Genomic DNA, 57,671 nt, shown 5'->3' on the forward strand with positions numbered 1-57,671 from the left:
ATGCTGAGGCGGGCCGCCTGGGCGGCCGGAGGGCACGACCATGAGGGCGATCGACAGCCAAACTTCGACGGCAACGACAGGGACTCAGCCTGCCAATCCGAGCGCTACCGGCAATCAGCGTGCACCCGCCGCCGATTCCGCCAGCGCGGGGGGAGCCCCAGCCGGCACCGATGTCGCGGTGGACCTGTCGCCCGCCGCCCAGCTCATTGCCAGGCTGCTGCCGGGCCAGTCGAACGGTAACAGCGATCTCGACAGCTTCATGCAGATCCTCCAGCAACAGATCCGCAGCCAGGGTACCGACGCCGCCGTGCTCGGCGAGATGCCCGAGGGGGCCAGTCCCGACCGTATCCAGTTGGCGAAGCAGGCGGCCAATCACCTGCTGGTAAGCTATTACCATGACGACAGTCGCTATGCCGACGCCTCCACCCAGGATCCCTTCGCCAACCTGGACAGCGACAGCCTGACGCGTATCGCCAGCGACGATTCGGGCACCTTCACTTCGGCTGAACGTCAGCTCGCCTATTTCGAAGGCGCGCAGTGGGGTACCGATGCGGCCAACGTGGCCTTCTCCGGGCTCTCCCCGCAGGGTCAGGGTGCCGCGTCCTGGAACTGGGCTCCCGCCGCCACGGAAGATGCCGGCATCCTCGGTACGCTGAATCCCGGCATGCCGGATTGGCAACCCAATCAGTTGAGCAGCCAGCTCATCGACGGCCTCAGCCCTGGCGGCGTGGCGACCGCTGCCGCTCAGGAAACCGCCCAGCTGTCGGCGCCGACCTTCAACATCAGCACCGGTGCCGATGGTGCACCCCAGTGGACGGTGCTGCCGGCGGACAATCAGGACGCAGGGGCAAACACCGCGCTGGATGGCAGTATCCTCACCCAGATGACCGGCACGACAGCCGCGCCGGCGCTGTCGCTCTATCGCCAGATCGCCGCGTTCGGTTGAGTGGGGCTGTTTTGGGCTCAGGCCTGCCCGTTGGGCTTCGACGATGAAGCCGTCTCAACCCAACCTACGGGATCTTGGTAGGTTGGGCTGAGCGCCAGCGAAGCCCAACATCGTGGCGCTCAGGTCTGGCTGTTGGGTTTCGACGATGAAACCGTCTCAGCCCAACCTACGGGTCGGTAGGTTGGGTTGAGCGCCAGCGAAGCCCAACATCGTGTCGTCGCTCAGATCGCCCGCAGTTTCTTCGCCGGCAGGTAGTCGCGATGGACGCGCTCTTCCACCAGGTACAGCCAGCAGGGGCCTTCCACCTGGGGGAAGAGGCGTACTTCCTGGATGCTGCTGGGCTTGGGTTCGCCATTGCCGACCTGCACCGCCACCGTCTGGCCGAGGCGGAAGCGCGGTACCACGCCGGCGTCCACCACGCTCTGCTCGGCCTTGGTCGCCGGGCGGCCCAGGTATTCGCCCAGGTCCACCGGGCCAGAGGGGCCTTCGGCCACGGTATCCACATGGAAGCTGTAGGCGGTGGCCAGGCCTTCGTCGCCACCGTGGGTCTCACCCTGCTTGATGCGCGACACGGCCTGGTCGAGGGCGGCGTCGAGCGTCAATTCATTGTTCGATTGCAGGGTGATGACGATGCGGCGTTCGAAGGGGTACTGGCTCATGGTTTCGACTTTTTCGGCAGATAAGGAAAAGAAGGGACATCTTGTGCCCCCTTTGGCCGGCCGCTGTCCAGCCGGGGGCGCCCGATCGGTGATCGCGTTTGCAACCCCAGGTGTCCAGGAGGCTCGACGGTCATTCGCCGATGACCGTGCTCGCTGCGCTTAGGTTAGTCATTGCGCCGCTTGAGCTGGTCCTTGAGCTGGCTGGGCACCTCGCGAATGATCAGCAGGTCCTGGCCTTCGTCGTATTCGATACGCGAACCCAGGAGGTGCGCTTCGAAGCTGATCGACAGCCCTTCGGCGCGGCCGGTGAAGCGGCGGAATTGATTGAGGGTGCGCTTGTCCGCCGGGATCTCCGGAGCCAGGCCATAGTCCTTGTTGCGGATGTAGTCGTAGAAGGCACGCGGGGCCTGGTCGTCCATCAGCTCGGAAAGGGCGTCCAGGGCCATGGGCTCGCCGCGCTTGGCCTGGCTGCTGGCGTAGTCCACCAGGGTATCGGTCTTTTCCTTGGCGGCTTCCTCGGGCAGGTCCTCGCTTTCCACGTAGTCACTGAAGGCCTTGAGCAGGGTGCGGGTCTCGCCCTTGGCGTCGACGCCTTCCTGGCAGCCGATGAAGTCGCGGAAGTAGTCCGAGACCTTCTTGCCGCCCTTGCCGCGGATAAAGGAGATGTACTGACGCGACTGCTTGTTGTTGCGCCATTCCGAGAGGTTGATGCGCGCCGCCAGGTGCAGCTGGCCCAGGTCCAGGTGCTTGGCGGGGGCCACCTCCAGGCTCTCGGTGACGGTCACCCCCTCGCTGTGGTGCAGCAGGGCGATGGTCAGGTAGTCGGTCATGCCCTGCTGGTACTGGGCGAACAGCACATGGCCGCCGGTGGAGAGGTTGCTGCTCTCCATGAGGCTCTTGAGGTGCTCCACCGCCTGGCGACTGAAAGCGACGAAATCCTGCTCGCCTTCCAGGTAGGCGGTGAGCCAGCCGCTGAAGGGGTAGGCGCCGGATTCCTCGTGGAACAGGCCCCAGGCCTTGTTGGGCTTGGCGTTGTAGCTGTCGTTGAGATCGGCCAGCAGGTTCTCGATGGCCTGGGAATCGGTAAGGGTGGCGTCCCGCGCGTGCAGGGTCGCGGGCTGGCCGTCGGGCTTCTTGTCGATCAGATGGACGATGGCGTGACGGATCGGCATGGCGGACTCGGGTGACGGGAAAAGTCCACCAGTCTAACGCCCCAGCGTCCTGGCGGGCAGGCCCTTGGCGCCTCAGGCTCAGCTCGCGGGCGCCGTCAGCTTTTCCTGCAGCGCGTTGCCGAGATGCAGGGTCATGAAGGCTGCCGCGTCCTCGCGGCGGCCCTCCAGCAGCAGATCAATCAGCTGCAGATGTTCCTGGCAACGGCGCTGGGCCTGCTGGCGATCCACCGACTTCTGGTACTCGATCAGCCGGCGCAGGCGATTGAGACGGCGCAGCGCATCGAGGATGAAGGCATTGCCCGAGCAGCGGGCGATGGTCTCGTGCAGGCGGGTGTTGGCGTCGAAGATTTCCGCGGGCGAGGCCTCGAACACCCGGCCCGCGGCCAGCAGCGCCTGCTCATCGCGGCAGCGCCGCAATTCACCGGCATCTAGGGTGAAGCCGGCGTCGCGGATGCCGGCGGGTTCGATCAGCAGGCGGAAGGCATAGCTCTGGGCGTAGGCGTCGGGCGAGGTGAGGCCTTCGACGAAACTCCAGCCATAGCCCGGCAGGCGCTCGGCCCAGCCTTCCTGGACGATGCGCCTCAAGATGTCGGCCAGTTGCCCACGGGTGACCTGGTAGCGGCGGATCAGCTCGTTTTCCGTGACCTTCAGCGGCAGTTCGCCCTCGATCCGGTCGCGGGCGATGGTCAGGTACAGGCGCTCGCTGGCGGACACCTCTTCGCGCGCCTGGGGCGTGGCGTCCAGGGCCGCGGCGGCCACGGCGAAGCCGCCTTCGGGATGGCGCGCCAGCAGGGACTGGTCGGCCATCTGCTGCAGGGCGCTGCGCACCGGCGAGCGGGAGACGCGCAGCCGCTCGGCCAGGGTGCGCTCGGGTAGTCGCGTGCCCACCGCCAGCTGGTGCGAGGCGATGTAGGTAAGGATCTCGGGGATCAGTTGGGAGGCGAGGGTGTTGCCCATGGCAGCGCTGGCGAGTCGACCGGAAAGGTCAGGATGCTAGCACGGGACCCGCCGGGCGCAGCCGGCAGGTCCCGCTGGCGGTCGCTCAGTCCCCGCTCGGACTGACGTCCATGTCCTTGAGCTTAACCAGGCGGCTGCGGTGCTTGAAGCGGTAGCCCAGCCAGACGGCGAGAAACAGCGGCAGGCTGATGTAGGTGGCGGCCAGGCCTAGCCAGTCGACGCCGTTCGGCCCGAACAGGGCGGCATAGTTCTGCCCCAGGGTGATCACCAGGCAGAGGGCGAAGGCCAGCAGCGGCCCGAAGGGGAACAGCTTGGCGCGGTAGGGCAGATCTTCCAGGCGGCGACCCTGGGCCAGGTAGCCCTGGCGGAAGCGATAGTGGGAGACGGCGATGCCCAGCCAGGCGATGAAGCCGCACATGCCCGAGGTGTTGAGCAACCAGCCATAGAGGGCCTTGTCGCCGACCAGGGAGGTAAAGAAGCACAGGGCGCCCACCGCGGTGGTGGCCAGCAGGGCATTGCGCGGCACGCCATTGCGCGAGACGCGGGCGAACAGCCGCGGCGCCTTGCCCTGTTCGGCCAGGCTGTGCAGCATCCGGGTCGAGGCGTACATGCCCGAGGTGCCGGCGGAGAGCACCGCCGAGAGGATCACCGCGTTCATCAGGCTGGCGGCGAAGGCCAGGCCGGCGCGCTCGAACAGCAGGGTGAACGGCGAGACGGAAACATCGGTGGCATCGTTCTGCAAGAGGCGCGGATCGGTGTAGGGAATCAGCATGCCGATGACGAAGATCGCTAGCACATAGAACATCAGGATGCGCCAGAACACCTGGCGGATGGCGATGGGCACGTTCTTGCGCGGATTCTCCGATTCACCGGCGGCGATGCCGATCAGCTCGGTGCCCTGGAAGGAGAAGCCGGCGATCATGGCCACCCCGACCATGGCCTGCAGGCCGCCGACGAAGGGCGCCTCGCCCTGGGTGAACACGGAAAGCCCCGGCGGTTCGATGCCGCTGAAGATGCCGAGGATGGCAGCCAGGCCCAGGCCGATGAAGACCACCACGGTGGCCACCTTGATCAGCGCGAACCAGAATTCGCTCTCGCCGAAGCCGCGTACCGACACCGCATTGAGCAGGAACATCAGTGCGAGGAACAGCGCGCTCCAGATGAGCCCCGGCACCTCGGGAAACCAGAAGCCCATCACCAACTGCGCCGCCACCAGTTCGGCGGCGATGGTCACCGCCCAGTTGTACCAGTAGTTCCAGCCTAGGGCGAAGCCGAAGCCGTCCTCGACGAAGCGACTGCCGTAGATGGAGAAGGAACCCGACACCGGCTGGTAGGCGGCCATTTCGCCGAGGCTGGTCATGAGGAAGTAGACCATCAAACCGATCAGCGCATAGGCCGCCAGGGCGCCGCCGGGACCAGCGGTGGCCACGGTGGCGCCTGAGGCGACGAACAGCCCGGTGCCGATGGAGCCGCCGATGGCGATCATGTTGAGGTGACGGGGCTTGAGCCGGCGCTGCAGACTCGGAGAGGCGGTGGACATGGAATTTCCAGCTGGCAGTTGAAGGGGCCGGACGTTGGCTCTGGCGGCCATTCTCGGTCATGGGGTGCAGGGCGGTGCACCCACCGCCTGCGGCGACCTGCACGGGCAGGTGGCAAAAAAGCGGCGAAGCTTAGCAGGCTAAGGGCGTCAGGTGGGATGGCGGTCGTCGGTGCGAAGCTGTCGCAGTCCGATCATCGCCAGGCTGAGCTTCGGCTAGCATGAGCCCAAGGTCGGAGAAGGCAGCACAGCGTGATCGATTCAAGAACCTTTGGTAGCGGTATCCAGGGCAAGAACTACCTGCAGCTACAGTCGACGCGGCCGCGGCCGGAGTTTTCCCGGCTGGTGGGGTTCATCCTGCTCGACCATTTCTCCCTGCCGTCCTTTACCCAGGCGCTGGATACCCTGGTCACTGCAAACCTGCTCGCCGCCGGCACCTTCGCTACCCAGACCTACAGCCCGACCGGCGCCGAGGTGCTCAGCGACCTGGGCATCGTCATCCGCCCGGATGGCGACTACCGCGCCGCGGAGAATGCCCGCTTCGATCTGCTGGTGGTTTGTGGCGGGCTGCGAACGCCCCTGGAGCTGGATCCGCGACTCAAGGCGCTGCTGGTGCGCGCGGCCAAGCAGCAGGTGACCCTCTGTGGCCTGTGGAACGGCGCCTGGCAACTGGGCCAGGCCGGGATGCTGGACGGCTATCGCTGCGCCATCCATCCCGAGCACCGCAGCGCCTTCAGCGAGCGGGTGCGTGGCTGCAAGACCTCGGCGGAAAGCCATGTACTGGATCGCGACCGGCTGACCGCCGCCAGCCCCAGTGGCGCCTTCCACCTGTTCCTCGAATGGATCGGTGCCCAGTGCGGGAGCGCCCTGGCCGATGGCCTGGTCAATATCCTGGCCTTCGAGGAATCGCGCTTCCGCCAGGTCAATCCCACCCTCAAGGTGCAGATGACGCCGCCGCTGCGCGAGGTGGTGACCCTGATGGAAGCCAACATCGAGGAGCCCCTGACCATCGAGCAGCTGTGCGACTACGCCGGCCGCTCGCGGCGTCAGGTCGAGCGGCTGTTCCGCGAGCAGCTCGACACCGCGCCCATGCGCTACTACCTGGAACTGCGCATCACCGAGGGCCGTCGCCTGCTGCAGCATTCCAGGCTGTCGGTACTGGAGGTGGCGGTCGCCTGCGGCTTCACCTCGGTCACGCACTTCAGCAAGAGATATTCGGCCTACTTCGGCTATCCGCCCTCCAAGGAACGGCGACTCAAGTACTAGGCACGTCGTACGGGCGGCGACAATCCTTGCGGCAAAGGACCTGAATGGTCGGGCCTCTTCGTCGCGCACGGTGAACGGCCGCGCGCGGTCAGGATCGAATCATCACCCCGGTGCAACACTGCCCGCATGATGCGTCGATGGGTGTCCGAATGACTTTCAAGCCAAGGAAATCCCATGACCGATCCCCGTAACGTCGCCCACGACAAGAAAGTGCAACAAGAGAAGAAGCATCATGGCGAGGACATCGCGCCCGATGCCGAGCACGCGCCACAACCAGGCAAGAAGCCTGCGCTCAAGGATGACGACGACCAAGCCGACGACAAGGCCTGATCCGGCGCGCGCCTCGCGATGAACGAGGCGCGTGGTGATGCTGACGGCTGTCAGCATCACGCTTTCCAGTCACAGCTTCTGCCCCGTGCCTGCCCAGGGTGGAAGCAAGGTCTGGGCCGGCATGAAGGGTCATACTGGCTTGCAAAGGCCCTGCTGATGCACCCTGAGCTGTCTTTATAGGTGGAGAAGGGTGACGCCGCATACGGCGCGGCGATGCCGTCATCTGTCTATTGCAGGCTCCAGTCGGCCAGTGCGCTCCGCCGCATTCAAACAGAGCAACCCCGCCAGGGCGAACAGCAGGCCGAGCAGCATGCCCGGCGCCAGGGGCTCGTCGAAGCAGGCCCAGGCCCACAGCAAGGCTACCGGCGGACTGAGGTAGAGGGCGCCGCTCACTGCCTGGGGGCTGCCCTGGCGCAGGCATAGCCAGTAGAGGCCGAAGCCGAGCAGGGTAGGGATCAACAGCCAGAGTACCGCCAGCGCGAAGCCGAGGGTCAGCGGAGGTGTCAGGGGACCTTCCACCCCAGCCACTCCCAGCATTACCAGGCTGCTGGCCGCGAGCTGGATGAACAGCTGGGTCCGCAGGGCCAGGCGACTGGGGGGCAGGCGACTCTGTACCAGGGTCGCCAGGGCCAGCGCCAGGGCGCCGCCTAGTGGCAGGGCATAGGCCCAGCGCGGTGCCACGCCCAAACCCAGTCCTGCCCCGGTGGCGAGCAACACCCCCGCCAGCCCCAAGCCCAGTCCGAGCCACTGGCGTCCATTGGTGCGCTGGCCAGGCAGCAGGCAGCAACCCAGAGCCACCAGCAGCGGCGAAAGATCCGAAAGCAGCGCCGCCAGCCCAGGCGAGACGCCCAGTTCGATGGCCTTGGCCGCTGGCGCCGCCGCGCCGGCGAAAGCGAGCACTCCAATGACCGCCTGCTGGCCGATGACTTTCAGCGGCAGGCGCCGCACGTCGGCCCAGGCGAAGGGCAGCAGCAGCGCGGCGGCCAGCAGCAGACGCCAGAAAGTCACCAGCAGGGTAGGGGCCTGGTCCGCGGCATAGCGATAGCCGACGAAGCCAGCGCTCCAGCACAGTACCAGGGCGAATTGACGTAGCAGAGGGGAAGAAAGGGCGCGGGTCATGGCCAGGCTCCTGGGGACGGGATGCCTTGAGCCTGGGCCAGACTGGTAATACACTCAAACGACATTAACAGCAGATATGATTCGATAAAGGTGCATCATGCCGGCTCCCCTCGACATCGACGTCCTGCGTACCTTCCACACCATCGTCCGGTTGGGGCAGTTCCGCGCCGCCTCGCTGCAGCTCAACCGCAGCCCCTCGGCGGTGAGCAGCCAGATTCGTCGGTTGGAAGAGCAGACCGGCGGCCGGCTGTTCGAGCGCGACAACCAGGCCGTGACCCTGACCCCGCTCGGGCGCCGCGTGCTGCTGGAGACCGCCGACCTGCTGCAGGCCCACGACCGTATCCTCGCGGGTCTCACCGGTCAGCCAGTGGTGGGCGAGGTGCGCCTGGGCGTGGCCGAAGACTATGCGGCCCGCTTGCTCAAGGCGGTGCTGCCGCGGTTGCAGGGCGAGCACCCGGGAATCGTGCTGGAGGTGCTGACCGGCAACAGCAGCCAACTCCGCCGCTGGCTCGGCCAGGGACTGCTGGACCTGGCGCTGCTGGTCGGGCCGCCCCGCAGCGACCGGGCGGACGGCCAGATGTTCGCCCACACCCAGCCGGTGTGGGTCGCCGGCCCAGGGCTGCATCCGAGTCCGGATGTCAGCGTGCCGCTGGCCTTGCACGGCGAAGGTTGTAGCTATCGCGAACTGGGCATTGACCTGCTGACCGGCCAGGGTCGTCGCTGGCACGCGGTGGTGACCAGCGCCGCCTCTTCAGCGCTGGAGGCCGCGGTCGAACTGGGTCAGGCGGTGGCCATCACCGACCAGGCGCGCATGACCCCGCCGATGCGCGAATTGTCGCCGGAAGAAGGCTTCCCCAGGCTGCCGGTGCACGAATTGCGCTTGGCCTCGCCACCGGGCGAACGCAGCCCCGCCTGCGCTCACCTGGCCGGGCTGATCGCCGAGGATTTTCGGATCTGAACCCCTCTGTATCAGGCGTTTCCTTGCGATTCGGCTAGTGCCTCCGCTGTAGCCTTGCTGTCATCTTGCCCTGGCATGTTGCCTTGCGAACGAGGGGAGGCGTGATTTCGCGCTTCCTGCTTCTAAACCATCGGCAAGGGCGCACAGACATGCAGGCTTCGCTTCGCGGTATGACGTTGGGATTGGTTCTCGGGCTGATGAGCAGCGGTCAGGCACTGGCGGCGACGCCCATTCCCTTTTGGCATTCGATGGATGCGGAGCTCGGCAAGGAAGTCGATTCCCTGGCCCAGCGATTCAACCAGGCGCACCCGGAGTTCCAGGTGCAGCCGGTGTACAAGGGCAACTACGAGCAGAACCTGGCCGCCGGGATCGCCGCCTTCCGTACCGGCAAGCCACCGGCCCTCCTGCAGGTCTACGAGGTGGGCACGGCGACCATGATGGCGTCCAACGCCATCGAGCCGGTCTACCAGGTGTTCAAGGATGCCGGCCTGGCCTTCGACGAGTCGCGCTTCGTGCCTACCGTCGCCAGCTACTACAGCGATGGCAAGACCGGGCAGCTGCTGTCGCAGCCCTTCAACAGCTCGACGCCGGTGCTCTACTACAACAAGGACGCCTTCACGAAGGCCGGCCTCGACCCGCAGTCGCCGCCCAGGACCTGGCAGGAGCTGGCAGAGGACAGCGCCAAATTGCGCGCCGCCGGCATGAAATGCGGCTACACCAGTGGCTGGCAGAGCTGGGTCCAGTTGGAAAACTTCAGTGCCTGGAACGGCTTGCCGTTCGCCAGCCGCGACAACGGCTACCTGGGTACCGACGCCGTGCTGGAATTCAACAAGGCGTCCCAGGTCAAGCACATCGCCCTGTTGCAGGAGATGGGCAAGAAGGGTGATTTCACCTATGTCGGGCGCAAGGACGAACCCACCGAGAAGTTCTACAACGGTGACTGCGGCCTGCTCACCACCTCGTCCGGCTCCCTGGCCAACATTCGCCACTATGCCAAGTTCGATTTCGGCGTGGCCGTGATGCCCTACGACGGCGACCTCAAGGGCGCGCCGCAGAACGCCATCATCGGTGGGGCCAGCCTCTGGGTGTTCAAGGGCCAGGACGCGGCGGTGAAGCGCGGCGTGGCCGAATTTCTCGCCTTCCTGGCGCAGCCGGAGATCGCGGCCGAGTGGCACCAGCAGACCGGCTACCTGCCGATCACCAAGGCGGCCTACGACCTGACCCGCGAGCAGGGCTTCTACACCAAGAACCCGGGGGCCGACATCGCCACCCGGCAGATGCTGAACAAGCCGCCACTGGCCTTCACCAAGGGCCTGCGTCTGGGCAACATGCCGCAGATCCGCGCGGTGATCGATGAGGAGCTGGAAGGCGTCTGGACCGGCAAGCAGGCCCCGCAGCAGGCGCTGGACGCCGCCGTGCAACGGGGCAATGCCCTGTTGCGTCGCTTCGAGAAGTCCAGCCAGTAAGGCTGATGTCTGCCCCGGCGCCGGCATGCTTCCTGCCGGCGCCGGCCCTTCTTCTCACAACGACTTTCCTGCCCATGTCCACATCGCGTCAGGTCTTTCCCTCCGGCTGGCTGCCCTATGCGCTGCTCGCGCCGCAGCTGGCAATCACCGCCGTGTTCTTTCTCTGGCCGGCCGGCAAGACGCTCTGGTATTCGCTGCAGAGCCTCGACCCCTTCGGGCTATCCAGCCAGTTCGTCGGCCTGGACAACTTCAGCCAGCTGTTCCATGACCCGCTGTACCTGGCCTCCTTCTGGACCACCCTGAAGTTCAGCGCCCTGGTGACCGGCTGCGGCCTGCTGGTCTCCCTGGTCTTCGCCGCCCTGGTCGATCTGGTGGTACGGGGTAGCCGGCTGTACCAGACCCTGCTGTTGCTGCCCTATGCGGTGGCTCCGGCCATCGCCGCGGTGCTGTGGATCTTCCTATTCAACCCCGGCCTTGGCCTGCTCACCCTGCTGCTGGAGCACTACGGCTACGCCTGGAACCACGCCCAGAATGCCGGCCAGGCGATGTTCCTAGTAGTGCTCGCCTCGGTGTGGAAGCAGATCAGCTACAACTTCCTGTTCTTCTTCGCCGCGCTGCAATCCATTCCACGCTCGCTGGTGGAAGCCGCCGCCATCGATGGGGCCGGGCCGTTGCGCCGCTTCCTGCAGCTGTCCCTGCCGCTGATCGCGCCGGTGAGCTTCTTTCTGCTGGTGGTCAACCTGGTCTATGCCTTCTTCGACACCTTTCCGGTGATCGATGCGGCCACCAACGGCGGGCCGGTGCAGGCCACCACCACCCTGATCTACAAGATCTATCGCGAGGGCTTCACCGGTCTCGACCTCTCGGCCTCCGCCGCCCAGTCGGTGGTGCTGATGCTGCTGGTCATCGTGCTCACGGTGCTGCAGTTCCGCTATGTCGAACGCCGGGTACGCTATCAATGATCGAGAATCGCCGTGGGCTGACGCTGCTGTGCCACCTGATGCTGGTGCTGGGCATCGCCGTCATCCTCTTTCCGCTCTATGTGGCCTTCGTCGCCGCCACCCTCGACGACCAAGCGGTGTTCGCCACGCCCATGACGCTGGTGCCGGGTCGCCACCTCTGGGACAACCTCAGCCTGATCTGGACCCAGGGCGTAGGCAATAGCACGGCGCCTTTCTGGCTGCTGCTGTTCAACAGCTTCCTGATGGCGCTGGGCATCACCCTGGGCAAGCTGTCGGTGTCCATCCTCTCGGCCTTCGCCATCGTCTGGTTCCGCTTTCCACTGCGCAACCTGGCCTTCTGGCTGATCTTCATCACCCTGATGCTGCCGGTGGAGGTGCGCATCTTTCCCACCGTGGACACCCTCGGCCAATTGGGCCTGGTGGACAGCTACGCCGGCCTGACCCTGCCGCTGATGGCCTCGGCCACCGCCACCTTCCTGTTCCGCCAGTTCTTCCTGACCCTGCCGGATGAATTGCTGGAGGCCGCGCGCATCGATGGCGCCTCGGCCCTGCGCTTCTTTCGCGACATCGTGCTGCCGCTGTCACGGACCAACCTGGCGGCGCTGTTCGTCATCACCTTCATCTATGGCTGGAACCAGTACCTCTGGCCGCTGCTGATCGTCAGCAACCCCGACCTCGGCACGGCCGTGGCGGGCATCCGCAGCATGCTCTCGCTCGGCGAGCGGGCGCCGCAGTGGAATCAGGTGATGGCGGCCATGCTGCTCACCCTGATCCCGCCAGTGACGGTGGTGCTGGTCATGCAACGCGCCTTCGTGCGCGGTCTGGTGGATAGCGAAAAGTAACCATGGCAAAACTCGAGCTAAGAGCCGTTTCCAAGAGCTGGAACGGTGGCAAGACCCAGGTCATCCAGCCCCTCGACCTGGAGGTGGCGGACGGCGAGTTCATCGTGCTGGTGGGCCCCTCGGGCTGCGGCAAGTCCACCCTGCTGCGACTGGTGGCCGGCCTGGAACGGGTCAGTGCCGGCAGCATCCATATCGGCGGAACCGACGTGACCGCGCTTGAACCCAAGGCGCGCGGCATCGCCATGGTGTTCCAGAACTATGCCCTCTATCCGCACATGAGCGTGGCCGAGAACCTGGCCTGGGGCCTGAAGATCGCCGGTCTCGGCCGCGCCGAGATCGCCAGCCGGGTCAAGGAGGCGGCGCGCATCCTGGAACTCGACAAGCTGCTCGAACGCCGGCCGCGGGAGCTGTCCGGTGGGCAGCGACAGCGGGTAGCGATGGGCCGCGCCATGGTGCGCGATCCGGCGGTGTTCCTGTTCGACGAGCCGCTGTCCAACCTGGACGCCAAGCTACGCGTGCAGATGCGCCTGGAGCTGCAGCAGCTGCACCAGCGCCTCAATACCACCAGCCTCTATGTGACCCATGACCAGGTGGAGGCCATGACCCTGGCCCAGCGGGTGGTGGTCATGCAGGGTGGGGTGGTCGAGCAGCTCGGTACGCCAGTGGAGGTCTATGAGCGCCCGGCGACGCGCTTCGTCGCCAGCTTCATCGGCAGTCCGGCGATGAACCTGCTGGACGGCCAGGTGAACGCCGCCGGCAGCCACTGCGAATTGCCGGGTGGCCTGGGGCTACCCCTGGGTCCGGGCTATCGCCATCTGGCCGGGCGCTCGATCAGCCTGGGCATCCGGCCCGAACATCTGCAGCCCTGCGGCGATCCGGGGCAGGGGCTGCCACTGGTGGTCCGCACGCTGGAGATCCTTGGCGCCGACAACCTGGCCCATGGCCGCTGGGGCGACCAGCCGCTGGTCGTGCGCCTGCCCCATCAGCAACGCCCGGCGCCGGGTAGCCTGCTGCAGTTGCGCGTGCCGGAAGAGCACCTGCATCTGTTCGATGCCGACTCCGGGCAGCGCCTCGACCCCCAGGGTTGAACAGGCTCCGGCGAGGACGTGGCAGGGTTCCCCTCCGACGCCCTTGAGGAGCATAAGGCGCTCCTTGCCACCTTGACCTCGCCGACCCAAGGGCAACCTTCCGCTGTGGTATCTGCCTGTCTTGACCAACGGATCGGCCGCTGCAGTGGCGTCGTCGTGATGATGAAATCGGCCTGTTGCACGGCGACATTCCCTTCGTCAGACCGCGCGACCCGGTGCGGAGCCAGACGCCGCCTCGTTGACCGAGCGGCGTCGCAGCCACTAAGGTGCCCGCCTTGCCGCCCGCCCTGGCGCTGGTCGACCGCGACCCGCCGCAGGGGCAGGGCACCGCTCGAACGCGCCGGCGAGCCCCTGTGGCGGGCCCGCGCGCTCGTCCACCACGGCAGGTCCAGAGGGCCTCGTCGTCGCCTCCGGGGCTGGCCCCGTACCGCCTGTCTCGCCTCTCTGCCGGAATGCTTTCCTCGCCATGAATGCCCCACCCGCCATCCCTCGTCTCGTCTATCTGCTGGCCCTCACCATCTTCGCGCTGACCACCGCCGAATTCATGGTGGCTGGCATGATGCCGGCGCTAGCCACTGATCTCGGCGTTTCCATCGGCCAGATCGGCTATCTGATCTCCTGGTACGCCCTGGGCATGGCCCTGGGTGGTCCCCCGCTGACCCTGCTGCTGCTGGCGTTGCGGCTGGCGGAAAAGTCGGCGCTGCTGTGGCTGCTGTCGCTCTATCTGATCGGTGCCGTGGTGGCCGCGCTGGCCACCAGTTATCCGGTGATGGCGGCGGGTCGAGTGCTCATGGGGGTCGCCAGCTCCGCCAGCATCGGCCTGTGCCTGACCCTGGGTGCCTCCCTGGTCACACCGGACCGCCGCGGACGGGCGGCCTCGCTGGTGCTGTCCGGCCTCATGCTGGCGCCCGTCTTCGGTGTGCCGGGTACGGTAGTGATCGAGCAACAGGCCGGCTGGCGGGCCAGCTTCTGGGCGGTCGCGCTACTGGCAGCCTGCTGCACCCTACTGGTCGGCTGGTGCGTGCCTCGTGCACCGGCCCACGCCGTCGGGCAGCTGGGCCGGGAACTCCGTACCCTGCTCAGTGCCAGGCTTTGGGCCGCCTACGTGACCAGTGGCCTGATCATCGGCGCGACCTTCGCGGGGTTCAGTTATTTCTCACCCATCCTCATCAAGGTGACCGGGTTCGCGCCCACCACCATTCCCTGGTTGCTGATGGGCTATGGCATCGCCAATGTGCTGGGCAATCTACTGGTAGGTCGCTTGGCCGATCGTCACACCCTGAAGGTCCAGGGCGTTGGCCTGGCCGTGCTGGCTCTGGGTTTCGCCCTGTTCGCTCACGGCGCCGAACAGCCGGCTGTCAGCCTGGTGGCCCTGGCGCTCATCGGCGTGACCGGGGTGGCGCTCAATCCGGCGATGGTCGCCCGGGTAATGGCTGCGGCGACGCCAGGGCCCCTGGTCAACACCCTGCATACCTCGGTGATCACGGCGGGACTGGCGGTGGGAGCCTGGGCGGGCGGTGCTGCCATCGACGCCGGCCAGGGCCTGCAAGCCCCGCTGTGGGTCGGTCTGGTGATGGCGGTGCTGGGTCTGCTCAGTCTGGCCCCGCTGGCCGTGAGGCGGAGTCGTCTCACGGCCAGCCAGCCGTGCGAAGGATGACAGACCGGTCCGCTGCCGATCGCTCGCTAGCGGGTCGTGGCGCTCGGTATTTCCCTCCCTGCGGTGGGAGGAGGATACTGCGCCCTTTGCCGCGTTGACCTCGCCTGCCCATGGAAAACCTCCCGTTGTTCGATCTGCCCGCCGCCTCCGCGGAAAAAACCAATTCCAAGCGCTCGCGCAAGGCCACCGCCCGTGGCGGCCTGCGCCTGCTGCACACCTCCGACTGGCACCTGGGGCAGCACTTTCTCGGCCGCACCCGCGAGGCCGAGCATCGCGCCTTTCTTGCCTGGCTGGTGGCTCAGGTGGAGGAGCAGGCGGTGGACGTGGTGCTGGTGGCAGGGGACATCTTCGATACCGCCACCCCACCGAGCTATGCCCGCGAGTTGTACAACGGCTTCATCGTCGCCCTGCGTGGCACCGGCGCCAGCCTGGTGGTGCTCGGCGGCAACCATGATTCGGCCGCGGTGCTGGCCGAGTCCCGCGAATTGCTGGCCTGCCTGGACACCCGGGTGATCCCCTGTGTCAGCGAGACGCCGGCGGATCAACTGCTGGAATTGCGTCGCCGTGATGGCGAAATCGGCGCGCTGCTCTGTGGCATTCCCTTCGTCCGGCCGCGTGACGTGGTGCAGAGCCAGGCCGGGCAGAGCGCCGATGAAAAGCGCCAGGTGCTGCAACAGGCCATCCAGGGGCACTATGCCGAACTCCATGGCCTGGCCGAGGCACGTCGCGCCGAGCTGGGCGTCGCCCTGCCGATCATTGCCACCGGTCACCTGACCACCGTGGGTGCCAGCGCCAGCGAGTCGGTTCGGGAGATCTACGTTGGCAGCCTCGATGCCTTTCCCACCAGCGCCTTTCCGCCGGCGGACTACATCGCTCTCGGCCACATCCACCGGCCCCAGCGGGTCGGAGGGCTGGAGCAGGTGCGCTACAGTGGTTCGCCCCTCTGCCTGAGCTTCGACGAAGAGCGCGCCAAGGAGGTCCTGCTGGTGCAGTTCGGCGCGGGTCTGGAGCAGGTCACGCCGCTGGCCGTACCCTGTTTCCAGCCCCTGGCGGTGGTGCAGGGCAATCTGGATACCCTGGGCGCGGCCCTGGCTCAGGCGGCCGCCGACGGCAGTCCCGAGTGTCCGGTGTGGGTCGAGGTGGTGGTGGCCGGTGACGACTACCTGGCCGATCTGCAGCCACGCATCACGGCCCTGGTAGCCGAGTTGCCGCTGGAGGTGCTACGCGTCCGCCGGGCACGTAGCACGGTGGCGCCGACCCTGCAGGGCGTCCAGCGCGAGACGCTGGATGAACTCAGCCCGTTGGACGTCTTCAGCCAGCGCCTGGCCGAGGAGACCCTCGACGACGAGCTGCGCACCCGGCTGGAAGGCCTTTACCGCGAGGTTCTTGGCGAGTTGCCGACCTGATCGCAGCGAGACGCGTCCATCGGGCCGATTTTCCCCTTCGGAACAACGTCCCACGCGCTGGGGTCACCCTCTCTATGTAGCCCATACCGGAGGAGACCCCATGCACGAGCTATCCCAACCCCTCGCCGCCACGCGCCATGAGCGTTCCGACAACCAGGTCCCCAACGTCCAGGGCACCGAACGTGTGGTTTCCCTGCTTGGCGGCGGTCTGCTGATCCTTGGCGGCCTGCGCCGCGGTGGCCTGGCCGGCTGCGTGAAGATGGCCCTGGGCGCCATGGCACTCAGCCGGGGCGTGCGTCAGCGCTGCGAGCTCAAGGCCGCGCTGCAGCCGTCGCCCTTCGAGCAGGCCCTGGCCGAGCGCTGGGGCTGGCGTAATCCCACCGCCATCCAGCGCAGCGTCACCATTGCGCGGCCGCGTGAAGAGGTATTCGCCTACTGCGCCGACCTGCAGAAGCTGCGCGAGCTGCTGCCCTTCGTCGACCGCATCGAACTGGGCGCCGATGGCGACAGCCACTGGCATGCCTCCGGTCCCCTGGGTCGCACCCTGAACTGGACCCTGGAGCAGAGCGAGCGCCGCGAGAACGAGTTCCTTCTGTGGAGTACCGTGCCCGGCACCTTCATGGCGCACAAGGCCAGCCTTACCTTCAGCGATGCGCCCCAGGGCCGTGGCACCCTGGTGCAGGTCGTGCTGGCCTGCGAAGCCCCGGCCGGCCTGCTCGGCCATGCCGTCACCGAAGGCATCAGCCGTTTCACCGGCAAGGCGGTCAACCTCGGCCTGCGCCGCCTCAAGCAGCAACTGGAAACTGGCGAGATCGCTACTCCCGAGGTCTCGCGCAGCGGTCGCCCGCTGGCGCCACCCCATCCGCCGGTGACTCGCCCGGCCGACGAACCCTCGGCTGACATCGACGCCGGCCTCGGTACTCCGGGGAGGGCGAACTGATGCGTGCCCTGACCTGGCAAGCCCCCAACCGTCTGCAGGTGGAAACCGTCCCGGATCCGGAGATCCTCAATCCGCGCGATGCCATCGTGCGCATCATCATGTCTTCGGTGTGCGGCTCGGACCTGCATCTCTTGGGTGGTTATGTCCCGGCGATGAAGCCGGGCGACATCATCGGCCATGAGTTTCTCGGCGAGATCGTCGAGTTGGGCAGTAGCCTGCGCAACCAAGGCCTGGCCGTGGGCGATCGAGTGGTGACCGTCTCCATCATCGGGTGCGGGGACTGCGAGCACTGCCAGCGTGAGGATTACAACTGCTGCGACAACAGCAATCCCAAACCCGAGATGACCGAGCTGGCCTATGGGCAGCCCTGTTCCGGCATCTTTGGCTACAGCCATGCCTTCGGCGGCTATGCCGGCAGCCATGCCACCTACGTGCGGGTGCCCTATGCCGACGTCAACCTGTTCAAGGTGCCCGACGGCGTCAGCGATGCCCAGGCAGTGTTCGTGTCCGATGCCGTGCCCACCGGCTACTACGCCGCCGACATCGCCGACATCCAGCCCGGCGACACCGTGGCGGTCTGGGGCTGCGGTGGCGTCGGCCAGATGGCCATTCGCAGCGCCTACCTGTTGGGCGCGGAGCGGGTCATCGCCATCGACCGCTTCAGCGATCGTCTGCAACTGGCGGCCGAGAAGGCCGGCGCCATCGTCCTCGACTACGAAACCACCAACGTCCACGAAGCCCTGCTGGAGCTGACCGGGGGCCGTGGCCCGGATCGCTGCATCGATTGTGTCGGCATGGAGGCCCATGGCACCCAGCTGGATTACGCCTACGACAAGACCAAGCAGATGCTGCGCCTGCACACCGAACGCGGCTCGGCGCTGCGCCAGGCCATCCGCGCCTGTCGCAAGGGCGGTACGGTATCGGTGATCGGTGTCTATGGCGGCTTGATCGACAAGTTTCCCATGGGCGCCATCGTCAACAAGGCCCTGACCCTGAGGTCCGGCCAGCAGCCGGGGCAGCGCTATGTGGAGCGGTTGTTCGAACACATCCAGAAGGGCGAACTGGATCCCTCCTACCTGCTCACCCATCCGATGAGCCTGGAGGAATCACCCTACGGCTACGAGCTGTTCAAGTCCAAGGACAAGAACTGCATGAGAGCGGTGTTCATGCCGTAGTGGCCAACCCGGCGATCCTGGATCGCCGGGCTTTTTCCCGCTAGACCAGCCAGGTCACCAGCGGCTGCCAGAGCGCGGCGGTCTTGTGACCGCCACTGCAGCTGACCAGCGCCAGGATGCCCAGACCGACCAGCAGGGGCATGCCGAGGAAATCGAAGGGAGACAGGGGCGAGCGCACGGCGGATCCTCCCGGAAAAGGTAGTTGCAGAGCGATACCTTCCTGTTGAGAACCTCAGCGGGCACAAGTTCAGCAGTGGGTACGACCTCAGGTCGAGTGGTCGGTTGGCATGGGCGAGCGCGCCCAACAATGCCAGAATTGGCGGTTCGCCGAGTCGACCTGGAAAAGCCCGATGAAGATCCTCACCCTGCGTCTGAAGAATCTCAATTCCCTCAAGGGTGAGTGGAAGATCGACTTCACCGCCGAACCCTTCGCCAGTAGTGGCCTGTTTGCTATCACCGGGCCGACCGGGGCGGGCAAGACCACCCTGTTGGATGCCATCTGTCTCGCGCTCTATCACCGCACCCCGCGCATGAGCAAGGTGGGCGGCGAAAGCAACGAACTCATGACCCGCCATACCGGCGATTGCCTCGCCGAGGTGGAATTCGCCGTGCGTGGCGAGCGCTATCGGGCCTTCTGGAGTCAGCGACGGGCCCGGGATCGCGCCGATGGCGCGTTGCAGCCGCCCAAGGTCGAGCTGGCCCGACTCGACGGCACCATCCTCGCCGAAAAAACCGGCGATAAGCTCAGGCTCACCGAAGAACTCACCGGCCTGGACTTCGAGCGTTTCACCCGCTCCATGCTGCTGGCCCAGGGTGGCTTCGCCGCTTTCCTGGAGGCCAGTGCCAGTCAACGTGCCGAACTCCTCGAAGAGCTGACCGGGACCGCCGTGTACGGCCAGATATCCCAGCGGGTCTACGAGCGCGCGCGAGAGGCCAAGGGCGTGCTGGATGGCTTGCGCCAGCGTGTCGCCGGCGTGGAGGTATTGGACGACGAACGCCGCCAGGCGCTGGCCGCCGAGGGTGCCAGCCTGGCCGCTCGCGAGGGCCAATTGAGTGAAGACCTCAAGACCTGGCAGACCCAGCGGCAATGGCTGACCGCATTGGAGCAGGCGGCGGTGGGGGAGCAGGAGGCCCAGGCGCGCCTAGCCGGGGCGCAGCAGGCCTGGGACGCCGCCGAGCCGCGACGCCAGCGCCTGGCGGCGGCTGAACCGGCGGCCCGGCTGCTGCCCATCGAGCAGGCCTGGCGCGAGGCCGAGGCGCGCGAACAACGCAGCCAGGAAGAACAGGCGCAACTCGATCAGCGCATCCAGAGCCTGGCCACTCGCCGCGCTGCTGCGCTGGCCGACGGCCTGGGCGCCAGTCTCGAACAGCTGCGCCAGGCCGAGACGGACCAGGCGCGCATCCTCGACGAGCAACGGCGCCTGGACGCCAGCCTGGCCGAGCGTACCGGCCATGCCGAGCTGGGCGAGCGTCTGGGCGACTGGCGCAGTCAGTTGGCCCTGCGCGACGAAAGAGCCGAGGCGCTGGCGCGTCTGGCCCGGCGCCAACAGGAACAGACCCGTCAGCTGCAGCTCCTGGCCGAGGAGCGCGAGGCCCAGCAGGTCGCGGTGGCGCGCGCCCGCGAGCAGGCCACCCAGGCCCAGGCGGCGGAGCAGGCCCAGGACGAGCGCTGGCAGGCCGCGCTGGACGGGCGCGACGAAAAGGCCTGGCGCGCGCTCTGGCAGGCCGCGCTCGGACGAGTCAACGAAGTGGACCAGCTGGATCAGCTGGTCGAACGCCGGCGGCAACTGCAGACCCAGCTGGAGCGCCTGGCGCGCAGCCAGGGCGATCGCCAGCGTCAGCATGGCGAACACCAGGTGCGGCTGGATGCCCTGCGCGGTCGCTACCGCGAGGTGGCCCAGCAGGTGCGCGAGCGCGAGAAGCTGCTGGAACAGGAAAGGGTCATTCGCAGCCTGGAGGCCCAGCGCGCCGACTTGCGGCCCGACGAACCCTGCCCGCTGTGCGGTTCCCGCGACCATCCGGCGGTGGCCGACTATGCCGCCCTGGACGTCTCGGCGACCCAGACGGCCCTGCAGGAGGCCCGGACCGAACTGGAGCGGCTGACCCAGGAGGGCAAGGAACTGGGCGAGGCCCTGGTCGCCCTCAAGGCGCAGCTCGACCAGGCCAATGAGCAGCAGACCGAGGCCAGCCAACAGCTGGAGCAACTGGGCGAACTCTGGCGCCAGCGCTGCACGGCGTTGGGCGCCGATCCCGAGGCGCCCGGCGCGGTGGCCGAGTTGCGGCGGCGGCAGGATCAGGAGCTGGCGCGTATCCAGCAGGTGCTCGCCACCCTGGATGGTCTGCGCCAGCAGGGCGAGGAGAGTCGCCAGGAAGCCCTGCGCCTGGCGCGCCAGCAGGCCGATGCCGAACAGCGCCTGGCCCTGGCCGAGGCGGCCTGGGAGCGGGCACGTCAAGGCCTGGCCGAAGGCGCCGAGGAACAGCGCGCGGCCCAGACGCAGCAGACCACGGCGGAGCGTCAGCTGGCCGAGGACCTGGCCCTTTGGGGCTACGAGCTGCCCAGTCGCGCCGCCGAGTGGCTGGATCAGCGCGAACAGGAATGGCGTCGCTGGCAAGCCGATCGCCAGCGCGCGCAGGAGCTGCAGCAGCAATCGAAGGATATCGCTCAGCGCCTGGCCAGCCTGGCGCCCCTGGTAGCGACCTGGCGCGAGCGTGCCGCGGACATCGCACCGGCCACGGTGGCACCGGAGGCCGCAGCGACGCTTCTGGGCGAGGCCACCGAGACCTGGGAGGAATGCCGTGAACAGGGTGCGGCCCTGCAGGGTAGCCGGCAGGCCCTGAACGAGCGATTGGCCGGAGAAACGCGCCTGGCCCGTGAGGCGGGCGAACGTTGGGAAGCGGCCCTGGCCGCCAGCGCCTTCGCGGATGCCGAGGCCTGGCGCGCCGCGCAACTGGACGATAGCGAGCACAATGCCCTGGACGAGGAGCGTACCCGCCTCGAGACCGCCCTGACCGAGTCGCGTGCCCTGGCTGGAGCTGCCCGGGAACGGCATGCCAGCCTAGGCGCCGTGCCCCTTACCGAGCGCACCGCTGCCGAGCTGGATGCCGATCTGGCCGCCGCCACCGCCGAACTCCGCACCCTTGGTCAGCGCCAGGGCGAGGTCGGTGCGACCCTGCGCGAAGACGACCGCCGACGCGACGGCCTGCAGGCCCTGCTGGGCGAGATTGCCGCCCAGGAGCGCGATCATGACCTCTGGCAGCACCTCAACGGCCTGATCGGTTCGGCCGATGGCGCCAAGTTCCGCAAGTTCGCCCAGGGGCTGACCCTGGATCACCTGGTGCACTTGGCGAACGACCAGCTCAGGCGCCTGCACGGCCGCTACCAGTTGATCCGGCGGCAGGCGGCGGAGCTGGAGCTGCAGATCCTCGATACCTGGCAAGCCGATGCCCTGCGCGACATCCGTACCCTTTCCGGCGGTGAGAGCTTCCTGGTCAGCCTGGCCTTGGCGCTGGCCCTGTCGGATCTGGTCAGCCAGCGCACCGGCATCGATTCGCTGTTTCTCGACGAGGGCTTCGGCACCCTCGATGGCGAGACCCTGGAGGTCGCCCTCGATGCCCTGGACCAGCTCAATGCCGGCGGCAAGACCATTGGCATCATCAGCCACGTGGAGGCGCTCAAGGAGCGCATTCCCGTGCAGCTCAAGGTGCGCAAGGGTGTCGGTCTGGGCCATAGCGGTCTGGAGCGGCGCTATGCCGTGGAGAAAAACGCGACCGAGTGAGTACTTTTTCTGGCGCAGTGGTCGAAGGCCAGCGCGAAGCGAAACGCTGAAACTGTTAATTTAGACGGGTTTCCTCTGTTCGCCCTCGCGGTGACTCTTTTCTCCTAACCGGCCACCTACCTACCATGTCCCAATTCCTTGCCGTCGGCTTGTTCGAATACGATTCCTGCCGCGCCGAATGGCGAGCGGACGCCACCTGTGCGGCCATGCTGGAATGGGACGCCGAGCTGCTCGCCCGGGGCCTGGCGCCCGCCGAGCTGCTGGCCGGCCTGCAGAGCCGCACCGCGCCGCCCGAGGGCCTGCTGCCTGCTCCAGGAACGGTGTGGGAGGCCTGGCGCCAGAGCGCGGACGGTCAGCTGCGTTGCCTGCAATTCCAGCGCCGCGAGGCCGGTGGCGTGATGCTGGACGTTACCGCCCAGCGCCGTCACGAGGCCGAACTCTGGCAGGGTGAGGCCTTCAAGCGCAGCGTCATGGTCTGCAGTGTCGACTGCATCAAGCTGATCGATCTCGAAGGGCGCCTGGAATACATGAATCCGGGCGGCCTGATGGTCATGGAGATCGATGACTTCATTCCCTTCCAGGGCCGACCCTGGGCCGAGCTCTGGCCCGAGGGGCAGCGTTACGAGGTGGTGGGCGCCATCGAGGCGGCGCGGCAGGGCGGCATCGGTCGCTTCACCGGGCTCGCACCTACCGCCAAGGGCACCCGCCGCTGGTGGGACGTGGTGGTCACGCCGATTCTCGACGATGACCAGCGCCCCATGAAATTTCTGTCCATCTCCCGCGACGTCAGCGAGACCGTACGGGCCCGCGAAGCCCTGGACGAACTCAATCGCAACCTGGAAGAGCGTATCGAGGCGCGCAGCCGGGAGCTGGTGGCCCTGGAAGAAGAGCTGCGCCAGGCGCAGAAGATGGAAGCCATCGGCCAGCTCACCGGTGGCATCGCCCATGACTTCAACAATCTGCTGACCGGTATCGTCGGCTCGCTCGACCTGATGCGGCGGCGGGTGCAACAGGGGCGCATCCAGGAGCTGGAACGCTACCTGGACACCGCTACCCGCTCGGCGGAGAACGCCGCGGCCCTGACCCAGCGGTTGCTGGCCTTCGCTCGTCGTCAGGTGCTCGAACCCCGCGCGGTGGATGCCGGGCAGCTGGTGCAGGACATGCACGAGCTGCTGCGCCATAGCCTGGGCAAGAAGATCCGCAAGGAGGTCCAGCGCGCCGACGATCTCTGGCTGCTGCACTGCGACCCCCACCAGCTGGAAAACGCCATCCTCAACCTGGCCATCAACGCCCGTGATGCCATGCCGGACGGCGGCAGCCTGAGTATCCGCGTGGAAAACGTCAGTGGGCCACTCAGCGTCGGCTTGCCGATCGAGACGCTGGAGGGCGATTTCGTCCGCATCCAGGTCTGCGACACGGGGACCGGGATGGATGCCGACACCCTCAAACGTGCCTGTGAACCCTTCTTCACCACCAAGCCCAGCGGTCGCGGAACCGGCCTCGGGCTATCGATGATCTACGGTTTCGTCCGCCAGTCCGGTGGCCAGGTGGAAATCCACTCGGTGGTGGGCGAGGGCACCTGCATCAACCTCTATCTGCCGCGGCTGCTGGCTCAGCCTGAGGTACAGCCCGCTGCCAACGACGCCGAAGGCCCGGTGCTACCGGAGGTATCCGGCGATTGCGCACTGATCGTCGAGGAAGAGCGCGAGGTCCGCGTCATCATCGGCGAGGTATTGGCCGAACTGGGGTACACGCCGCTGGCGGTGGCCGACAGTGCCACGGCCGTGGCCCTGATCGCCTCCGGCAGCCTGCGCATCGATCTGCTGGTGACCAGCCTTGGCCTCGCCGGGCTGGATGGCCGGCAGCTGGCCGAACAGGCCCGTGCCACCACCCCTGGGCTGCCAGTGGTCTACCTGTCCGGCCAGGCTGATCCGGCGTCCCTGCCGGAGCTGGCCGAGGAGGGCGTCGAACTCATCGGAAAACCCTTCGGCCTGGAGGAGCTGGCGCGCTGCGTGAGGCGTCTGCGACCAGGCGCCTGAGGCCGTCGCGGCGAACTGTCGCGGCGCTCCAGGGTCGATCCTTTCGTGTCGCAACGTCCGTTGCGGCTGCTGTCGTGTCGACAAGAAAAGGAGCGCTTCATGAAACGCCTGCCACCTGCGCCACCCGCGCGGATGCTCGTCCTGTCCCTGTCCATCGCCTTTCTCGCCGGCTGCGCCCATGAGGCGAGCAAGCCGGAAACTTCGACCTGGAGTTGGCGCGACGCCAACAATGCCCGCGCAGTGCCGCCGGACCAGGCCTATCCCGAGCTGTTCGCCGCGGTGCAGCAGGGCAAGCTGTTCACCGACCAGAAGCACTTCGTCGATGCACTGCCCAAGCGCAATCCGGCCGACATTCGCCAGGACTACCTGAGCCAGCGCGACAAGCCCGGCTTCGACCTCAAGGCCTTCGTCAGCGCCAACTTCGAAGAATCCGCTCCGATCAAGGCGGCACCACCCAAGCCTGGCGCCGACCTGCCCACCCACATCAAGGATCTCTGGCCGGTACTGACCCGCCACTATGAAGAAGTACCGGCCTACAGCAGCCTGCTGCCGTTGCCCAAACCCTATGTGGTACCGGGCGGGCGCTTCCGTGAGGTCTACTACTGGGATTCCTACTTCACCATGCTGGGTCTGGCCAAGGACGGACGCACCGACCTGGTCCGCGACATGGTGGACAACTTCGCCCATGAGATCGACGTCTACGGCCATATCCCCAATGGCAACCGCAGCTACTACCTGAGTCGCTCGCAGCCACCGTTCTTCGCCTACATGGTCGATCTGCAGGCCAGCCTGGAAGGCGACTCGGCCTATCGCCGCTACCTGCCGCAGCTGCAGAAGGAATACGCCTACTGGATGGCGGGCGCCGAAGGCCTGCAAGCGGGCCAGGCCAATGCCCATGTGGTCAAGCTGGCCGATGGCACCCTGCTCAATCGCTACTGGGATGCCCGCGACACGCCGCGTCAGGAGTCCTATCTGGAAGACCTGGCCACCGCCGGGCAGGCCAAGGGCCGTCCGGCCGGCGAGGTCTATCGCGACCTGCGCGCCGGCGCCGAGAGCGGCTGGGATTTCTCCTCGCGCTGGCTTGGCGATGGCAAGACCCTGGCCACCATCCGCACCACCTCCATCGCTCCGGTGGATCTCAACAGCTTGCTCTATCACCTGGAACAGACCATCGCCAAGGCCTGTGAGAAGACCGGTGAGGCCAGTTGCGTCCAGGCCTACAGTCAGAAGGCCAAGACCCGCCAGCAGGCCATCGACCGCTACCTGTGGAATCCGGCCGGTTACTACACCGACTTCGATTGGCAGGCCAAGCGTCGTACCGACAAGGTCACCGCCGCGGCGCTGTTCCCGCTGTACACCGGGCTCGCCAGCCAGAGCAGTGCCGACCAGACCGCCGCGACGGTGGCCAACCAGCTGTTGCGTCCCGGCGGCATCGCCACCACGACCGTCAAGACCGGTCAGCAGTGGGACGAACCCAATGGCTGGGCACCGCTGCAATGGGTGGCCGTGGATGGCCTGCGCCGCTACAAGCAGGACAAGCTCGCCGAGGACATCGGCACCCGCTTCCTGACCCAGGTGCAGAATCTCTACGCCCGCGAGCAGAAGCTGGTGGAGAAATACGACCTTACCGGCGGCCAGGGCGGTGGTGGCGGCGAGTACGAGCTGCAGGACGGCTTTGGCTGGACCAATGGCGTCACGCTCAAGCTGCTCGAACTTTACAAAGCGCAACCCGGCACGAAATAAGGCCAAAGAAAAGGTCCGCCACGGCGGACCTTTTTCATGATGTGAAACCCGTAGGTTGGGCTGAGAGAGCCCCATCGCTGAAGCCCAACGTCTCAGTTAATGGTGGCAACGTTGGGCTTCGCTGCGCTCAACCCAACCTACGGGCTACCATTCACCCTCTCCCTCAGGGAGAGGGCTGGGGTGAGGGCAAATCCAACTCCAGATCCATCAGACGGCATACTACGGCGTCACAGCGGATCCACGGGCGGCGCATCGTCTTCGTCCGCCGGCAGCTCCGCAGGATGCAGCCCTTCCGGATCTTCATCCTCGGGCAGCGGCAGGATGGCGTTCATCAGCTGTACTCCGGATCGCGCGGATTCTTTTGCGGCAGGCGCTCTTCCACCGGCCGGTCTTCCGGGTCATCGCCCACGGGCTCTTCGGGATCGGGCGCGATGTCCGGATCGATGTCCAGGTCGTCGGGGTTTTCCTTGATCTGATCGTTCATGCGGCCTCCGCGAGTGGTTGTTAAGGTTGGGCAGAGCGCCCTGCGCGAAGTTCGCCACCGGCGATCAGCGATACCCTCGGGCCTGCAGATCGAACAGCTGGGCATAGCGGCCGCCGCTGGCCAGCAACTGCTCGTGGTCGCCACGCTCGCGGATCTCGCCGCCCTCCAGCACCAGGATCTGATCGGCATTGCGCACGCTGGAGAAGCGATGGGAGATCAGCAGGGTCATGCGCTGCTGCGCCTGGGCCCGAAAGCGCTCGAAGATCACTGCCTCGGCCGCGGCGTCCAGGGCGGCGGTGGGTTCGTCCAGCACCAAGATGTCGGCGTCTTCACGCATATAGGCCCGCGACAGGGCGATCTTTTGCCATTGCCCGCCAGACAGTTCCTGGCCACCGAGAAACCAGCGGCCCAGCTGTGTCCCGTATCCCTCGCGCAAACCGGCGATGACGTCGTCGGCCAGGCCCTGTTCGGCCGCCTTGCGCCAGCGCGCTTCGTCAGCGAAGGCGGCGGTGTCGCCGACCCCCAGGTTCTCGCCCGCGGTGAGCTGGTAGCGGATGAAGTCCTGGAAGATGACCCCGATGCGTCGGTGCAGGGCCGCTGGCTGCCACTCCTGCAGATCGCTGCCATCGAGCAGGATGCGCCCCTGGGTAGGCGCATGCAGGCGGGTAAGCAGCTTGATCAGAGTGGTCTTGCCGGAGCCGTTGGCGCCTACCAGGGCCAGGCTCTGGCCTGGTGCCAGATGAAAGCTGATGTCCTCTAGCGTCGGCGCGGTCGCGCCTGGATAGGTAAAGCCGACCCCTTCGAATCTCAGCCCGTCGCCAGGGTGGCTCCCCACCGTCAGGCTGCCGCCCTCGGCGCTGGTTGGCTGGCCGAGGTAGTCATAGAGGTTGCTCAGGTAGAGGCTGTCTTCATAGAGACCGCCAAGGGCGGTAAGGCTCGCGCTGACCGCCGCCTGGCCCTGGCGGAACAGCGTCAGATAGAGGGTCATCTGGCCCAGGCTCAGGCGACCCCGCACGGTATCGAGCACCACCCAGGCGTAGGCGGCATAGAAGGCGAGGGTGCCCAGGAGGCCAAAGACGAAACCCCAACCGTCGCGTCTCAGGGTGAGGCGGCGATCCTCGGCATAGAGTTTGGCGAAGGTGGTGCGGTAGCGCTCCAACAGCAGCGGCGCCAGGCCGAACAGCTTGACCTCCTTGATGTAGGCCTCATGGGAAAGCAGGGTTTCCAGGTAGGTCTGGCGACGGGTCTCGGGCGCGCGCCGGCTGAAGAGACGAAAGGCATCACCGGAAAAGCGCGCCTCGGCCAGAAACACCGGAAGGGCACCCACCACCAGCAGCAGTAGCGCCCAAGGCGAGAAATGCACCAGCAGCACGGCGAAGCTGACCAGGGAGATGAGGTTCTGCAACAGGGTCAGTGACTTGGTCACCAGCGCCAGCGGCCGTACCGACGCCTCGCGCCGGGCCCGCACCAGCTTGTCGTAGAAGTCGGCGTCCTCGAATTGCGCTAGCGACAGGGTCTGGGCCTTTTCCAGGATCAGCAGGTTCACCGTCTGCCCCAGGCGTACCCGCAGCAGCGATTGCTGCACCGACAGCAGACGCTGGGCACCGGCCAGGGCTGCCAGGACCCCGGCTTCCGCCAGCACGAACTTCAGCACTGGCCACAGAGGGGCCTGACCCTGCTCGGCATGCAGCCGCATCGCGGCCACCACGGCATCGACGATACGCTGCCCGAGCCAGGCGGCCAGGGCCGGCAGCAGGCCGGCGACCAGAGTCGCCAGGATCAGGCCGACCAGCAGCGCGGGGGAGGTGCTCCAGACCAGGCCGGCAGCACGGCGCATCTGCAATTGCACGATAGCGAAGGAGGTAGAGAGGGCCATGAGAGATCTTCGGCTGGAGTCAGCATTAGTCGAAACGACGGTCGCGGTGTTCCCGGGGGTATGGCAAAAGGCTTACACGGCGTGGTGTCACCTGGCCATGTTGCGGTCCCGGCAGGCTGCGTAATCTACACCCATCAGCCGCGCAGGATGCGCAGCCCTGAGGTCACGGATGAAGACCAGGCCAGGATGGCGCCTGACAGGATGTTGGGATGGTCGCAACAAACAACCCGCTTCGGCGGGTTTTTTGTTGCCTGGAATTCAGGGCCGAGCAGGGGTGCTGGCGGAGGTATGGCAAAAGGCTTACACGGTGTGGTGTCACCTGGCCATGTTGCGGTCCCGGCAGGCTGCGTAATCTACACCCCATCAGCCGCGCAGGATGCGCAGCCCTGAGGTCACGGATGAAGACCAGGCCAGGATGGCGCCTGACAGGACGTTGGGATGGTCGCAACAAACAACCCGCTTCGGCGGGTTTTTTGTTGCCTGGGATTCAGGGCCGAGCAGGATGCTGGCTAGGGTATGGCAAAAGGCTTACACGGCGTGGTGTCACCTGGCCATGTTGCGAGCCCGGCAGGCTGCGTAATCTACCTACATCAGCGGCGCAGGATGCGTAGCTCTGAGGTCACGGATGAAGACCAGGCCAGGATGGCGCCTGACAGGATGTTGGGATGGTCGCAACAAACAACCCGCTTCGGCGGGTTTTTTGTTGGCTGGAATTCAGGGCCGAACATGGTGCTGGCGAAGGTATGGCAAAAGGCTTACACAGTGTGGTGTCACCTGGCCATGTTGCGGTCCCGGCAGGCTGCGTAATCTACCTACATCAGCGGCGCAGGATGCGCAGCTCTGAGGTCACGGATGAAGACCAGGCCAGGATGGCGCCTGACAGGACGTTGGGATGGTCGCAACAAACAACCCGCTTCGGCGGGTTTTTTGTTTGGGCGTCATTCTGCCTTGGAGTCCGATTCCAGTACGGATGCCGCGGCGATTCGGTTGCGGCCGGCGCCCTTGGCGGCATAGAGCGCCTGATCGGCGCTTTCGGTCAGACGATAGGCATCCATGCCGGCAGCATAGGTGACCAAGCCGACACTGAGGGTGATGGGGCGGCGCGACCAGGCATGGTTGGCAACCGCCGCACGACAGCGCTCGGCCACCAGCTGGGCCGCGTTGCTGTCAGCGCCCGGCAGCAAGATGGCGAATTCTTCGCCGCCATAGCGGAAGCAGGCGTCATTGTCGCGGCAGCTCTGCGACAGCAGCCGGCTGACTGCCTGCAGGGCGACATCGCCGGCCTGATGGCCAAAGGCGTCGTTATAGGCCTTGAAGTGATCGACATCGATCAGCAGCATGGACAGCGGCGTGCCCTGTTCTTCGGCGCGTCGCAGATGCTCCGCCAGGCGCAGGTCGAAGGCGCGTCTGTTGTACAGGCCGGTCAGGGCGTCGGTGACACTGCGTTGTTCGGCGGCCTGCATCATGTCCAGCAGTTGGCGCTGCGAGGCCTCCAGCATGTGCTGCTGCTCGATATGCTCGGTGACATCCACCGACAGTCCCGCCAAGGCGATGCCCTGGCGGGTGACCAGGGGAAATTTGTAGGACTGCCAGAAGATACGTCGTCCATCGTGGGTGGTCATGCGCTCGACGAGGCGGCTCGGCTTGAGCTCGTTCATGACCTGCTCGTCGCTCTGACGAAAGCGCAGCGCCGCGTCCGGCCAGATGACGAAATCGTCCTTGCCGATGATCTCCTCACGGGTCAGCCCCAGCTGTTGCAGAAAGGGCTCGTTGACGTAGGAATAGCGCCAGTCGCGGTCCTTGATATAGGCGACGAAGGGACCGTTGTTCATGAAGGCGGAAAAGTTGATGTCCAGCTCTTCCAGTTGGCGCAGGGTGTCACGCTGCTGCAAGAGAATCGTGACCTGCCGTGCCAGGCGTTGCAGGTTGTCGATCTGGGCGGTTTCGAAGCGGCGGACCCGATCGTCCATCACGCAGAGCGTACCGAGCGCGACGCCGTGTCGATCGAGCAGGGGGATGCCCAGGTAGGCACACATCCCTTCCAGGCCTGGTGCGGCTCTGAGGTGAGCCACGCGCGGATCCCTTTCCAGGTCTTCCACCATGAAAGGCTGTCGCGGGGTGCGGATCGCCAGATGGCACAGTGACGAGTCGACCGGGACCTCGTCCACTCTCAGGCCCTGGCAGGCCTTGAACCAGAGTCGATGACGATCGGCCAGGGTGATGAAGGCCACCGGCGCGCGGGTCAGTTGGCAGGCCAGGACGACGATGTCCTCGTAGGCGGCCTCGACCCCACTATCGAGAATCTGCAGCTCGCTCAGGGCGTGGAGACGCTGGGCGTCATCGGAGGCAGTCATGCGGGCTCTTGAATGCAGTGTCTCAGGCTTGAGCATAGTATCCAGCACGGCGGAGGAAAACCGTGGCCGTTGCGCAAGTGACCGAGGTGCCGGCCGAAGCCGGCACCTCAAGTGACCACCTTAGCGCCTGGGTTGCAGCAGGAGCGCCACCAGGGCGCTCCAGCCGGTCTGGTGCGAGGCGCCGAGCCCGCGACCGTTTTCACCATGGAAATACTCGTGGAACAGGACCAGGTCGCGACTGCGCGGATCATCCTGCAGTTGCGGATAGTCGACCATGCTCGGGCGCTTGCCGTCGGCGTCCTTGAGGAACAGCCGGGTCAGTCGCTGGCTGAGACCATCGGCGACTTCTTCCAGATTGGCCAGGTAGCCGGAGCCGTTGGGATATTCCACCGAGAAGCTGTCGGCATAGTAGCGGTGGAATTCGTGCAGCGACTCGATGAGCATGTAGTTGATCGGCATCCACAGCGGGCCACGCCAGTTGGAATTGCCGCCATAGAGTCGTGAATCCGATTCTGCCGGTTGGTAACGGGCACTGAGCAGATTGCCGTCGGCCTGGCGCATCTCGAAGGGTTGCTGTTCGTGGGCCTTGGACAGCGAGCGGATGCCGTACTCGGAGAGGAATTCGCTGTCATCCAGCATGCGCTTGAGCAGCAGCTTGGTGCGATGACCACGCAGCAGCGAGAGCAGGAATCTATTGCCCTGGCCGGGCTCGGTCCAGCGCGACACCAGGCGGGCGAGATCCGGACGTTGCCGCAGGAAGCCGCGCAGGCGGCCACCCAGGCCCGGCAGGCCTTCATGTTCGCGCTGCTCCAGTACCTGCACCGCGAACAGCGGGATGAGGCCGACGATGGACCTCAGGCGCAGCGGTTCGGCACTGCCATCCGGCTTGTGCAGGACGTCGTAGAAGAATTCGTCCTGTTCGTCCCAGAGGCCGTCTTCGCGTTCGTCGCTGTGATTGATGGCGCCGGCGATATGCAGGAAATGCTCGAAGAACTTGACCCCCAGATCGACGTACACCGGATTTTCCTTGGCCAGCTCCAGGGCGATGCGCATCAGGTCCAGGGCATAGGCGGCCATCCAGGCGGTGCCGTCGGCCTGGTCCAGGTGATAGCCCGGAGGCAGCGGGGCCGAGCGGTCGAAGAGGGCGATGTTGTCCAGGCCGAGGAAGCCGCCCTGGAAGATGTTGCGGCCTTCGGTGTCCTTGCGGTTGATCCACCAGGAGAAATTCAGCAGCAGCTTGTGGAAGACGCGCTCCAGGAAGACGCGATCACCCACTCCGGTCAGGGATTTCTCCTGCAGGTAGACGTGCCAGGTCGCCCAGGCATGCACCGGCGGATTGGCATCCTCGAAATTCCATTCGTAGGCCGGTAGCTGGCCATTGGGATGCATGAACCTGTCCTTCACCAGGAGCAGCAGCTGCTGCTTGGCGAAGCCGGGATCGATCAGTGCATAGGCCACCGCCTGGAAGGCCAGGTCCCAGGAGGCGTACCAGGGATACTCCCACTTGTCCGGCATGGAGACGATGTCGAAATTGAGCAGGTGCCGCCAGTGGCCGTTACGGATGCGTTCGCGCTGCGCCGGTGGCATGGGCTGGGCCGGATCGCCATTGAGCCAGCGATTGACCTCGAAATAGTAGAGCTGCTTGGACCACAGCAGGCCGGCCAGGGCCTGGCGCTGCACCAGGCGCGCATCGGGGTCGCTGATCTTTTCCTGCAGGGCGGCGTAGAAGGCATCGGCTTCGGCGATGCGTTCGGCGAAGATCGCGTCGGCATCCACCGCAAGGGCATTCGTGGGGGCCAGCCGCAGGTAGATCACCGTCGTGGCGCCACCGTCCAGCTCCACGGCGAAATGGGCGGCCGCCTTGCTGCCGAAGTCGCGACGGATCGCCTCACGGGCGCCCTTCACCACGTAGTCGTTGATGCCGTCCTTGAAGGGCCCCTCGGCGGCTTCGCCGGTAAGACGCGGCAGGTTGGTTTCGTTGTTGCAGAACAGCCACTCGACGTCGCGCGGTCCCCAGGCGGTGACCACCAGGTCGGGGCGATCGAAATAGCTGGCGCGGACCTGCTCGCCTTCCAGGCTGAGCATGGAGCGCGGTGGGGTGCCGGTCCAGGCCCAGGTATTGCGCGACCAGATCTGTGGCAGTACCCGCAGGCTGGCGCGCTCGGCGCCGCGGTTCTCCACCGTGACCCGCATGAGGATGTCGTCGGGGGTGTGCTTGGCGTATTCGACGGTGACATCGAAATAACGATTCTCGGCGAAGACGCCGGTGTCGAGAATCTCGTATTCCCGATCATTCAGGCCGCGCCGGGCGTTTTCCTCGGTGAGCTGGGCATAGGGGAAGGCGGCGTGGGGGTACTTGTAGAGCATCTTCTGGTAGGCATGGCTCGGTACGCCATCCAGATAGAAATAGAGCTCCTTGACGTCTTCGCCATGGTTGCCCTCGGCGTTGGTCAGGCCGAACAGGCGTTCCTTGAGAAAAGCATCGCGCTCGTTCCACAGGGCGATGCCCAGGCACCATTGCTGGGCCTTGTCGCAGAACCCGGCGAGGCCGTCCTCGCCCCAGCGATAGGCACGGCTGCGCGCATGGTCATGGGGAAAGTAGCGCCAGGCGTCGCCATCGGCGCTGTAGTCCTCACGGACCGTGGCCCACTGGCGCTCGCTCAGGTAGGGACCCCACTGGCGCCAGGCGGCGGCATCGGTATCGGCCAGGCGCTGGCCTTCGCGGGTATGCAGGATGCCCGGGGCGGGATGTGCCGTCATCGTGTCTCCTGATTCAGGTAACGGTTAAAGCTCGAGAATAGATCATCATTGTGGCGCGCAGAGGCGTCGACTGGCTCATCGCTGCCCTCTTAGTGCCTGATCGCAGCGGAAAAATTCACGCCGCTGCGGTTTCGGTCACAGGGTATCCGATGCGGATGCAGGTGCCTGACCCCTTGCGGCGGACGAAAAAAAGCCCCACGCCCGAAAGGGGTGAGGCTTTGCCAGACTACGCGACCCGAGAGAAATCCTCGGGCCGGTCGCTCATCAGAGCGCCATGTCGTTGGCGGCCTTGTCGGCACGCGGAGCGCTGACGGTAGCCTTGGCGTTCTGGGTGCCGGTGGCGACTGGCGGGGTGGCCAGCTGCAGCACTTCGGCGGTGTAGTTCCACTCCTGCTGCACGCGCTCGGGATCGCCGTTGAGCTTGGTGCCGTAGCTGGGGACGATCTGGTGCAGCTTGGCTTGCCACTCCGGGGTCGCGACCTTGTCCTTGAACACCTTCTCCAGCACGCTCAGCATGATGGGCGCGGCGGTCGAGGCGCCCGGGGATGCGCCCAGCAGGCCGGCGATGCTGCCGTCCTTGGCCGCGACGATCTCGGTGCCCAGCTTCAGCACGCCACCCTTGTCGGCGTCGCGCTTGATGATCTGCACGCGCTGACCGGCCTGCCACAGGCGCCAGTCTTCCTTCTTGGCGTTGGGGAAGTACTCGCGCAGGGCGGCCATGCGGTCGTCATCCGACAGCATCAGCTGGCCGGCGAGGTATTCCACCAGCGGGTACTCGGCCACGCCCACGCGGACCATCGGCCAGGCGTTGTGGGTGTTGGTGCTGGTCAGCAGGTCGAGGTAGGAACCCTGCTTGAGGAACTTGGTGGAGAAGGTGGCGAAGGGCCCGAACAGGATCACGCGCTTGCCGTCGAGCACACGGGTGTCCAGGTGCGGCACCGACATCGGCGGCGCGCCGACCGACGCCTTGCCGTAGGCCTTGGCCAGGTGCTGCTGGGCGACCTCGGGGTTGTCGGTGACCAGGAAGGAGCCACCCACCGGGAAGCCGGCGTAGTCGTTCGCTTCGGGGATACCCGATTTCTGCAGCAGGTGCAGGGCACCGCCGCCGGCACCGATGAAGACGAACTTGGCGTCGGTCTCGGTCTTCTTGCCGTCCTTGAGGTTCTTGTACTCCACGCGCCAGCTGCCGTCGGCATTGCGGGTGATGTTCTCGACTTCGCTGGACAGGTTCAGCTTGAAGTTCGGCTTGGACTGCAGGTTGGCGGCGAACTGGCGGGTGATCTCGCCGAAGTTGACGTCGGTACCCAGCGGGCTCCAGGTGGCAGCGATCTTCTGCTTGGGATCGCGGCCTTCCATCATCAGCGGGACCCACTGCTTGATCTGCGCGGGATCCTCGGAGTACTGCATGCCGGAGAACAGCGGGCTGGCCTTCAGGGCTTCATAGCGCTTCTTCAGGAAGGCGATGTTCTCGTCACCCCAGACGAAGCTCATGTGCGGGGTGCTGTTGATGAAGCTGCGGGGGTCCTTGAGGACGCCGTTCCTGACCTGCCAGGACCAGAACTGACGGGAGATCTGGAAGGCTTCGTTGATCTCGATGGCCTTGGAGATGGTGACCTTGCCGTCTTTGTCTTCAGGGGTGTAGTTCAGCTCGGCCAGGGCGGAGTGGCCGGTACCGGCGTTGTTCCAGCCGTTGGAGCTCTCTTCGGCGACCTTGTCCAGGCGCTCGACCATTTCCATGGTCCAGTTCGGCTCCAGCTCGTTCAGCCAGATACCCAGGGTGGAGCTCATGATGCCACCGCCGATCAGCAGGACGTCGACCTTCTTGGCGTCTTCGGCCTGTGCGGTGCCCAGGGCGGAGGCGATGGCTACGCCGAGCAACGCGCCAGTCATTTTCTTCAGCATGTGGTCTCTCAATCGATAGAAGCTGGGTCTGCTTATCGAGTTTCGGTGCGGTGCGGCACCATGGCACATAGGGGTATGTGCAGTGGGCAAGGCAGAATGCAGCCAGAAACACGCAAGGGCAGGTTCTTGTCCCTCCACCGCCCCTCTCTCGTGAGTCACCGGAGGAGTCGGAGCAAAAACGCATACACGGTCTTGGCAACGGCTGGCCGGAGACAGAGGTCTCGGGCGCGGTTGCGTGCGCGTGGCGTTTTTGTTGGCCGGCATTTTAATGAGAAGACTCCGGGATTCCTAGTCCGTAATTCATAGGCTTTGGCTATTAGCCTTTGGTCTAATCCTGTGCGAACTGGATCAAAGTCCCGTCACATGCCCATCAGGCGGAGCAGGCAGGTTCCGCCTGGCTGCCTGCAGCAGGAGGCAGCACCGACGAAACCGGCCAGAAAGCCGCTGAAGGGTCAGGGTTCGAGGCGCCCGGCGGGCGCCGGACACTCGACTAGGCGAAGCGCCAGGCGAGAAAGCGACTCTGCTTCTGGCCTTGAGCCATGGCGACGACGCGGACCTCGCGGGCCTGCTCGCGGCGCAACGCCGTCTGCAAGGGCGGCAGGTTGCTGGCCTTGGAGACCAGGCAGGTGAACCAGCCGACCTGAGCGGCATGGCTGCGGCTCTCGCGGATCATCCGTTCGATGAAGGCCGCTTCGCCACCGGGACACCAGAGTTCGGCCGCCTGCCCGCCGAAGTTGAGCAGCGGCACCGTCTTGCCGGTGGTCTTGCCCAGGTTCTTCCATTTGCGCTTGTTGCCACGCACGGCGTCGTCGGGGCTGGCGTGGAAGGGCGGATTGCACAGGGTGGCGGCGTAGCGCTCACCGGGTTTCAGGATGCCCGCAAAGATCGCCTGGAAGTCCGGCTGGCGGCGTAACTCGATGGCGGCGGCGCAGTCCGGGTTGGCGGCCAGGGTACGCCCGAAGGCGGCCAGGGCCGCTGGGGCGATGTCGCTGCCAACGAAATGCCAGCCGTACTCCTTGAAGCCGATCAGCGGATAGACGCCATTGGCGCCCGTGCCCACGTCCAGCAGCCGAATCGCCTCCCCTCGAGGAATCTGGCCGCTATTGCCCTCGGCCAGCAGGTCGGCCAGGTGGTGCAGATAGTCCGCCCGACCGGGAATCGGCGGACAGAGAAAGTCGGCGGGGATGTCCCAGTCGCGCACGCCATGGTGCAGCGCCAGCAACGCGCGATTCAGTGCCCGGACCGCCTGGGGATCGGTGAAATCGATGGAGAGATTGCCCCGCGGCGTGGGTGCCACGAATGGCTTGAGCGCCGGGCTCACGCGTATCAGGGCCGGAAAGTCGTAGCTGCCCTGGTGGCGATTGCGCGGATGCAGGGGAGCGGGGCGGCCCGGCAGGGGCCGGCGGGGCGAAGTCATGGCGGCGGACAGGGTGGAAAAGGGGGCGGCAGCCTAGCACAGCCGCCCCCTTGGACTCACGCCGGCGTCGGCGCATCCTCTGGCAGCACGCCGATCTCGCGCAGATTGCGCCAGAAGGCGGCGGGGATGGCTGCCCGCAGCAGTTCAGCGTTCTGCCGGGCCCGCTCCGGGGTGCTGCTGCCCGGTATGGTGGCGGCGACGGTGGGATGGGCGAGACAGAACTGCAGGGCCGCGGCGCGGATATCTACCCCGTGATCCTGGCAGACACCCTCGATCAGCTCGACCTTGCGACGCAGTGCCGGCTCGGCTTCGGCATAGTTGTAGTGCTTGCCACCGGCGAGCAGACCGGAGTTGAAGGGCCCGCCCACCACGATACCCACGCCCCGGCGTTCGCATTCGGGAAAGAGCGTATCCAGGGCTTCACGATGATCCAGCAGCGAATAGCGTCCGGCCAGCAGGAAGGCGTCGGGATCGCTTTGCTCCAGCGCCAGCCGGCAGGGCTCCACCAGGTTGACGCCGAGGCCCCAGCCCAGGATCAAACCCTCCTCGCGCATCTCGGTGAGGGCCTTGGCCGCCCCCTGCATGGCCTGGGCGAAGTAGTCGCGCCAGGCGGGCCCGTGCTGGTCCTCGGACAGATCATGGATCCAGACCAGGTCGAGCCGGTCGGTCTTGAGGCGTTCCAGGCTGGCTTCGATGGAGCGGCGGGCGCCATCGGCGGAATAGTCGAGCACCCGCTTGAAGGGCAGTTCGTCGACGAACGGCGGGGCGTTTTCCGGCTTGTCAGCCGGCTCCAGCAGGCGGCCTACCTTGCTGCAAAGCACGAAGTCATCGCGCGGCTTGTCGGCCAGCACCTCGGCGAAGCGGCGCTCGGACAGGCCGGCGCCATAGTGCGGCGAGGTATCGTAGAGGCGGATGCCGGCCTCCCAGGCGGCTTCGAGGGTCGCTCGGGCGTCGGCGTCGCTTACCTCGCGGAACATGTTGCCTAACGGGGCGCCGCCAAAACCGAGGGAGGGGATGTCGATACGCATGAGAGGTCTCCGGGTGGTGCGTGTCTGCATCCCGACCGGTGCTCCCGAGGTCCTGTTCCCCTAATCCGCCGGACGTAACAGCGCCACTTCCTGCTTTGTGAGCGCGCGATGAGCACCCTCTGCCAGTGTTGGGTCCAGCGCCAGGCCGCCAATGCGATCGCGGTGCAGGGCGATGACCTCGATGCCGAAGCGCCCGAACATGCGCTTGACCTGGTGATAGCGGCCCTCGACCAGGGTCAGGTAGGCACTGCGTTCATCCAGCAGCTCCAGCTGGGCGGGCTGGGTCGTGAGGTCTTCGTAGGCGAAATAGAGGCCCTCGGCAAAGGCTGCCACCAGGTGCGGCGGGATGACCTCGGCGGTGGTGACCAGGTAGCGCTTGGTCTGCTTGTGCCGTGGATGGCTCAGGCCACGCGACCACTGGCCATCATTGGTGAGCAACAGCAGGCCCGTGGTGTTGAAGTCCAGCCGCCCGGCCAGGTGCAGATCGGCACGCTGGTCCGGATCGAGGCAGTCCAGCACCGTGGGATGGCGGGTATCGACCGTGGCGCTCACGCAATCACGCGGCTTGTGCAGCATCAGGTAGCGACCGCCGGGGCCGTCTTGCAGCAGGCGCTCGTCGGACTCGATGCGATCGAAGGCGAACACCTCTCGCTCGGCCTGCAGGGTCGTGGCGCCGTTGACCTTTATCCGACCCTCGGCGAGCAGGCGGCGGGCCAGCTGGCGACCCAGCTCGGGGCGATTGCCCAGCCAGCGATCCAGGCGCATCAGCTGCTCTCGACCTGGGCCCCGACGGCGCAGGCGGGGCAGAGGCAGCGCCGATCACGCTCCTCCTCGGGCAGACGCGCCAGGGCGGCCGGAGCGATCGGCGTCTGCAAGCACCAGCAGTCGTGGATCTCACCGCCGGCGGCGAGGACGCAGCGATTGGGCCTGCCGCAGAGCGGACAGCGTGTGGGATCGAAGAGGGTGGGAGAGGCGGTCATGGTGATCTCGTCAGGCGAAGCGGGCGGCAGAGTACCGGAAATTGCGACCTGGATAACGTCTCCTGCGCCGGGTGTCTGCGTAATGTCGCCTCCAGGGTGCAGTCTGCACCCTGAACGCAGTTCGGAGGTGGTTCCGCCTGACGCAGACCACGCGGAAACGGGCCCCTATCGGCCTGTTCCCTGGGGATGCCCATTCGTCCACCTTGAACTAGGCTTCTGCAGCTGTCTTCCTGGAGCCGCAGTCGATCCTACCCAGGCTCGCACGATCTGCAGCAGGCCTCAGCGCTACCCGTCGGACCACCCGAGGAACCCATGACAATAAACGCTCTGCGCACCCTGATCCGTACCCTCATACCCGGCACCCTGCTGGTCAGCCAGCTGGCCCTGGCCACCGAAGCCGATGTCGGCCAGACCCTGGCACGCCAGGCCGGCATTCCCTGGCCGGCGGTGATCGCCCATCGCGGCGCCTCCTTCGATGCCCCGGAGTCCACCGCCCCGGCCTATCTGGTGGCGCGGGAGCTGGGCGCCGACTACCTGGAACTCGACCTGCAGCGCACCAAGGATGGCCAGCTCATCGCCCTGCATGACGATACCCTGGAACGCACCACCGATGTCGCCAAGCGCTTTCCCGACCGTGCCAAGGCACCGGTCAGCCAATTCACCCTGGCCGAACTCAAGTCGCTGGACGCCGGCAGCTGGTTCAACCAGGCCCATCCCGACCGCGCCCGTCCGACATTCGCCGGACTCAAGATCCTCACCCTCGACGAGGTCATCGACATCGCCGAAGGCGGTCGCAACAAGCCGGGCCTCTACATCGAGACCAAGCAGCCTAAGCTGTTTCCCGGCATCGAGCGTGACCTCAAGGCCAAGCTGACCCAGCGCGGCTGGCTCGGCCAGCCCAAGGCCGGCGCCACCGGCGTCGCCGCCATGCCCGGCCGGGTGATTCTGCAGACCTTCGAGAAGAGCAGCCTGGAGCTCTTGCAGAAGGAGATGCCCAAGACGCCGAAGATCCTTTTGCTGTGGCTGGGTGACGACTACATCCCGGCCAAGGCCGGACCGAGTTATGCCGACTCCGGCGAGGCGAGCAAGGCGGCCTACTATGCCAAGCAGCAGGTGCGCTCCGAGGGTGACTTCACCGCCTGGATCGAGTGGGCCAAGGCCCATGGCGCCATCGGCATCGGCCCGTCGGCGGCCCTAGAGGAGGGCGGCGACCAGAGCTATGCGGATCTGGTGAAGCCCTGGATGAATGATGTCGCCCATGAACGCGGCCTGCTGGTGCATGCCTATACCGTGGATTCGGCGGTGGACTACGCCCGGCTGGCGCCGCGTGGTGTGGATGGCTTCTTCAGCAACCGCAGCGCTGAATTGCTGAAGTTCTACGAACGGCCGGCCAAGCAGGAGCCGGATGCACTGCTCAAGCAACTCGGCTACTAAGTCGCTACGGGGAGGCCTTGCGGTCTCCCCACATCCAGCGGAGATCGCCATGTCACTCGAAGCCTTCAACGGTGCCAAGCTGGCCTTGCTCTGCGCGGACCAGATACTGGTCTATCAGCGCGACGACAAGCCCGATATTCCCTGGCCGGGACTCTGGGACCTGCCCGGTGGCGGTCGTGAAGACGGCGAAACGCCCGAGCGTTGTGCCCTGCGTGAACTGGAGGAGGAGTTCGGGCTGGTGCTGGACGAATCGCGGCTGATCTGGGGCCGCTGCTATCCACCCCGCCAGCCGGGCTACCTGCCTAGCTGGCTGTTCGCCGGGGTGCTGAGCCAGGCCGACATCGCCGCCATCCGCTTCGGCGACGAAGGCCAGGACTGGCGGCTGATGAGCGTCGTCGATTTTCTCGCCCATCCCCAGGGGGTGCCCCATCTGCAGGAGCGGCTACAGCACTACTTGGCCGAGCGGCAGAAGAATGGGCCGGCGGCGACCAGCGTCTCTTAATCCCGGCTGAATGAACGTGCGATAGCTGGGCGCGCGGCACCGCCGCAGCTTAAGCTTTCTCCAGGCCCATCCGGGCCGTTCTGGAGACTCCCCCATGCGCCATTTCCTCTTGGCGTCGCTCTGTGCCCTGACCTTCACCGGCTGCACCGTCTACGACACGTCCCCACGCTATTACAGCCGTCCGGCACCGCCTGCGGCCGTCTTCTATGGCACGCCGGCCTATCCGCCGCCCGCGGTCATCGTGCGGCCCTATGGCTACGGCTACTACTATCGACCGGCACCTCCGCCGCCACCGCACTGGGGGCCTCCGGGCTGGGGACCGCGTCCGGGCTATGGTCCGCCCGGTTGGGGCCCACGTTACGGGCCTCCGGGGTGGGGCCCGCGCTGGTAGCGGGTTTGACAGGGGCAGCCGGCTTTTCTAGGGTGCTGCCCTTGTCTTGACCAGGAAGCCTCGAATCGTGGATGACGATCGCATCAAGCTCGACCCCCAATGGAAAGCCGCGCTGCGCGATGAGTTCGAGCAGCCCTACATGCGTCAGCTGAGCGAATTCCTGAGGCGCGAGAAGGCCGCGGGCAAGGTCATCCATCCGCCCGGTCCGCTGATCTTCAATGCGCTCAATACCACCCCTTTGGATCAGGTGAGGGTGGTCATCCTCGGCCAGGATCCCTATCACGGTCCCGGCCAGGCCCATGGCCTGAGCTTCTCGGTGCAGCCTGGCGTACCGGCACCACCGTCGTTGCAGAACATCTTCAAGGAACTCAAGCGCGACCTGAACCTGCCCATTCCCAACCACGGCTACCTCCAGCACTGGGCCGAGCAGGGCGTGCTGCTGCTCAACACCTCGCTAACGGTGGAGCAGGCCAACGCCGGGTCCCACGCCAAGGCCGGCTGGCAGAGATTCACCGATCGCATCATCGAAGTGGTCAGTGCCGAGCGCGAGAATCTGGTGTTCCTGCTCTGGGGCAGCCATGCCCAGAGCAAGCAGACGCTCATCGACCCCCAGAAGCACCTGATCCTCAAGTCGGCGCACCCTTCACCACTGTCCGCTCACCGCGGTTTCATCGGCAACGGCCATTTCGGCCGCACCAACGAATTCCTGCGCAACGCCGGCCTGACCCCCATCGACTGGGCGCTGCCACCGCTGGCGTAGGGGCGTCCTAGAGCGCTTACACCTTGTAATCCTCTGGTGCTTGTTGACCGACCGCTCATCCGGGACAGTCGGGGATGACGTCCCGCACCGGAGAGAGCTCATGACCGAAAACAATAACAAGGTCGCGCCCGCCCCCTCGGCGACCGATCCCTCCCAGCCGCCTCGCGGCACCCTGGCGCGCTGGAAGCTGGTGGGCCCGGGCATCGTGGTCGCCGTGACCGGGGTCGGCGCCGGTGACCTGGTCGCCACCCTCATCGCCGGCTCGCGCTTCGGCTATGCGCTGCTCTGAGCGGCGGTGGTGGGCTGCATCGTCAAGATCGCCCTGGCTGAAGGCTCCGCCCGGTACCACCTGGCCACTGGCTCGACCATGCTCGAAGGCTGGCGCTCCATGGGCATCTGGACCTACTGGAACTTTGGCATCTACATCGTGCTCTGGGGCTTCGTCTACGGCGGCACGGCCATGAGCGCCACCGCCTTGCCGCTGGCCGCGCTGTTCCCGGATATCCTACCGTTCTGGGCCTGGGGCGCCCTGTCGGGCATCGCTGGCGCGGTCTTCGTGCTGCTCAATCGCTATGCGGTGTTCGAGGCGGCGATGAAGGTCTTCATCGGCGTAATGTTCGTGGTGGTGGTGGGGCTGGCCATCCTGGTGGTGCCCAATCTGGGCCAGGCCGTCACCGGTTTGGTGCCGACCATCCCCGAGGGCTCGGCCATCTATACCCTGGGCCTCATCGGCGGGGTGGGCGGCACCATCACCATGGCCGCCTATGGCTACTGGGTGAACGCCAAGGGCTGGCGTACCCCGGCCTGGATGACCATGATGCGGCTGGACAACCAGGTGGCCTACATCGCCACTGGCATCTTCGTCATCGCCATGCTGATCGTCGGCGCCGAATTGCTCTATACCGCCCAGATCACTCTGGCCGGTGGGGACCGCGGCCTGCTCGATCTGGACCGGGTGCTGGAAGAACGCTTCGGCCCCGTGGTCTCCACCGTCTTCCTAATCGGCTTCGCCGCCACCACCTTTTCCTCGATCCTCGGCGTCTGGCACGGCGTGTCCCTGCTGTTCGCCGACTTCGTCCGCCAGGCCACGGGTGGCGCTGGTGATCGGGGTGACCTGGAGAAGACCACCGCCTTCCGCTTCTATGTGCTCTGGCTGACCTTTCCGCCGATGCTCCTGCTGCTGCTCGGGCGGCCCTTCGGACTGATCATCGCCTACGGCGCCTTCGGGGCCTTCTTCATGCCCTTCCTGGCGCTGACGCTGATCTGGCTGCTCAATTCCAAGCGGGTGCCCAAGGAGTGGCGTTCGGGCTGGCTGTCCAACGGCCTGCTGGGGCTGGCTGCGGCGCTGTTCATCGTCCTCAGCCTGAGCGAACTCGCTCGGCTGTTTTGAGCGTTGCCGGCAGGATGCTCCTTGCAGAGAATGCCCGAGAGCGGCGCGGCCAGTGTCTCGATGACGATGGCCGAGTCGCTTGATTTCACAGCATCCGGCGACGAGCCTGGTTCCAGCAGAGGCCATCGGTAGATGGCCTGATCTGTGGCGTCCGTAGGGAGCTTTCGGTCCGCTCCTTTTTCGATTTCGCTGAGCAGCAGCGGGATGTCTAGCGCCACCGCCATTCTCGCGCCAGCACCGCACGGACGTACTCGTCACCTATGCACATCAAAGCGATCGTTCTCGATGAAAGGGGCAGTTGGCTGGCGATGCCGTTACTCAGCGTACCGGCTGCAGCGGCAACTCCACCTCGCCACCGTTGTTCAGGTCCACCACCACCGGCTCCTTGGTCAGGTACAGTGGGCGACCGCCCAGCAGGATGCGGCCGCTGAGCAGATAGCGCTCGCCGCTCTTGACCTTGGCCGGGGCGTAGTCGAGGCGGAAGGGCACCTGATCCTGCTGCTTGACGAACAGGGTGCGCTGGGCCAGGCGGCCGCTCGGCGTGTCGCCGGCGCTGGCGCTGTACAGGCTGATGGTGAGCTTGGCGGTGGGCGGTACCGGCTCGCTGGCGGTAAAGGTGGCCTGGCCGCTGAGGCTGGTCATGCTTGGCTGGGCAGGCACGCCGGGAGTGGTGGTCTGCGGCTGTTCGGTAGGCGGCAGCGGCTGGCCGGCCGGGGACGGCGGTGTCGCGGGACCGGGGCGCAGCCCACTACAGGCGCTGAGCAGCAGCGAGGTGGCGAGCAGGGTGACGATTCTTTTCATGGATGAATCCTAGGTTGAAATCGACTGCTGTGACCGGTGCCGGCGCGCTTAGTTGCTGGCAACGGGTAGGGTTTCAGGGGCCGGCAGGTCCGGGGCATCGGGTCTATCCAGGGCCACCTGGCGGATCGACAGGCGAATCTCCGCGGGCAGCACCCGCTTGCCTGCGCCCTCGGCCAGTTCACCCAGCAGTTCGTGGTGGCCCAGGGTGCCGTCGTCCGCCTTGCGCAGCACCCCCTCGGCCAGCAACGTCTGGATGAAATGGCGGAACAGCGACTTGTCGAAGAATTCCGGCGCATTGAGGCCATGCAGCACCGACAGCCGCTGGGCCATCACCGTGCAGAGCTCCTCCAGCTGCGGCGCGGTCAGGCTGTTCTGGCCATGGTTGAGGATGAGCGCGGTCGTCATGTAGTAGCGCTGCAGGGTCTGCAGGATGGCCCGCGCCAACAGGGTGAGGCGGACGAACTGCCGCGAGCTGGGCGCGGCGCGCACGAAGACGTCGTCTTCGATGCGCAGCAAGCCGCGCTCCACCATGGCCTCCAGCCAGCCGTCCAGCACCAGGGGTAGCTCGTCGCGCTCCCAGTGGATGAACAGCTCGGCCTGCAGGTAGGGATAGAGTGCCAGGGCGAAGCGGTGGATCAGCTCGCGGGTCATGCGCCCGGTGTTCTGGAAGAAGCTGGCGATCAGCGCGGGTATGGCGAAGAGGTGCAGGACGTTGTTGCGGTAATAGGTCATCAGGACCGCGTTCTGTTCGTCCAGGTAGAGGATGCGTCCCAGGGCGTCCTGCTGCTCGGCGAGGAATCCCAGGCCACGCACCTCCTCGATGATGGCCTGGCCGTCGCCCTCGGGCAGGGTGACACTGTTGGAGTAGGGCACCCGCCGTAAGAGGTCCAGATAGAGGTCGATGGCGCGCACCAGGGCGCCTTCGTCGAGGGCCTGGCGGTTGGTCGACAGCAGCGCCAGGGCCACCAGGTTGACCGGCGTGACCGCCGCGGCGGCATTGATGCGGCGCACCACCCGCTCGCCCAGTTCGTGGGTGACGGGGTTGAACCAGGCCGGTTTCAGCTCTTCGTCGAGGGGTTCGTCGCGCCAGCCGGGGCGCCGCGCATCGAGGAAACCCTGCAGCGGAATGGGTTCGCCGAAGTTGACCCAGACCCGGCCGAAGCGTTGGCGCAGGGCGCCAAACACCTTGACCAGATCGAAGAGGGATTCCTTCTTCTTGGTTGCGCCGCGCAATTCGCCCAGGTAGGTGCGGCCTTCGAAGACCTTTTCGTAGCCGATATACACCGGTACGAAGACGATGGGTCGCCGGGAGTCGCGCAGGAAACTGCGCAAGGTCATGGCCAGCATGCCGGTGCGCGGCTGCAGGGTGCGCCCGGTGCGCGAGCGACCGCCCTCGACGAAGTATTCGGTGGAGAAGCCGCGGCTGAAGAGGCTGTGCAGGTATTCGTTGAACACCGCCGCATAGAGGGCATTGCCCTTGAAGCTGCGCCTCATGAAGAAGGCCCCGCCGCGGCGCAGGATATTGCCCACCACCGGCATGTCCAGGTTGATGCCGGCGGCGATGTGCGGCGGTGTCAGGCCGTTCTGGAAGAGCAGATAGGAGAGCAGCAGGTAGTCGATGTGGCTGCGATGGCAGGGCACGTAGACCACGGTGTGGCCGGGCGCCATCTCCTGGATCCGCTCGATATGGCTGACCTTGACGCCGTCATAGATGCTGTTCCAGAACCAGCGCAGGCCGACGTCCAGGCAGCGCACCACCGGATAGGAGAAGTCCGAGGCGATCTCCCGCGCATAGTGCGCCGCCTCGTCTTCGATACGTCCCGGCGTGGCCTTGCGCTGGGTGATCTCCCGGGCAATGGTCGCCCGCACCTGGGGCGCGCGGAGCAGCCCGCGCAGCAGGGTGCGCCGGTGCGACAGGTCCGGGCCGATCACCGCCTGGCGCACGTTGCGGAAGTGGATGCGCAGCCGCCGCATCACCAGGCGCTCCAGGCGCTGCGGATCAGGGCGCTGAGCGGCCAGTTCGTCCAGCGACAGCGGCTTGGAGAATTGCACCCGGGTCAGGCGGCCCAGCACCAGGATGCGCGCCAGCTTGCGCAGCCGTCCGGTCACCACCCAGTTGTCCGCCCAGAGCAGCTTCCAGGGACTGGTCTCGCGATCCGGCGACTGGCCCCAGAAGACGCTGACAGGTACCAGCTGGACGTCCGCCAGACCCTGTTCGGTTACCGCTGTCACCACTCGGCGCAGGGTGGGCGGTACCGAGCGCCGTGCCGGACGCCCGCGCCAGTTGGCTTTGCCAACGGCGTTGAAATAGGCCAGTGGCTCGGTGCGGCTACCCAGTACCAGCGGGCGCAACGGGCGCGGCAGTCCGGCCTTGCGGCATTCGCGGTCAAGCACCGCCAGATCGCTCAGCGAGGCCTCGGGGAGCACATAGAGCACCGGCTTGCTGGGGTCGATGCGGCTGAGCAGGCTGGCCGCCTGGGTCGTCTCGGAGCGAACCCAGAGATAGAGCAGGCGCTTGAGCAGCGAAAAGGCCAGAAGGCGCAGCGGCGAACGAGTCATGGAGGGCTACCGGATGGACGAGGCGGCAGTGTGCCGGATGGCCTGGTGGGCGTAAAACCACCCGCCTTGTTCTGACTTCGACCCGGTAGTCGGCACCTTGTCCCCGCCGTCGAAAAAATGCCGTCTAAATCGTCGAAAACCCGTCGCCAGTGCGGCTTTCAGCCATGATGGCACTTTGCGTAAAGAACGTTGCTTTTGCCGGGAAAGCCATGCTTTATAAGGTGTCGGCAGGTTCTTGCCGATGGTCGGAAACGGGCTGCCAGCCTGGCGACCGGTCCGGCGAGCGATCTGTACCGATATAACAAAGCAACCCGATCGCCCACCTTGTGGCGAGCGGGGATAGGAAATCCAGAAAGCTTCGGAGAGATGTGATGGGTGAGCAACGCGAAACCGGGACCGTCAAGTGGTTCAATGACGCCAAGGGATATGGATTCATTCAACGCGAGGGCGGCGCCGACGTGTTCGTTCACTACCGCGCCATCCGCGGTGAAGGCCACCGTTCCCTGGTCGAAGGCCAGCAGGTGGAGTTCTCGGTGATCGAGGGCCAGAAGGGCCTGCAGGCCGAAGACGTCGCCCGGGTCTAAGACCCGTTTCGCGAGGGGCTCAAGGCTCCTCGCGCCTTCAGATCACTCGGTACGCCAGACGATTTCCTCGACACCCTCGTCCGTGACCTTCAGCCAGCGATCGGCGGCTTCGTCCTCTTCTTCTTCGCTCCAGCCACTGGGGGCACAGCGCACCTGTACCTGCAGGGCCGCCTGGGCGTCACGCGCGCAGGCCAGGTCGTCAACCCAGGGCGATACATCGCTTTCCAATAGCAGGCTGTGCCACTTGCCGACCGCCTTGGGCAGCCAGGTGACCGGAATAGGCTCGCCACCATAGCGCAGGGTGCACTTGAAGGTCTGCCCGCGGGCCTGCCAGGCGCAAGGCATGGCGAACACCTGTTCGAGCCAGGCCGAGACGGCGTCCTGGTCGACGTCCTTGAGATAGATTTCGATATCGGGCTGGCGCATGGGGCTTAGGCTCCGGATTTGACGATCCAATCGTAACGTACTGCCACCCGCACCTCGAAGGGCTCGGCCAGGACCCGCTCGCGACGCTTGGCGTTGACGCGCCAACCGTGGGGCGTCATGGCCAGTAGGTCTTCGCGGGTCTGGCGCTCGGCCAGCGGCAGCACGAATTCGAGCCCTTCGCTGTGGGCCAGTTCCAGCCCGGGCGGCAGATCCTGCAGGTGCTTGTCTGCGGCATAGTCACGTACCTCGTCATAGAGCCGCTGGCGCAACTCCAGCAGGTGGGCGCTGGCCGGGCCCAGACGCAGGATGCCGCCGCCTGGTGCCAGCACGCGCAGGGCCTCGGCCCAGTCGATGGGGCTGAAGACACTGGCCAGCAGCTGGCAACTGGCGTCCGGCAGCGGCAGGCGCGCCATGCTCGCCACCAGCCAGGTCAGCGCTGGGGTACGTCGGCAGGCGCGGCGCACCGCCTCGCGGGAGATGTCCAGGGCATAGCCGTCAGCGGCGGGCAGGGCCTGGGCCAGGCGTGCGGTATAGAAGCCTTCGCCACAGCCCACGTCGATCCAGCGCTGGGGCGCGCGTTCGGCAGCCAGCTGCGCCAGGCGCTCGGCCAGGGGCGCATAGTGACCGGCATCGAGAAAGCGTCGGCGTGCCTCGACCATGGCGGCGTTGTCACCCGGATCCAGGCTCTTCTTGTGCTGCACCGGCAGGAGATTCAGGTAGCCCTGACGGGCGCGGTCGAAGCGATGGCCGGCTGGGCAGCCGACGCCACCTTCGAGTTCGGCCAGCGGGGCCTGACAGAGCGGACAGATGAGTTTCATGCCAGCAACCGCACCAGGGTGCCGTAGTAGACCTCGGTCAGGAGATCCAGGTCGCTGGCCAGCACGTGCTCGTCCACCTGGTGGATGGTGGCGTTGACCGGACCCAGTTCCACCACCTGGGCGCCCAGGGTAGCGATGAAGCGACCATCCGAGGTGCCGCCACTGGTTGAGGCCTCGGGGCGATAGCCGGTGACCGCCTCCACGCTGGCCGCGACGGCGTCGAGCAGGTCGCCCGGCTCGGTGAGGAAGGGCAGGCCGGACAGCGACCAGTCGATGTGCCAGTCCAGGCCATGGCGGTCGAGGATGGCCTCGACGCGGGCCTGCAGGCCTTCCACGGTGGATTCGGTGGAGAAGCGGAAGTTGAACAGCGCCTGCAGTTCGCCCGGCACCACATTACCGGCACCAGTGCCGGAGTTGAGATTGGAAATCTGGAAGCTGGTGGGCGGGAAGAAGGCGTTGCCGTCGTCCCATTGCTCGGCGGCGAGATCCGCCAGGGCCTGGGCCGCCAGGTGGATGGGATTGCGCGCCAGGTGCGGATAGGCCACATGGCCCTGCTTGCCGCGCACGGTCAGGCGGCCATTGAGCGAACCGCGGCGACCGTTCTTGACCACATCGCCCAGCAACCGGGTACTGGAGGGCTCACCGACGATGCACCAGTCCAACCGCTCGCCGCGCTCGCGCAGGCGCTCGACCACGGCGCGGGTGCCGTGCAGGGCGGGGCCTTCCTCGTCACTGGTGATCAGGAAGGCGATGGCACCGCGATGGTCGGGATGGTCGGCGACAAAGCGCTCCACGGCGATGATCATGCTCGCCAGGCTGCCCTTCATGTCGGCGGCACCACGGCCGCGCAGCATGCCGTCGGCATCCACATGGGCATTGAAGGGCGCCTGCTGCCAGGCCTCCAGCGGTCCGGTGGGCACCACGTCGGTGTGGCCGGCGAAGCACAGCACCGGACCCTCGCCGCCACGGCGCGCCCAGAAGTTGTCCACCTCCTCGAAGCGCAGGGGTTCGAGGGCGAAGCCCAGGCGCTCCAGGCGCTGCATCATCAGGGCCTGGCAGCCTTCGTCCAGCGGCGTGACCGAAGCTCGGCCGATCAGGTCGCAGGCGAGTTCCAGGGTGGGGGTGAGGGCGGTGGTCATGGCGGGTCCCGGGAGGCGGCTAGGGTTCAGGGGGAGCGGTATGGTAAAGGAAAACCTATACTGTGGCTTTTGGTGCGACACGAATGCTCGTGTTGTGCTTGGTTGGTAGCTTGCCTTGGCACCTAAACCCTTGTTTTACAAGGGTTTAAAGCCTGAAGAAGCACGAGAGCCGGTCCTGCCGCGTCTGCTTTGACCCACCTGTGGGGACATTACGATCCCTGCTCGTCAGGGTTAGTACGTCTCAATTTTGGCCGTTTCCGGCTATAAATTGATCAATTGGACGTAACAGAGAGCAATTTCCATTAGTGGAATTGTATCTAAATGTAACAAGACTCCCTGTGGGTGATCGATCCCGCAAGGGGTCAATCCATCACTGGGATGCCTTGGTCTCATTTGGCCTATGCCAACGTCGTGAGACGCTAGGGTATCTCGTCCAAGCACGGAGCAACCGCTCCGTTGTGCATTGCTCAACCTCGCTGGCATAGGGGGCACCGAGCCTGGCATGTACCTGCCAGTTCACTACATCGGCATGCGTCGGGGGCCAACCCTGGGGTGTGAAGCCCGATCGACAACGTCCTACCCCAAATGGGGGTGCGATGGCTGGTAACAGCCACGTGCAGCTCCCGAATTGCACGGGGGCAAGGGGCTAGTGACCTAACCCGTACGGTTAACGAAAGTGAATCGTCGCTTGACCCTCCGTAAACAGTAACGGGCCTACGGCAATTAATAGGCCTTAGCCAAAAATGGCACCGCAGTTCGGCGCTCGCCGTCAAAAGAGGCGACGCGGTATCACTATGACTGCCGGGGGAAAGACGGAACCTAACCGGGGAATCGATGCACATCGGGGAACGTGGCAATCCCGACCACCCGCCTAACCAGCAACATCGGAAGGCAGGCAATCCGCAAGGAAAGCTGTTGGGTGTGGGGAATGGGAGGGTGCAAAAAGCGAATGGCTGTCTGTAATGGGCGGCATATCGATTGAAACATTATCGACAGGGGCAACCCTGGCTGACGTGCACCTGGTTTACGGGCGCATGATCTAGTGCTGATTTCCAGCGAAACGACCCTAGGGGTGACTTCAACCCCTAGGGGGAGAAGTCCGTCCCGAAGGTTACTGACCTGAGGAGGACTGTATGAATACGCAACCAGCAACACCGGTTTCGTCTGCGTCTCCTGACGGTGTGAAGGGCTGGCACGATCTCGATTGGGCCAAGATCCAAATCTCCGTTCGGAAAACGCAGTTGAAGATTGCGCAGGCAACAAAGGCTAGTGACTGGCGTAGGGTTAAACGTCTACAACGGTTACTGACCCATTCGTTTTATGGTCGCTGTTTGGCTGTAAGACGGGTGACTGAAAACCGGGGTCGCAAGACTCCGGGCGTCGATGGAGAAACCTGGGGGACGCCCCCAGCCAAGCTCTACGCCGCGAAGCGTCTATCGGAGAAACGAGGCTATCGGCCCAAACCGCTTCGGCGGGTGTGGATACCGAAGCCAGGAAAGAAGGAAAAGCGTCCACTAGGCATACCGACGATGTTTGATCGGGCCATGCAAGCGCTCTACTTAGCCGCCCTTGAGCCGGTTATCGAAAGCAGCAGCGATCCGAAAAGTTATGGCTTTAGGCCTGACCGATCAACGACTGATGCAATGGCCGAACTCTTCAACCTACTCTCACAGCGGACCTGTGCCCAGTGGATATTGGAAGGAGATATCAAGGGGTTCTTCGACAACATCAATCACGAGTGGCTGTGCCAGAACGTCCCTATGGACAAGAAGGTGCTGCGGCTGTGGTTGAAGGCCGGGGTAATCGACCGGCGACACTTCAAGGCTACGGAGGCCGGAACGCCACAAGGTGGGATCATCTCGCCCTGCTTGGCCAACGCCACACTAAATGGGTTGGAGTCTCAGCTTCGAACGTATTTGATTTCCAAGTTTGGGAAGAAAAGGGCGGAGAAGCTAAAGGTGCATGTGGTTAGGTATGCGGATGATTTCGTCATCACAGCGGATAGTAACGAGCTGTTGCGTGACGAAGTCCAACCATGGGTCGAGCTATTCCTGTCAGCACGAGGGGTCAAGCTGTCCTCTGAGAAAACTCATATCACTCACATCTACAAAGGCTTTGACTTTTTAGGGTGGAACTTTAGGAAGTATGTGCCGAGGTCGCCATATAAGCGTGCCAAGCTATTTATAAAACCGGCAAGAAAGAATGTTTCTGCATTCTATCGTAAGGTGAAAGAGATAGTGAGGAGCAGTGGTGCACTAACTCAGGGAGAGTTAATCGGACGCCTAAATCCGGTACTGAAAGGGTGGGCTAACTATCACTCTCCAGTGGTGGCAAAGAAGACCTTCAATAAGCTAGATAGCGACATTCACTGGCTATTGAAGCGGTGGGCGAAACGCAGACATCCAAGAAAACTGGCCGCATGGTGTGAAAACAAATACTTTCATGCAATCGGCACGCGGAACTGGGTGTTTGCATCCCTTCATAAGAGTAGTAAAGGAGAGCAGAAGCTCCGTCAGCTTTACAGATTGGCGGATACGGAGATTGTGCGGCACATGCACCTAGCGGTTGAGTACCAACCCTATGATGTGGAGCGCGAGCAGGAGTGGGAGAAGTTAAGGGTCAAACGGATGCAGCACAAGCTGCGTTATCGAAGACAAATACTTTATCTTTTCCGACGACAGCAAGGAAAATGCGCGCTGTGTGGTCACGCAATCACTAAAGAGACTGGATGGGACGATCACCATGTCATCAGACGGGTGGACGGCGGTCCAGACACTTTGAACAACCGTACACTTCTTCACCCAAGCTGCCACTCGCTGGTTCATAGCCGGCGGCATAAGGTAACCCTGCGATACAGCGGTCTTAAGTGTTAAGATCGTAGTCACAGTTGCCGGCCAGCTATTGGCTGGTTTTTCGTAAGCTTGAGCCGTGTGCGGTGAAAGTCGCCCGCACGGTTCTTAGGGGGCTCTGGATCAGATAATGATCCAGGGCTACCCGACTGGAAAGCCTTCATGACGTTCGATGAACAACGCTTCGGTGGGATCGCCCGGCTCTATGGGCAGGAGGCCGTCGAGCGCCTGGCCGCCAGTCACGTCGCCGTGGTCGGCATTGGCGGGGTAGGTTCCTGGGCTGCCGAAGCCCTGGCTCGCAGCGGTGTCGGTCGCATCAGCCTGTTCGATCTGGACGACGTCTGCGTCAGCAACACCAATCGCCAGGTGCACGCCCTGGAAGGCCAGGTGGGCCGGCCCAAGGTCATGGTGATGGCCGAGCGCATCCAGGCCATCAACCCGGCCTGCGAGGTGAAGGCGGTGGCGGACTTCGTCACCCGCGAGACCATGGCCGACTACATCACCGAGGATCTTGACCTGGTGCTGGACTGTATCGACAGCGTGGCCTCCAAGGCGGCGCTGATCGCCTGGTGCAAGAGGCGCAAGATCGCCATCGTCACCACTGGCGGCGCCGGCGGCCAGATCGACCCGACCCAGATCCAGGTGGTGGACCTCAATCGCACCTACAACGACCCTCTGGCCTCGCGGGTGCGTTCGCTGCTGCGTCGCGACTATGGCTTCTCGCGCAATCCCAGCCGCCACTACAGCGTGCCCTGCGTCTTTTCCACCGAGCAGCTGCGCTATCCCAAGCCGGACGGCAGCGTTTGCCAGCAGAAGAGTTTCGTCGGCGAAGGTGTGCGCCTGGACTGCGCCGGCGGCTTCGGCGCGGTGATGATGGTCACCGCCACCTTCGGCATGGTCGCCGCGGCCCGGGCTGTGGACAAGCTGATCCAGAAGCCGAAGAAGTAGCTTTTCGCAGGTTGGGCTGAGCGCAGCGAAGCCCAGCGCTGCCCAGGTCGAGCCCACATGTTGGGCTTCGGCGATGGAGCTGCCTCAGCCCAACCTTGTATCTCGACTACGGCCCCTTTGCGAGGTCATAGTCCCCGACTGATCATCGGGGGAGGATGGCAAGCCGTATCCACCCTTAAGCCTTTGAGCTTGCAACGTAGATTGGGCTGCCTCCTCCACACTCATCCATTAAGTCCGAACGGTATCTGGAGCCACAAGAGCTCGTATTACGCAAGGTTGGACAGGATGACGTGATCATCAAGACACCTTCGTGGAGGAGATCTCATGGCAGTGGTAGTGGGCATCGATATCGCCAAGCGCACCTTTGATCTGGCGATGCTGCAACCCAACGGCAAGTATCGAACCAAGGGCAAACTGGCTAACGACAAGGCAGGCTTCGCGGTCTTTGCCGACTGGCTGCAGCGGCATGCCGAACCGGACGCCTGGATCGTGATGGAGGCGACCGGCATCTACCACGAAGCCCTTGCCGAGCACTTTCATGCCTTGGGCTATCGGATCGCCATACTCAACCCTGCGCAGGTTGCCCGCTATGCACAAAGTCAGCTGCAGCGCAGCAAGACAGACAAGCTCGATGCCAAGCTGATTGCCACCTATGGCCAGCTGCATCTGGATCGACTACGGGCCTGGCAACCTGAGCCTCTGCCCTTGCGCCAACTCCGCGCGCTGACCCGACGCTTGGAAGATCTTCGATCGCTGCGGCAGATGGAGCTCAACCGACTCGAGGTCAGCCCGGAAAACGTCCAGGACTCGATCCGAGCAGTCCTGCAGCGGCTCGATGAACAGATTGCCTGGACGCTAGAGCAGATCAAACGGCACATCGACGATGATCCGGACCTGCGCGGCAAACGTGATCTGCTGGTGAGCATAGACGGCATCGCCGACAAGACCGCAGCCCTGATCCTAGCTGAGCTGGGCGATATCGGTCGCTTCACTCATGCCCGCGCCGTCACTGCCTTTGCGGGTCTGGATCCACGCTTGCAGGAGTCTGGCACCTATCGTGGCCGTACCTGTATCTCGCGTACGGGATCAGCCCGCTTGCGCACCGCGCTGTACCTGCCTGCCGTCGTGGCGTTGACCCATAACCCCGCGATCAAGGCGCAAGCCGAGCGCCTGAAAGCCAAGGGCAAGAAAGGGAAACAAACCGTCTGCGCCGCCATGCGCAAGCTGCTGAGCATCGCCTATGGCGTGCTCAAATCGGGCAAGCCTTTCGATCCTGCATTGGCAATTGCACACTGAGGTGGAAGACGGTATCTACGTTCTGGAGGGCGAAGGGACGCTTCGGTAGGTTGGGTTGAGCGCAGCGAAGCCCAACGCTGCCCAGGTCGAGCCCGCATGTTGGGCTTCGGCGATGGAGCTGCCTCAGCCCAACCTGCGTTCTGGAGGGCGATAGCTGCGTAGGGTGGACAACGGCGCAGCCTTGGCCACGCGGGGTGATGCCGGATGCCAGTGGAAAACGCTGCACGGTTTTCCACGCTACGGGCTTCGTTTGGCTAGACCCTCACCCCAGCCCCCGAGGGAGAGGGGGCAGTGTCGTGCCTCACATATCCTGCGGCGTTTCCCGGGTGTGGCGGTCGTCGGCGATGCGGGGACGTGCAGCTGCGTAGGGTGGACAACGGCGCAGCCTTGTCCACGCGGGGTGGTGCCGGATGCCAGTGGAAAACGCTGCGCGGTTTTCCACGCTACGGGCTTCGTTTGGCTAGATTCTCACCCCAACCCTCTCCCCGAGGGAGAGGGGGCAGTATCGTGCCTCACATATCCTGCGGCGTTTCCCGGGTGGGCCGGTCGTCGGCGATGGCGGGGACGTGCAGGCCGGTCTTGGCCAGTTGCTGGCCTTCCATCTGCGGCTGGGTGGTCCAGGTGAGGATGTCGTAGTAACGGCGCACGTTCTGCACGAATTCCACCGTCTCGCCGCCGCGGGCGTAGCCGTAGCGGGTCTTGCTGTACCACTGCTTTTGCGCCAGGCGCGGCAGCATCTTCTTCACGTCCAGCCAGCGATCCGGGTCCAGGCCCTGGGACTCGGCCAGGCGGCGGGCGTCGAGGATGTGGGCGATGCCGATGTTGTAGGTGGCCAGGGCGAACCAGGTGCGATCCGGTTCCTTGATGCTGTCCGGCAGGTCGTCGCGGATCTGGTCGAAGTACTTGGCGCCGCCGGTGATGCTCTGCTCAGGGTCCAAGCGGTTGGATACCCCCATGGCCTGGGCGGTGTTGTTGGTCAGCATCATCAGCCCGCGTACCCCGGTCTTGGAGGTGGCGTCCGGCGTCCACAGCGATTCCTGGTAGCCCATGGCGGCGAGCAGGCGCCAGTCCAGCTGGTGCTTCTGCGCCACCTTGCGGAAGTGCTTCTCGTACTTGGGCAGGCGCTCCTGCAGGTGCTGGGCGAAGGTGTAGGCACCGACGTAACCAAGCACGTCGACGTGGCCGTAGTAGCGCTCCTTGAGCTGCTGCAGGGTGCCGTCGCGGCGGACCTTGTCCAGGTAGGCGTTGACCGCATCGAGCAGGCTGTTGTCCTCGCCGGGTTGCAAGGCCCAGGCCTGGCCCTGGTTGTCGCCCAGGTCGAAGGCCACCCGCACGTTGGGGAAATACACCTGGTTCATGGCCAGCTCGTTGGAATCCACCAGGGTCAGGTCGATCTGGCCCTCGTCGACCATGCGCAGCAGGTCGCTGACCTCCACCTGATCGGATTCGTCGAAGGCCAGCCCCGGCACCTGGGCCTGCAGCGCTTTTAGTTGCTGGGCCTGGCTGCTGCCCTTGAGCACCAGGATGCGCTTGCCGACCATGTCCTTGGGCGTGCTGGGGCGAACGGTGCCGTTGCGATAGATGACCTGGGGCACCACGTCCAGATAGCTGCGGGAGAACTTGAGATTCTGGCGATTGACCGAGGGCGTGAGTCCGGCCGCGGCGATCACCGGCCCGTCCGGCGCGGTCAGGCGATTGAAGAGGTCGTCGAGGTTGTCGGCGGTGCTGATTTCCAGGCGCACCTTGAGGGATTCGGCGAAGCCCTTGACCAGTTCGTATTCGAAACCGGTCTCGCCGTTGCGGTCCTGGAAGTAGGTCGCCGGACTGTTGCGCGTCACCACGCGTAGCACACCCGCCTGCTGCACCTGCTCCAGCGCGGTCGGCTTGGGCGGCGCAGGCACGTCGGCCTCCCCGCAGCTCATGAGCAAGGCGAGGAAGGGCAGGGTAAGCCAGGCGAATCGCTTGAAGGCTCTATTCAAATGGGCTAGCTCGGCCATACGGCATCAAAACGGCACTGGCGCCTTGCTGACGCGCCTCATCGGTCGGCCCCTCCGGGCACTCGTTATGGTCGGGACGCTCCGCGCCACCGGTCCGGCCAAAGGCTCTATCCTGAGCCCAATGGGGAGCCGCGTCCATGGGGCGCGGCAGGCCGTAACGGCGGGCAGTATACGCGAGAAGTGGCAAAGCGCCCATTTTATACATACAAGGGTGGTGGTAAGGCTGCATGAACCCTCGTCGCCGGAAGGTGTCCCCGGCGCGCCTTTAGTCTAGAATGCACGGCCCCAAAGTGACTTGGCCCCGAGGCTGTCCCCGATGCTGATCCTGCGCGGCGCTCCCGCTCTTTCTTCGTTCCGTCACGGCAAACTTCTCGACCAGCTGACTCGCCTGGTTCCCGGTGTTTCCGGGCTCTATGCCGAGTTCGTTCATTTCGCCGAAGTCGCCGGCACCCTGAGCGCGGAGGAAGAGGGCATCCTCGGCCGACTGCTGCAATACGGCCCCAGCGTCCCCCAGCAGGAACCCAGCGGCGCGCTGTTCCTGATCGTGCCCCGCCTGGGCACCATTTCGCCTTGGTCGAGCAAGGCCACCGACATCGCCCACAACTGTGGCCTGGCGCAGATCGAGCGCCTGGAGCGCGGCGTGGCGTACTACGTTGCTGGCGAACTGGACGCCGCTGCCCACGAGCAGCTGGCCGCGGCCCTGCATGACCGCATGACCCAGCGCGTGCTGCCGACCCTGGACGCCGCCGCCGACATCTTCAGCCATGCCGCGCCCAAGCCGCTCACCGCGGTGGACGTGCTCGGCGGTGGTCACGCTGCCCTGGAGCAGGCCAATCTGGAGCTGGGCCTGGCCCTGGCCGAGGACGAGATCGACTACCTGGTCAAGAGCTTCACCGCCCTGGGGCGCAATCCCCATGACATCGAACTCATGATGTTCG

47 protein-coding genes (1 of these 47 cut by a window edge) are annotated in these 57,671 nt (G+C 65.3%); 26 read left to right on the plus strand and 21 right to left on the minus strand.

The window, feature by feature from the left end:
- The first annotated feature begins 40 nt into the window (after window positions 1-40).
- On the plus strand, window positions 41-946 hold the full coding sequence (locus ACWPW1_RS05495; protein WP_454252509.1) for a hypothetical protein: 906 nt from the start codon (window positions 41-43) through the stop codon (window positions 944-946).
- Window positions 947-1,167: 221 nt separating this feature from the next.
- Here ACWPW1_RS05495 and ACWPW1_RS05500 read toward each other — a convergent pair whose 3' ends face one another.
- The 4 genes from ACWPW1_RS05500 to ACWPW1_RS05515 all read right to left on the minus strand — a co-directional run bounded on the left by ACWPW1_RS05500 (window position 1,168) and on the right by ACWPW1_RS05515 (window position 5,274).
- Window positions 1,168-1,605, minus strand: coding sequence for a hypothetical protein (locus ACWPW1_RS05500; RefSeq protein ID WP_017640942.1), 438 nt, complete (start codon window positions 1,603-1,605; stop codon window positions 1,168-1,170).
- Between the two features lie 164 nt (window positions 1,606-1,769).
- Complete coding sequence (yejK, locus tag ACWPW1_RS05505; protein ID WP_059313802.1) at window positions 1,770-2,777, minus strand: nucleoid-associated protein YejK; 1,008 nt, start codon at window positions 2,775-2,777, stop codon at window positions 1,770-1,772.
- 78 nt (window positions 2,778-2,855) lie between these two features.
- Window positions 2,856-3,734, minus strand: coding sequence for a GntR family transcriptional regulator (locus tag ACWPW1_RS05510; protein WP_434775902.1), 879 nt, complete (start codon window positions 3,732-3,734; stop codon window positions 2,856-2,858).
- Between the two features lie 85 nt (window positions 3,735-3,819).
- Complete coding sequence (locus tag ACWPW1_RS05515) at window positions 3,820-5,274, minus strand: amino acid permease (RefSeq protein ID WP_059313804.1); 1,455 nt, start codon at window positions 5,272-5,274, stop codon at window positions 3,820-3,822.
- Window positions 5,275-5,523: 249 nt separating this feature from the next.
- Here ACWPW1_RS05515 and ACWPW1_RS05520 point away from each other — a divergent pair, with 249 nt between their 5' ends.
- The gene (locus tag ACWPW1_RS05520) at window positions 5,524-6,537 is read left to right on the plus strand and encodes a GlxA family transcriptional regulator (RefSeq protein WP_271654050.1); all 1,014 of its coding nucleotides are present in this window, start codon (window positions 5,524-5,526) and stop codon (window positions 6,535-6,537) included.
- Between the two features lie 174 nt (window positions 6,538-6,711).
- The gene (locus ACWPW1_RS05525) at window positions 6,712-6,867 is read left to right on the plus strand and encodes a hypothetical protein (RefSeq protein WP_156428930.1); all 156 of its coding nucleotides are present in this window, start codon (window positions 6,712-6,714) and stop codon (window positions 6,865-6,867) included.
- Between the two features lie 219 nt (window positions 6,868-7,086).
- Here the strand turns inward: ACWPW1_RS05525 and ACWPW1_RS05530 are convergent, their stop codons facing one another.
- The gene (locus ACWPW1_RS05530) at window positions 7,087-7,986 is read right to left on the minus strand and encodes an EamA family transporter (RefSeq protein ID WP_434775904.1); all 900 of its coding nucleotides are present in this window, start codon (window positions 7,984-7,986) and stop codon (window positions 7,087-7,089) included.
- A 97-nt stretch (window positions 7,987-8,083) separates the two neighbouring features.
- On the opposite strand from ACWPW1_RS05530, the gene ACWPW1_RS05535 reads away from it, so the two are divergent.
- The 9 genes from ACWPW1_RS05535 to ACWPW1_RS05575 all read left to right on the plus strand — a co-directional run bounded on the left by ACWPW1_RS05535 (window position 8,084) and on the right by ACWPW1_RS05575 (window position 18,480).
- Window positions 8,084-8,944, plus strand: coding sequence for a LysR family transcriptional regulator (locus ACWPW1_RS05535; RefSeq protein ID WP_454252510.1), 861 nt, complete (start codon window positions 8,084-8,086; stop codon window positions 8,942-8,944).
- A 149-nt stretch (window positions 8,945-9,093) separates the two neighbouring features.
- A complete protein-coding gene (gene ugpB / locus ACWPW1_RS05540; protein WP_454252511.1) occupies window positions 9,094-10,410 on the plus strand; it encodes a sn-glycerol-3-phosphate ABC transporter substrate-binding protein UgpB in 1,317 nt (438 codons plus the stop codon).
- Window positions 10,411-10,484: 74 nt separating this feature from the next.
- Window positions 10,485-11,372 (plus strand): sn-glycerol-3-phosphate ABC transporter permease UgpA, encoded by an 888-nt coding sequence (gene ugpA, locus ACWPW1_RS05545; protein WP_434775907.1) that lies wholly within the window; start codon window positions 10,485-10,487, stop codon window positions 11,370-11,372.
- Window positions 11,369-12,214, plus strand: coding sequence for a sn-glycerol-3-phosphate ABC transporter permease UgpE (gene ugpE / locus ACWPW1_RS05550; RefSeq protein WP_434775908.1), 846 nt, complete (start codon window positions 11,369-11,371; stop codon window positions 12,212-12,214). Before ugpA ends, ugpE begins: the two co-directional genes overlap by 4 nt.
- A gap of 2 nt (window positions 12,215-12,216) precedes the next feature.
- Window positions 12,217-13,302, plus strand: coding sequence for a sn-glycerol-3-phosphate import ATP-binding protein UgpC (locus ACWPW1_RS05555; RefSeq protein ID WP_434775909.1), 1,086 nt, complete (start codon window positions 12,217-12,219; stop codon window positions 13,300-13,302).
- Between the two features lie 466 nt (window positions 13,303-13,768).
- A complete protein-coding gene (locus ACWPW1_RS05560; RefSeq protein WP_434775910.1) occupies window positions 13,769-14,959 on the plus strand; it encodes an MFS transporter in 1,191 nt (396 codons plus the stop codon).
- 200 nt (window positions 14,960-15,159) lie between these two features.
- Window positions 15,160-16,365: an exonuclease subunit SbcD gene (gene sbcD, locus ACWPW1_RS05565; protein ID WP_434776594.1), complete on the plus strand. Its 1,206-nt coding sequence runs from the start codon at window positions 15,160-15,162 to the stop codon at window positions 16,363-16,365.
- A gap of 100 nt (window positions 16,366-16,465) precedes the next feature.
- Complete coding sequence (locus tag ACWPW1_RS05570) at window positions 16,466-17,305, plus strand: SRPBCC family protein (RefSeq protein ID WP_313649847.1); 840 nt, start codon at window positions 16,466-16,468, stop codon at window positions 17,303-17,305.
- The gene (locus ACWPW1_RS05575) at window positions 17,305-18,480 is read left to right on the plus strand and encodes a zinc-dependent alcohol dehydrogenase (RefSeq protein WP_059313823.1); all 1,176 of its coding nucleotides are present in this window, start codon (window positions 17,305-17,307) and stop codon (window positions 18,478-18,480) included. The genes ACWPW1_RS05570 and ACWPW1_RS05575 overlap by 1 nt, the downstream gene beginning before the upstream one ends.
- Before the next feature lie 40 nt (window positions 18,481-18,520).
- Here the strand turns inward: ACWPW1_RS05575 and ACWPW1_RS05580 are convergent, their stop codons facing one another.
- Window positions 18,521-18,658 carry a hypothetical protein gene (locus ACWPW1_RS05580; protein WP_156428931.1) on the minus strand — a complete coding sequence of 46 codons (138 nt, stop codon included), beginning with the start codon at window positions 18,656-18,658 and terminating at the stop codon, window positions 18,521-18,523.
- Window positions 18,659-18,830: 172 nt separating this feature from the next.
- On the opposite strand from ACWPW1_RS05580, the gene ACWPW1_RS05585 reads away from it, so the two are divergent.
- The 3 genes from ACWPW1_RS05585 (at window position 18,831) to treA (ending at window position 26,038) form a co-directional block, all read left to right on the plus strand.
- Complete coding sequence (locus ACWPW1_RS05585) at window positions 18,831-22,256, plus strand: AAA family ATPase (protein WP_454252512.1); 3,426 nt, start codon at window positions 18,831-18,833, stop codon at window positions 22,254-22,256.
- A 125-nt stretch (window positions 22,257-22,381) separates the two neighbouring features.
- The gene (locus tag ACWPW1_RS05590; RefSeq protein WP_454252513.1) at window positions 22,382-24,295 is read left to right on the plus strand and encodes an ATP-binding protein; all 1,914 of its coding nucleotides are present in this window, start codon (window positions 22,382-22,384) and stop codon (window positions 24,293-24,295) included.
- A gap of 99 nt (window positions 24,296-24,394) precedes the next feature.
- On the plus strand, window positions 24,395-26,038 hold the full coding sequence (treA, locus tag ACWPW1_RS05595; protein WP_454252514.1) for an alpha,alpha-trehalase TreA: 1,644 nt from the start codon (window positions 24,395-24,397) through the stop codon (window positions 26,036-26,038).
- 331 nt (window positions 26,039-26,369) lie between these two features.
- Here the strand turns inward: treA and ACWPW1_RS05600 are convergent, their stop codons facing one another.
- The 9 genes from ACWPW1_RS05600 to ACWPW1_RS05640 form a co-directional block, all read right to left on the minus strand.
- On the minus strand, window positions 26,370-26,522 hold the full coding sequence (locus ACWPW1_RS05600) for a hypothetical protein (RefSeq protein ID WP_167348555.1): 153 nt from the start codon (window positions 26,520-26,522) through the stop codon (window positions 26,370-26,372).
- 64 nt (window positions 26,523-26,586) lie between these two features.
- Window positions 26,587-28,398, minus strand: coding sequence for an ABC transporter ATP-binding protein (locus tag ACWPW1_RS05605; protein ID WP_454252515.1), 1,812 nt, complete (start codon window positions 28,396-28,398; stop codon window positions 26,587-26,589).
- 938 nt (window positions 28,399-29,336) lie between these two features.
- Window positions 29,337-30,752, minus strand: coding sequence for a diguanylate cyclase (locus tag ACWPW1_RS05610; RefSeq protein WP_454252516.1), 1,416 nt, complete (start codon window positions 30,750-30,752; stop codon window positions 29,337-29,339).
- Between the two features lie 120 nt (window positions 30,753-30,872).
- Complete coding sequence (locus tag ACWPW1_RS05615) at window positions 30,873-33,512, minus strand: MGH1-like glycoside hydrolase domain-containing protein (protein WP_059313829.1); 2,640 nt, start codon at window positions 33,510-33,512, stop codon at window positions 30,873-30,875.
- A 264-nt stretch (window positions 33,513-33,776) separates the two neighbouring features.
- A complete protein-coding gene (gene mqo / locus ACWPW1_RS05620) occupies window positions 33,777-35,414 on the minus strand; it encodes a malate dehydrogenase (quinone) (protein WP_454252517.1) in 1,638 nt (545 codons plus the stop codon).
- A gap of 490 nt (window positions 35,415-35,904) precedes the next feature.
- Complete coding sequence (gene rlmF / locus ACWPW1_RS05625; protein ID WP_454252518.1) at window positions 35,905-36,831, minus strand: 23S rRNA (adenine(1618)-N(6))-methyltransferase RlmF; 927 nt, start codon at window positions 36,829-36,831, stop codon at window positions 35,905-35,907.
- A gap of 56 nt (window positions 36,832-36,887) precedes the next feature.
- Window positions 36,888-37,859 (minus strand): aldo/keto reductase, encoded by a 972-nt coding sequence (locus ACWPW1_RS05630; protein WP_454252519.1) that lies wholly within the window; start codon window positions 37,857-37,859, stop codon window positions 36,888-36,890.
- Between the two features lie 60 nt (window positions 37,860-37,919).
- The gene (locus ACWPW1_RS05635) at window positions 37,920-38,624 is read right to left on the minus strand and encodes a 16S rRNA pseudouridine(516) synthase (RefSeq protein WP_454252520.1); all 705 of its coding nucleotides are present in this window, start codon (window positions 38,622-38,624) and stop codon (window positions 37,920-37,922) included.
- Window positions 38,624-38,839, minus strand: coding sequence for a cysteine-rich CWC family protein (locus ACWPW1_RS05640; RefSeq protein WP_059313834.1), 216 nt, complete (start codon window positions 38,837-38,839; stop codon window positions 38,624-38,626). Before ACWPW1_RS05640 ends, ACWPW1_RS05635 begins: the two co-directional genes overlap by 1 nt.
- A gap of 312 nt (window positions 38,840-39,151) precedes the next feature.
- Here ACWPW1_RS05640 and ACWPW1_RS05645 point away from each other — a divergent pair, with 312 nt between their 5' ends.
- The 6 genes from ACWPW1_RS05645 to ACWPW1_RS05670 all read left to right on the plus strand — a co-directional run bounded on the left by ACWPW1_RS05645 (window position 39,152) and on the right by ACWPW1_RS05670 (window position 43,316).
- Complete coding sequence (locus ACWPW1_RS05645; protein ID WP_271654067.1) at window positions 39,152-40,273, plus strand: glycerophosphodiester phosphodiesterase; 1,122 nt, start codon at window positions 39,152-39,154, stop codon at window positions 40,271-40,273.
- A 49-nt stretch (window positions 40,274-40,322) separates the two neighbouring features.
- A complete protein-coding gene (locus tag ACWPW1_RS05650) occupies window positions 40,323-40,775 on the plus strand; it encodes an NUDIX hydrolase (protein ID WP_454252521.1) in 453 nt (150 codons plus the stop codon).
- Window positions 40,776-40,869: 94 nt separating this feature from the next.
- Window positions 40,870-41,166 (plus strand): hypothetical protein, encoded by a 297-nt coding sequence (locus ACWPW1_RS05655; RefSeq protein ID WP_271654069.1) that lies wholly within the window; start codon window positions 40,870-40,872, stop codon window positions 41,164-41,166.
- A 64-nt stretch (window positions 41,167-41,230) separates the two neighbouring features.
- Window positions 41,231-41,926: a uracil-DNA glycosylase gene (gene ung, locus ACWPW1_RS05660; protein ID WP_133862944.1), complete on the plus strand. Its 696-nt coding sequence runs from the start codon at window positions 41,231-41,233 to the stop codon at window positions 41,924-41,926.
- A 100-nt stretch (window positions 41,927-42,026) separates the two neighbouring features.
- Window positions 42,027-42,215, plus strand: coding sequence for a hypothetical protein (locus tag ACWPW1_RS05665; RefSeq protein WP_454252522.1), 189 nt, complete (start codon window positions 42,027-42,029; stop codon window positions 42,213-42,215).
- 6 nt (window positions 42,216-42,221) lie between these two features.
- On the plus strand, window positions 42,222-43,316 hold the full coding sequence (locus ACWPW1_RS05670) for an Nramp family divalent metal transporter (RefSeq protein WP_454252523.1): 1,095 nt from the start codon (window positions 42,222-42,224) through the stop codon (window positions 43,314-43,316).
- A gap of 318 nt (window positions 43,317-43,634) precedes the next feature.
- Here ACWPW1_RS05670 and ACWPW1_RS05675 read toward each other — a convergent pair whose 3' ends face one another.
- Both ACWPW1_RS05675 and plsB read right to left on the minus strand, forming a co-directional pair.
- On the minus strand, window positions 43,635-44,117 hold the full coding sequence (locus ACWPW1_RS05675) for a YbaY family lipoprotein (RefSeq protein WP_454252524.1): 483 nt from the start codon (window positions 44,115-44,117) through the stop codon (window positions 43,635-43,637).
- A gap of 48 nt (window positions 44,118-44,165) precedes the next feature.
- Complete coding sequence (gene plsB, locus ACWPW1_RS05680) at window positions 44,166-46,676, minus strand: glycerol-3-phosphate 1-O-acyltransferase PlsB (protein WP_454252525.1); 2,511 nt, start codon at window positions 46,674-46,676, stop codon at window positions 44,166-44,168.
- A gap of 371 nt (window positions 46,677-47,047) precedes the next feature.
- Between plsB and ACWPW1_RS05685 the strand changes: the two genes are divergently transcribed.
- Window positions 47,048-47,260, plus strand: coding sequence for a cold-shock protein (locus tag ACWPW1_RS05685; RefSeq protein WP_145010562.1), 213 nt, complete (start codon window positions 47,048-47,050; stop codon window positions 47,258-47,260).
- Window positions 47,261-47,302: 42 nt separating this feature from the next.
- On the opposite strand, the gene ACWPW1_RS05690 is transcribed toward ACWPW1_RS05685, so the two are convergent.
- From ACWPW1_RS05690 to dapE, 3 genes are read right to left on the minus strand one after another with little or no spacing between them, the layout of a single operon-like run.
- On the minus strand, window positions 47,303-47,686 hold the full coding sequence (locus ACWPW1_RS05690) for a hypothetical protein (RefSeq protein ID WP_323149500.1): 384 nt from the start codon (window positions 47,684-47,686) through the stop codon (window positions 47,303-47,305).
- A 5-nt stretch (window positions 47,687-47,691) separates the two neighbouring features.
- Window positions 47,692-48,504, minus strand: a complete 813-nt coding sequence (locus ACWPW1_RS05695; protein ID WP_454252526.1) for a putative RNA methyltransferase — start codon at window positions 48,502-48,504, stop codon at window positions 47,692-47,694.
- A complete protein-coding gene (gene dapE / locus ACWPW1_RS05700) occupies window positions 48,501-49,643 on the minus strand; it encodes a succinyl-diaminopimelate desuccinylase (RefSeq protein ID WP_017641148.1) in 1,143 nt (380 codons plus the stop codon). The genes ACWPW1_RS05695 and dapE overlap by 4 nt, the downstream gene beginning before the upstream one ends.
- Window positions 49,644-50,776: 1,133 nt before the next feature.
- Between dapE and ltrA the strand changes: the two genes are divergently transcribed.
- The 3 genes from ltrA (at window position 50,777) to ACWPW1_RS05715 (ending at window position 54,736) form a co-directional block, all read left to right on the plus strand.
- On the plus strand, window positions 50,777-52,516 hold the full coding sequence (gene ltrA / locus ACWPW1_RS05705; RefSeq protein ID WP_145152957.1) for a group II intron reverse transcriptase/maturase: 1,740 nt from the start codon (window positions 50,777-50,779) through the stop codon (window positions 52,514-52,516).
- Between the two features lie 138 nt (window positions 52,517-52,654).
- Window positions 52,655-53,440 (plus strand): tRNA cyclic N6-threonylcarbamoyladenosine(37) synthase TcdA, encoded by a 786-nt coding sequence (tcdA, locus tag ACWPW1_RS05710; RefSeq protein ID WP_454252527.1) that lies wholly within the window; start codon window positions 52,655-52,657, stop codon window positions 53,438-53,440.
- A 336-nt stretch (window positions 53,441-53,776) separates the two neighbouring features.
- Window positions 53,777-54,736: an IS110 family transposase gene (locus tag ACWPW1_RS05715; protein ID WP_454252528.1), complete on the plus strand. Its 960-nt coding sequence runs from the start codon at window positions 53,777-53,779 to the stop codon at window positions 54,734-54,736.
- Window positions 54,737-55,248: 512 nt separating this feature from the next.
- Here ACWPW1_RS05715 and mltF read toward each other — a convergent pair.
- Entirely contained in the window at window positions 55,249-56,733 is a 1,485-nt protein-coding gene (gene mltF / locus ACWPW1_RS05720) for a membrane-bound lytic murein transglycosylase MltF (RefSeq protein ID WP_454252529.1), read from the minus strand.
- A gap of 316 nt (window positions 56,734-57,049) precedes the next feature.
- Here mltF and purL point away from each other — a divergent pair, with 316 nt between their 5' ends.
- Window positions 57,050-57,671 carry the beginning of a phosphoribosylformylglycinamidine synthase gene (gene purL / locus ACWPW1_RS05725; protein ID WP_454252530.1) on the plus strand. The gene runs 3,278 nt beyond the window's last position, so only the first 622 of its 3,900 coding nucleotides appear in the window; its start codon is at window positions 57,050-57,052; its stop codon lies beyond the right edge, outside the window.

Source organism: Pseudomonas sp. Marseille-Q7302, from assembly GCF_965111925.1.

Coding starts and splice junctions, on each gene's coding strand:
- ACWPW1_RS05570 (WP_313649847.1), top strand. CDS start 16,466: ATGCACGAGCTATCCCAACCCCTCGCCGCCACGCGCCATGAGCGTTCC.
- ACWPW1_RS05630 (WP_454252519.1), bottom strand. CDS start 37,859: ATGCGTATCGACATCCCCTCCCTCGGTTTTGGCGGCGCCCCGTTAGGC.
- mqo (WP_454252517.1), bottom strand. CDS start 35,414: ATGCTGAAGAAAATGACTGGCGCGTTGCTCGGCGTAGCCATCGCCTCC.
- mltF (WP_454252529.1), bottom strand. CDS start 56,733: ATGGCCGAGCTAGCCCATTTGAATAGAGCCTTCAAGCGATTCGCCTGG.
- ACWPW1_RS05525 (WP_156428930.1), top strand. CDS start 6,712: ATGACCGATCCCCGTAACGTCGCCCACGACAAGAAAGTGCAACAAGAG.
- ACWPW1_RS05560 (WP_434775910.1), top strand. CDS start 13,769: ATGAATGCCCCACCCGCCATCCCTCGTCTCGTCTATCTGCTGGCCCTC.
- ACWPW1_RS05645 (WP_271654067.1), top strand. CDS start 39,152: ATGACAATAAACGCTCTGCGCACCCTGATCCGTACCCTCATACCCGGC.
- ACWPW1_RS05555 (WP_434775909.1), top strand. CDS start 12,217: ATGGCAAAACTCGAGCTAAGAGCCGTTTCCAAGAGCTGGAACGGTGGC.
- rlmF (WP_454252518.1), bottom strand. CDS start 36,831: ATGACTTCGCCCCGCCGGCCCCTGCCGGGCCGCCCCGCTCCCCTGCAT.
- ACWPW1_RS05535 (WP_454252510.1), top strand. CDS start 8,084: ATGCCGGCTCCCCTCGACATCGACGTCCTGCGTACCTTCCACACCATC.
- ACWPW1_RS05650 (WP_454252521.1), top strand. CDS start 40,323: ATGTCACTCGAAGCCTTCAACGGTGCCAAGCTGGCCTTGCTCTGCGCG.
- ACWPW1_RS05575 (WP_059313823.1), top strand. CDS start 17,305: ATGCGTGCCCTGACCTGGCAAGCCCCCAACCGTCTGCAGGTGGAAACC.
- plsB (WP_454252525.1), bottom strand. CDS start 46,676: ATGACTCGTTCGCCGCTGCGCCTTCTGGCCTTTTCGCTGCTCAAGCGC.
- ugpE (WP_434775908.1), top strand. CDS start 11,369: ATGATCGAGAATCGCCGTGGGCTGACGCTGCTGTGCCACCTGATGCTG.
- ACWPW1_RS05635 (WP_454252520.1), bottom strand. CDS start 38,624: ATGCGCCTGGATCGCTGGCTGGGCAATCGCCCCGAGCTGGGTCGCCAG.
- ACWPW1_RS05500 (WP_017640942.1), bottom strand. CDS start 1,605: ATGAGCCAGTACCCCTTCGAACGCCGCATCGTCATCACCCTGCAATCG.
- treA (WP_454252514.1), top strand. CDS start 24,395: ATGAAACGCCTGCCACCTGCGCCACCCGCGCGGATGCTCGTCCTGTCC.
- ACWPW1_RS05685 (WP_145010562.1), top strand. CDS start 47,048: ATGGGTGAGCAACGCGAAACCGGGACCGTCAAGTGGTTCAATGACGCC.
- ACWPW1_RS05655 (WP_271654069.1), top strand. CDS start 40,870: ATGCGCCATTTCCTCTTGGCGTCGCTCTGTGCCCTGACCTTCACCGGC.
- ugpB (WP_454252511.1), top strand. CDS start 9,094: ATGCAGGCTTCGCTTCGCGGTATGACGTTGGGATTGGTTCTCGGGCTG.
- ACWPW1_RS05640 (WP_059313834.1), bottom strand. CDS start 38,839: ATGACCGCCTCTCCCACCCTCTTCGATCCCACACGCTGTCCGCTCTGC.
- ACWPW1_RS05605 (WP_454252515.1), bottom strand. CDS start 28,398: ATGGCCCTCTCTACCTCCTTCGCTATCGTGCAATTGCAGATGCGCCGT.
- ACWPW1_RS05585 (WP_454252512.1), top strand. CDS start 18,831: ATGAAGATCCTCACCCTGCGTCTGAAGAATCTCAATTCCCTCAAGGGT.
- ACWPW1_RS05510 (WP_434775902.1), bottom strand. CDS start 3,734: ATGGGCAACACCCTCGCCTCCCAACTGATCCCCGAGATCCTTACCTAC.
- ACWPW1_RS05495 (WP_454252509.1), top strand. CDS start 41: ATGAGGGCGATCGACAGCCAAACTTCGACGGCAACGACAGGGACTCAG.
- yejK (WP_059313802.1), bottom strand. CDS start 2,777: ATGCCGATCCGTCACGCCATCGTCCATCTGATCGACAAGAAGCCCGAC.
- ACWPW1_RS05515 (WP_059313804.1), bottom strand. CDS start 5,274: ATGTCCACCGCCTCTCCGAGTCTGCAGCGCCGGCTCAAGCCCCGTCAC.
- ACWPW1_RS05590 (WP_454252513.1), top strand. CDS start 22,382: ATGTCCCAATTCCTTGCCGTCGGCTTGTTCGAATACGATTCCTGCCGC.
- ACWPW1_RS05675 (WP_454252524.1), bottom strand. CDS start 44,117: ATGAAAAGAATCGTCACCCTGCTCGCCACCTCGCTGCTGCTCAGCGCC.
- ACWPW1_RS05665 (WP_454252522.1), top strand. CDS start 42,027: ATGACCGAAAACAATAACAAGGTCGCGCCCGCCCCCTCGGCGACCGAT.
- ACWPW1_RS05695 (WP_454252526.1), bottom strand. CDS start 48,504: ATGAAACTCATCTGTCCGCTCTGTCAGGCCCCGCTGGCCGAACTCGAA.
- ACWPW1_RS05530 (WP_434775904.1), bottom strand. CDS start 7,986: ATGACCCGCGCCCTTTCTTCCCCTCTGCTACGTCAATTCGCCCTGGTA.
- ACWPW1_RS05690 (WP_323149500.1), bottom strand. CDS start 47,686: ATGCGCCAGCCCGATATCGAAATCTATCTCAAGGACGTCGACCAGGAC.
- ACWPW1_RS05610 (WP_454252516.1), bottom strand. CDS start 30,752: ATGACTGCCTCCGATGACGCCCAGCGTCTCCACGCCCTGAGCGAGCTG.
- ACWPW1_RS05600 (WP_167348555.1), bottom strand. CDS start 26,522: ATGAACGATCAGATCAAGGAAAACCCCGACGACCTGGACATCGATCCG.
- ugpA (WP_434775907.1), top strand. CDS start 10,485: ATGTCCACATCGCGTCAGGTCTTTCCCTCCGGCTGGCTGCCCTATGCG.
- dapE (WP_017641148.1), bottom strand. CDS start 49,643: ATGACCACCGCCCTCACCCCCACCCTGGAACTCGCCTGCGACCTGATC.
- ltrA (WP_145152957.1), top strand. CDS start 50,777: ATGAATACGCAACCAGCAACACCGGTTTCGTCTGCGTCTCCTGACGGT.
- ACWPW1_RS05615 (WP_059313829.1), bottom strand. CDS start 33,512: ATGACGGCACATCCCGCCCCGGGCATCCTGCATACCCGCGAAGGCCAG.
- tcdA (WP_454252527.1), top strand. CDS start 52,655: ATGACGTTCGATGAACAACGCTTCGGTGGGATCGCCCGGCTCTATGGG.